This is a genomic window from Nonomuraea sp. NPDC049480, assembly GCF_044465905.1.
GTDB lineage: Bacteria > Actinomycetota > Actinomycetes > Streptosporangiales > Streptosporangiaceae > Nonomuraea.
In genome coordinates this window covers 55291-111030 of record NZ_JBITMD010000024.1, presented here as the reverse complement: position 1 = coordinate 111030, position 55740 = coordinate 55291, and the positions used below count along the sequence as shown (strand labels likewise).

At 70.4% G+C, this 55740-nt stretch carries 54 protein-coding genes and 1 tRNA gene (2 of these 55 cut by a window edge); 37 read left to right on the top strand and 18 right to left on the bottom strand.

The features are described from left to right. Positions 1-16: the 3' portion of an aldo/keto reductase gene (locus ACIBX3_RS46155; protein WP_397127021.1), read on the top strand. The gene continues 959 nt to the left of window position 1, outside the view; the window shows 16 of its 975 coding nt (coding positions 960-975); its start codon lies off the left edge, out of view; it ends in the stop codon at positions 14-16. Between the two features lie 60 nt (positions 17-76). Here ACIBX3_RS46155 and ACIBX3_RS46150 read toward each other — a convergent pair whose 3' ends face one another. Then, positions 77-997 carry an anti-sigma factor RsbA family regulatory protein gene (locus tag ACIBX3_RS46150; protein WP_397127020.1) on the bottom strand — a complete coding sequence of 307 codons (921 nt, stop codon included), beginning with the start codon at positions 995-997 and terminating at the stop codon, positions 77-79. Between the two features lie 181 nt (positions 998-1178). On the opposite strand from ACIBX3_RS46150, the gene ACIBX3_RS46145 reads away from it, so the two are divergent. From ACIBX3_RS46145 to ACIBX3_RS46135, 3 genes are all read left to right on the top strand, one after another. Next, entirely contained in the window at positions 1179-1730 is a 552-nt protein-coding gene (locus tag ACIBX3_RS46145; protein ID WP_397127019.1) for a DUF1707 domain-containing protein, read from the top strand. 294 nt (positions 1731-2024) lie between these two features. Next, on the top strand, positions 2025-2399 hold the full coding sequence (locus ACIBX3_RS46140; protein ID WP_397127018.1) for a hypothetical protein: 375 nt from the start codon (positions 2025-2027) through the stop codon (positions 2397-2399). A 185-nt stretch (positions 2400-2584) separates the two neighbouring features. Further along, positions 2585-4051 carry a DUF2079 domain-containing protein gene (locus ACIBX3_RS46135; RefSeq protein WP_397127017.1) on the top strand — a complete coding sequence of 489 codons (1467 nt, stop codon included), beginning with the start codon at positions 2585-2587 and terminating at the stop codon, positions 4049-4051. 20 nt (positions 4052-4071) lie between these two features. On the opposite strand, the gene ACIBX3_RS46130 is transcribed toward ACIBX3_RS46135, so the two are convergent. The 3 genes from ACIBX3_RS46130 to ACIBX3_RS46120 are packed head-to-tail and all read right to left on the bottom strand — an operon-like array spanning position 4072 to position 5901. Next, positions 4072-4551, bottom strand: coding sequence for a hypothetical protein (locus tag ACIBX3_RS46130; protein WP_397127016.1), 480 nt, complete (start codon positions 4549-4551; stop codon positions 4072-4074). Continuing rightward, positions 4548-4781 (bottom strand): hypothetical protein, encoded by a 234-nt coding sequence (locus ACIBX3_RS46125; RefSeq protein WP_397127014.1) that lies wholly within the window; start codon positions 4779-4781, stop codon positions 4548-4550. The genes ACIBX3_RS46130 and ACIBX3_RS46125 overlap by 4 nt, the downstream gene beginning before the upstream one ends. A 25-nt stretch (positions 4782-4806) precedes the next feature. After that, positions 4807-5901, bottom strand: a complete 1095-nt coding sequence (locus ACIBX3_RS46120) for a glycosyltransferase family 4 protein (protein ID WP_397127013.1) — start codon at positions 5899-5901, stop codon at positions 4807-4809. Positions 5902-5939: 38 nt separating this feature from the next. On the opposite strand from ACIBX3_RS46120, the gene ACIBX3_RS46115 reads away from it, so the two are divergent. The 3 genes from ACIBX3_RS46115 (at position 5940) to ACIBX3_RS46105 (ending at position 11326) form a co-directional block, all read left to right on the top strand. Next, positions 5940-6758: a PIG-L deacetylase family protein gene (locus ACIBX3_RS46115; RefSeq protein WP_397127012.1), complete on the top strand. Its 819-nt coding sequence runs from the start codon at positions 5940-5942 to the stop codon at positions 6756-6758. Between the two features lie 50 nt (positions 6759-6808). Further along, entirely contained in the window at positions 6809-7870 is a 1062-nt protein-coding gene (locus ACIBX3_RS46110) for a lysylphosphatidylglycerol synthase domain-containing protein (RefSeq protein ID WP_397127011.1), read from the top strand. Positions 7871-7933: 63 nt separating this feature from the next. Continuing rightward, a complete protein-coding gene (locus tag ACIBX3_RS46105) occupies positions 7934-11326 on the top strand; it encodes a BTAD domain-containing putative transcriptional regulator (RefSeq protein ID WP_397127010.1) in 3393 nt (1130 codons plus the stop codon). Here ACIBX3_RS46105 and ACIBX3_RS46100 read toward each other — a convergent pair. After that, on the bottom strand, positions 11295-11849 hold the full coding sequence (locus ACIBX3_RS46100; protein ID WP_397127009.1) for a hypothetical protein: 555 nt from the start codon (positions 11847-11849) through the stop codon (positions 11295-11297). The two genes, ACIBX3_RS46105 and ACIBX3_RS46100, sit on opposite strands and share 32 nt — an antisense overlap. Positions 11850-12010: 161 nt before the next feature. Here ACIBX3_RS46100 and ACIBX3_RS46095 point away from each other — a divergent pair, with 161 nt between their 5' ends. After that, a complete protein-coding gene (locus tag ACIBX3_RS46095) occupies positions 12011-12508 on the top strand; it encodes a DedA family protein (protein WP_397127008.1) in 498 nt (165 codons plus the stop codon). On the opposite strand, the gene ACIBX3_RS46090 is transcribed toward ACIBX3_RS46095, so the two are convergent. Next, the gene (locus ACIBX3_RS46090) at positions 12505-12687 is read right to left on the bottom strand and encodes a YegP family protein (protein WP_397127007.1); all 183 of its coding nucleotides are present in this window, start codon (positions 12685-12687) and stop codon (positions 12505-12507) included. The genes ACIBX3_RS46095 and ACIBX3_RS46090 overlap by 4 nt on opposite strands. 82 nt (positions 12688-12769) lie before the next feature. Here ACIBX3_RS46090 and ACIBX3_RS46085 point away from each other — a divergent pair, with 82 nt between their 5' ends. The 3 genes from ACIBX3_RS46085 to ACIBX3_RS46075 all read left to right on the top strand — a co-directional run bounded on the left by ACIBX3_RS46085 (position 12770) and on the right by ACIBX3_RS46075 (position 15273). Further along, positions 12770-13606: a D-alanyl-D-alanine carboxypeptidase family protein gene (locus tag ACIBX3_RS46085; protein WP_397127006.1), complete on the top strand. Its 837-nt coding sequence runs from the start codon at positions 12770-12772 to the stop codon at positions 13604-13606. 198 nt (positions 13607-13804) lie between these two features. Continuing rightward, positions 13805-14860: a LacI family DNA-binding transcriptional regulator gene (locus ACIBX3_RS46080; RefSeq protein ID WP_397127005.1), complete on the top strand. Its 1056-nt coding sequence runs from the start codon at positions 13805-13807 to the stop codon at positions 14858-14860. Between the two features lie 125 nt (positions 14861-14985). Beyond that, entirely contained in the window at positions 14986-15273 is a 288-nt protein-coding gene (locus tag ACIBX3_RS46075) for a hypothetical protein (protein ID WP_397127004.1), read from the top strand. Between the two features lie 21 nt (positions 15274-15294). Here the strand turns inward: ACIBX3_RS46075 and ACIBX3_RS46070 are convergent, their stop codons facing one another. Beyond that, entirely contained in the window at positions 15295-15549 is a 255-nt protein-coding gene (locus ACIBX3_RS46070; RefSeq protein WP_397127003.1) for a DUF4235 domain-containing protein, read from the bottom strand. Between the two features lie 190 nt (positions 15550-15739). Here ACIBX3_RS46070 and ACIBX3_RS46065 point away from each other — a divergent pair, with 190 nt between their 5' ends. After that, the gene (locus tag ACIBX3_RS46065; protein ID WP_397127002.1) at positions 15740-16036 is read left to right on the top strand and encodes a hypothetical protein; all 297 of its coding nucleotides are present in this window, start codon (positions 15740-15742) and stop codon (positions 16034-16036) included. Between the two features lie 21 nt (positions 16037-16057). Continuing rightward, positions 16058-16261 (top strand): hypothetical protein, encoded by a 204-nt coding sequence (locus tag ACIBX3_RS46060; protein WP_397127001.1) that lies wholly within the window; start codon positions 16058-16060, stop codon positions 16259-16261. A gap of 15 nt (positions 16262-16276) precedes the next feature. On the opposite strand, the gene ACIBX3_RS46055 is transcribed toward ACIBX3_RS46060, so the two are convergent. Both ACIBX3_RS46055 and ACIBX3_RS46050 read right to left on the bottom strand, forming a co-directional pair. Beyond that, positions 16277-17857, bottom strand: coding sequence for a sulfatase (locus tag ACIBX3_RS46055; RefSeq protein ID WP_397127000.1), 1581 nt, complete (start codon positions 17855-17857; stop codon positions 16277-16279). Between the two features lie 104 nt (positions 17858-17961). Further along, positions 17962-18327, bottom strand: coding sequence for a hypothetical protein (locus tag ACIBX3_RS46050; RefSeq protein WP_397126999.1), 366 nt, complete (start codon positions 18325-18327; stop codon positions 17962-17964). Positions 18328-18533: 206 nt separating this feature from the next. Between ACIBX3_RS46050 and ACIBX3_RS46045 the strand changes: the two genes are divergently transcribed. Beyond that, a complete protein-coding gene (locus tag ACIBX3_RS46045; protein WP_397126998.1) occupies positions 18534-19250 on the top strand; it encodes a hypothetical protein in 717 nt (238 codons plus the stop codon). 2 nt (positions 19251-19252) lie between these two features. Then, positions 19253-19630 carry a roadblock/LC7 domain-containing protein gene (locus tag ACIBX3_RS46040; RefSeq protein ID WP_397126997.1) on the top strand — a complete coding sequence of 126 codons (378 nt, stop codon included), beginning with the start codon at positions 19253-19255 and terminating at the stop codon, positions 19628-19630. On the opposite strand, the gene ACIBX3_RS46035 is transcribed toward ACIBX3_RS46040, so the two are convergent. Both ACIBX3_RS46035 and ACIBX3_RS46030 read right to left on the bottom strand, forming a co-directional pair. Then, positions 19623-20447 (bottom strand): TrmH family RNA methyltransferase, encoded by an 825-nt coding sequence (locus ACIBX3_RS46035; protein ID WP_397126996.1) that lies wholly within the window; start codon positions 20445-20447, stop codon positions 19623-19625. The genes ACIBX3_RS46040 and ACIBX3_RS46035 overlap by 8 nt on opposite strands. Beyond that, a complete protein-coding gene (locus tag ACIBX3_RS46030) occupies positions 20440-21210 on the bottom strand; it encodes a DUF4184 family protein (RefSeq protein ID WP_397126995.1) in 771 nt (256 codons plus the stop codon). Before ACIBX3_RS46030 ends, ACIBX3_RS46035 begins: the two co-directional genes overlap by 8 nt. 153 nt (positions 21211-21363) lie before the next feature. On the opposite strand from ACIBX3_RS46030, the gene ACIBX3_RS46025 reads away from it, so the two are divergent. The 11 genes from ACIBX3_RS46025 (at position 21364) to ACIBX3_RS45975 (ending at position 36020) form a co-directional block, all read left to right on the top strand. Further along, the gene (locus ACIBX3_RS46025; protein ID WP_397126994.1) at positions 21364-22002 is read left to right on the top strand and encodes a cation transporter; all 639 of its coding nucleotides are present in this window, start codon (positions 21364-21366) and stop codon (positions 22000-22002) included. A gap of 226 nt (positions 22003-22228) precedes the next feature. Further along, on the top strand, positions 22229-24001 hold the full coding sequence (locus ACIBX3_RS46020) for a substrate-binding domain-containing protein (RefSeq protein ID WP_397126993.1): 1773 nt from the start codon (positions 22229-22231) through the stop codon (positions 23999-24001). A 99-nt stretch (positions 24002-24100) separates the two neighbouring features. Then, positions 24101-25660, top strand: a complete 1560-nt coding sequence (locus tag ACIBX3_RS46015; protein ID WP_397126992.1) for an RNA polymerase sigma factor — start codon at positions 24101-24103, stop codon at positions 25658-25660. Positions 25661-25946: 286 nt separating this feature from the next. Then, the gene (locus tag ACIBX3_RS46010) at positions 25947-26318 is read left to right on the top strand and encodes a hypothetical protein (protein ID WP_397126991.1); all 372 of its coding nucleotides are present in this window, start codon (positions 25947-25949) and stop codon (positions 26316-26318) included. Next, positions 26315-27448, top strand: a complete 1134-nt coding sequence (locus ACIBX3_RS46005; protein WP_397126990.1) for a GNAT family N-acetyltransferase — start codon at positions 26315-26317, stop codon at positions 27446-27448. The genes ACIBX3_RS46010 and ACIBX3_RS46005 overlap by 4 nt, the downstream gene beginning before the upstream one ends. A gap of 140 nt (positions 27449-27588) precedes the next feature. Then, entirely contained in the window at positions 27589-28422 is an 834-nt protein-coding gene (locus ACIBX3_RS46000) for a glycosyltransferase family 2 protein (RefSeq protein WP_397126989.1), read from the top strand. Positions 28423-28434: 12 nt separating this feature from the next. Continuing rightward, entirely contained in the window at positions 28435-29376 is a 942-nt protein-coding gene (locus ACIBX3_RS45995) for a glycosyltransferase family 2 protein (RefSeq protein WP_397126988.1), read from the top strand. Further along, entirely contained in the window at positions 29373-30176 is an 804-nt protein-coding gene (locus ACIBX3_RS45990; protein WP_397126987.1) for a polysaccharide deacetylase family protein, read from the top strand. Before ACIBX3_RS45995 ends, ACIBX3_RS45990 begins: the two co-directional genes overlap by 4 nt. Beyond that, a complete protein-coding gene (locus tag ACIBX3_RS45985; protein WP_397126986.1) occupies positions 30169-31485 on the top strand; it encodes a lipopolysaccharide biosynthesis protein in 1317 nt (438 codons plus the stop codon). Before ACIBX3_RS45990 ends, ACIBX3_RS45985 begins: the two co-directional genes overlap by 8 nt. A 32-nt stretch (positions 31486-31517) precedes the next feature. After that, a complete protein-coding gene (locus tag ACIBX3_RS45980) occupies positions 31518-34772 on the top strand; it encodes a hypothetical protein (RefSeq protein ID WP_397126985.1) in 3255 nt (1084 codons plus the stop codon). Positions 34773-34928: 156 nt separating this feature from the next. Beyond that, positions 34929-36020 (top strand): DUF418 domain-containing protein, encoded by a 1092-nt coding sequence (locus ACIBX3_RS45975; RefSeq protein WP_397126984.1) that lies wholly within the window; start codon positions 34929-34931, stop codon positions 36018-36020. A 19-nt stretch (positions 36021-36039) separates the two neighbouring features. On the opposite strand, the gene ACIBX3_RS45970 is transcribed toward ACIBX3_RS45975, so the two are convergent. From ACIBX3_RS45970 to ACIBX3_RS45960, 3 genes are all read right to left on the bottom strand, one after another. Beyond that, a complete protein-coding gene (locus ACIBX3_RS45970; RefSeq protein WP_397126983.1) occupies positions 36040-37428 on the bottom strand; it encodes a xylan 1,4-beta-xylosidase in 1389 nt (462 codons plus the stop codon). A gap of 95 nt (positions 37429-37523) precedes the next feature. After that, positions 37524-38276, bottom strand: coding sequence for an SDR family oxidoreductase (locus ACIBX3_RS45965; RefSeq protein ID WP_397126982.1), 753 nt, complete (start codon positions 38274-38276; stop codon positions 37524-37526). A 34-nt stretch (positions 38277-38310) separates the two neighbouring features. Continuing rightward, a complete protein-coding gene (locus ACIBX3_RS45960; protein WP_397126981.1) occupies positions 38311-39336 on the bottom strand; it encodes a phosphotransferase family protein in 1026 nt (341 codons plus the stop codon). A 154-nt stretch (positions 39337-39490) separates the two neighbouring features. Between ACIBX3_RS45960 and ACIBX3_RS45955 the strand changes: the two genes are divergently transcribed. Together ACIBX3_RS45955 and ACIBX3_RS45950 are read left to right on the top strand one after the other, a co-directional pair. After that, a complete protein-coding gene (locus tag ACIBX3_RS45955) occupies positions 39491-40573 on the top strand; it encodes a GNAT family N-acetyltransferase (RefSeq protein ID WP_397126980.1) in 1083 nt (360 codons plus the stop codon). Further along, positions 40570-41721, top strand: a complete 1152-nt coding sequence (locus ACIBX3_RS45950) for a DegT/DnrJ/EryC1/StrS family aminotransferase (RefSeq protein WP_397126979.1) — start codon at positions 40570-40572, stop codon at positions 41719-41721. The genes ACIBX3_RS45955 and ACIBX3_RS45950 overlap by 4 nt, the downstream gene beginning before the upstream one ends. Here ACIBX3_RS45950 and ACIBX3_RS45945 read toward each other — a convergent pair. Next, the gene (locus ACIBX3_RS45945) at positions 41672-42391 is read right to left on the bottom strand and encodes a hypothetical protein (protein ID WP_397126978.1); all 720 of its coding nucleotides are present in this window, start codon (positions 42389-42391) and stop codon (positions 41672-41674) included. The genes ACIBX3_RS45950 and ACIBX3_RS45945 overlap by 50 nt on opposite strands. Positions 42392-42435: 44 nt before the next feature. After that, positions 42436-43833 (bottom strand): PLP-dependent aminotransferase family protein, encoded by a 1398-nt coding sequence (locus ACIBX3_RS45940; protein ID WP_397126977.1) that lies wholly within the window; start codon positions 43831-43833, stop codon positions 42436-42438. Positions 43834-43907: 74 nt separating this feature from the next. Between ACIBX3_RS45940 and ACIBX3_RS45935 the strand changes: the two genes are divergently transcribed. The 9 genes from ACIBX3_RS45935 to ACIBX3_RS45895 all read left to right on the top strand — a co-directional run bounded on the left by ACIBX3_RS45935 (position 43908) and on the right by ACIBX3_RS45895 (position 53982). Further along, positions 43908-44546 (top strand): pyridoxamine 5'-phosphate oxidase family protein, encoded by a 639-nt coding sequence (locus tag ACIBX3_RS45935; protein WP_397127107.1) that lies wholly within the window; start codon positions 43908-43910, stop codon positions 44544-44546. An 85-nt stretch (positions 44547-44631) separates the two neighbouring features. Beyond that, entirely contained in the window at positions 44632-46986 is a 2355-nt protein-coding gene (locus ACIBX3_RS45930) for a serine/threonine-protein kinase (RefSeq protein ID WP_397126976.1), read from the top strand. Positions 46987-47097: 111 nt separating this feature from the next. Beyond that, a complete protein-coding gene (locus ACIBX3_RS45925) occupies positions 47098-48708 on the top strand; it encodes a protein kinase (RefSeq protein ID WP_397126975.1) in 1611 nt (536 codons plus the stop codon). 20 nt (positions 48709-48728) lie between these two features. Then, positions 48729-50084, top strand: a complete 1356-nt coding sequence (locus ACIBX3_RS45920) for a hypothetical protein (RefSeq protein ID WP_397126973.1) — start codon at positions 48729-48731, stop codon at positions 50082-50084. 49 nt (positions 50085-50133) lie between these two features. After that, complete coding sequence (locus tag ACIBX3_RS45915) at positions 50134-51228, top strand: DUF2510 domain-containing protein (RefSeq protein ID WP_397126972.1); 1095 nt, start codon at positions 50134-50136, stop codon at positions 51226-51228. A 68-nt stretch (positions 51229-51296) separates the two neighbouring features. Next, positions 51297-51890: an oligoribonuclease gene (gene orn, locus ACIBX3_RS45910; protein ID WP_397126970.1), complete on the top strand. Its 594-nt coding sequence runs from the start codon at positions 51297-51299 to the stop codon at positions 51888-51890. 67 nt (positions 51891-51957) lie between these two features. After that, positions 51958-52033 (top strand) — tRNA-His (locus ACIBX3_RS45905). Between the two features lie 174 nt (positions 52034-52207). Next, on the top strand, positions 52208-52432 hold the full coding sequence (locus tag ACIBX3_RS45900; protein ID WP_080045733.1) for a LuxR C-terminal-related transcriptional regulator: 225 nt from the start codon (positions 52208-52210) through the stop codon (positions 52430-52432). Between the two features lie 329 nt (positions 52433-52761). Next, a complete protein-coding gene (locus ACIBX3_RS45895) occupies positions 52762-53982 on the top strand; it encodes an NAD(P)/FAD-dependent oxidoreductase (RefSeq protein ID WP_397126968.1) in 1221 nt (406 codons plus the stop codon). On the opposite strand, the gene lat is transcribed toward ACIBX3_RS45895, so the two are convergent. Both lat and ACIBX3_RS45885 read right to left on the bottom strand, forming a co-directional pair. Then, positions 53972-55246 (bottom strand): L-lysine 6-transaminase, encoded by a 1275-nt coding sequence (lat, locus tag ACIBX3_RS45890; RefSeq protein ID WP_397126966.1) that lies wholly within the window; start codon positions 55244-55246, stop codon positions 53972-53974. The two genes, ACIBX3_RS45895 and lat, sit on opposite strands and share 11 nt — an antisense overlap. A gap of 98 nt (positions 55247-55344) precedes the next feature. Next, positions 55345-55740, bottom strand: the 3' portion of a protein-coding gene (locus ACIBX3_RS45885; RefSeq protein ID WP_397126965.1) for a hemolysin III family protein. It continues 252 nt past the right edge of the window; 396 of the gene's 648 nt are visible here — the last part of the coding sequence; its start codon lies beyond the right edge, outside the window; the stop codon is at positions 55345-55347.

Sequence of the window (55740 nt, the reverse complement as noted above, 5' to 3'; positions counted from 1 at the left end):
CGAGGTCGGGCGCTAGGCCACACGTGATCGCCCTTCCCGCGCCTCGTGACGTCCCTTGGGGGGCGGGATCGAGGCGCTAGGGCAGGTCGAAGTAGGCGCGGATGGTGGTCGCGCCGGCCCTGGTGTGGACGCGTACGAGATCGCTGAGCAGGTTGACGATGAGCAGGCCGCGCGAGCCCGCGGTGCGCGGATCGACCGGCCTGCGGCCCGCCAGCGGGTCGGTGATGTGGCCTTTGTCGGTGACCTCGCACACCAGCCGGCCGTCCGCCCCCCATACCCGGATCGTGCCCGAGCCGCCGCCGTGGTCGAGGCTGTTGGCGCCGAGCTCGGCCACGGCGAGCCGGATGTCGTCGAGCCGGTCCCCCTCGAAGCCCATCGCGGCGGCCTGCCGCGCGGCCAGGCCGCGGGCCGCCGACAGGTTGGTGCGGTCGAACCGCAGCGAGACGAACTCCCGCGGCTCATCAAGCGACCGGTTGTGCCACTCGACCACCAGGTCGGGCGCGTAGTCGTCGCTGTGCCACTCCCCGGACGCGTCGCGCAGCACGGGGTGGGTGCGCGCGGCCTCGCGGATGATCTCGGGATCCAGGCGCACAGCGTCGTACGGGCACAGGATCGTGACGTGCCGGCCGGCGAACGACAGGTTGATCAGCGCCTCGTGCTGGGCGCAGGCGGGATATTCCGTCAGGGTGCGCCCCGGCCAGATCGGCTCGCCGATGATCCGCACCTGGCGACCGGGGTGGCGGTCGGCGAAGTCCCGCAGCACGGCGGGGATGATCCGCCCCGGGTTGCGCCCGGCCACGCCCATGTCGAGCAGCCGCACATCCCCGGCGTCCGCGCCCAGCTCGGACGCGATCATGGCGAGATTTCCAGCGGGGACCGCGACCGCGACCGGCTCCCCCACGGCCAGTCCCTCACGCACGAATGCCGTGGTCGCAGCCACGTATTCCTGGTCGCTCCGGTAGAAGAGCGCCGGGTGGGAGAATGTTTCGGCCAGCATCGGCTTTCAGGCTACCCAACGATGATGTCTTCATGGCGATCCGTTGGGTACCTACTACGGTGTGAAGAGAGTCCAGGTCATCCGCCGCCCCCGCTACCCACGCCGGCTGCAACCCCTCGATCTGCGCACCCCTTCTGGCCGGCAGCTCCCGTTCTGAGCGTGATGAATCTATGCTCATAACATGTCGGAATTGCAGATGCGGGTCTCCGACGAGGACCGTGAGCGCACGACGCACCGGCTGCAGCACGCGTTCACCGAGGGCCGGCTGACGCAGCTGGAGCTCGAGGACCGGCTCGAGCTGGCCCTGACCGCGAAGACCTACGGCGACCTGCTGGGCCTGATCACCGATCTCCCGGCGGAGCAGGCGGCGGTCGACGACGTGATCGAGCTGGAGTCGAAGAACGGCCACATCAAGCGCTCCGGCGACTGGGCGGTCCCCCGGCTGCTGCGGATCTCGTCCAAGTACGGCAGCGTCGAGCTCGACTTCTCCGAGGCGGTCGTCCCCCATGCGGTCGTGAACGTCGAGCTGGACCTGGCGTACGGCTCCGCCAAGATCATCCTTCCGGACGGCGCGGCGGCGAGCGTGGACGCGTTCCGGAGCGACTACAACCGGCCGAAGACCTCCGTGCCGAGCCGGCCCCAGCCAGGCGCGCTCTACGTGGTGATCAAGGGCCGGTCGAAGTACGGCGGCCTCACCGTGCGCTATCCGCGCACGCGCTGGTTCTCCCACTGATGGGACAGCGGTACGTGGTGCTCGCGTTGCTCTCTGTGTGGCGTCGTCCGGCCGACCTCGGTGACGGCGAGCCTGGCCGGTCGGCGCACGTGGCTGCTCACGGACCTGTTCGCGGGGTTCCTCGCCTACCTGGGGCTCCTGGATCTTCCGCGGCCCGGACCGAAGCAGATCGTGCAGGTCTGTCGCACGGCTTTACGTCGGCTTGATACCGATGGTGTTACTGGGGTGCAAGCGTCGATCAAGTCTGGGCCCATAATGTTCCCTTCGTTCGCTAAACCTACGAAGGGCACGGAAATGACTCCCCCTCGTCGTCGCCTGGCCGTCGCGGCCGCGACGTTCACTCTTGCCGTCTTCACCACCGCCTGTGGTGCCCTGGGGCAGGCCGTTGACTGCAACGCCGCCGCCAATGACGCCGCCAAGATCATGACGGACTGGAGCTCCGACGTCACCAAGAACGCCACGGACGCCAAGGCCATCGGGACGGCCTCGAAGACGGCGGCCGACAAGACCAAGGATCTCGCGGGCAAGTACGACGGCGACCTCGCCGCCGCGCTGAACGAGCTCGCCTCCAGCTTCGAGACCATGGAGAAGGGCGATCTGAACGGCGTCACCGAGTTCACCGGCAAGATGAACAGCTTCCAGAGCAAGATCACCTCAGCCTGCTCCTGATCTGGTGAGAAACCTGCGCAACGCACTGCCGCCGCGCGGCCACGGGGGGCGCGACAGTAAGACGGCGGTCTGAGGAGCAGGTTTCCGGCCGGTCTGGGACGCGCGGTCGCCGCTCCGCCTGTGGGGGGCAGGTCGGCGCGGCGGCCGCGCCACATTGGGGCGGATTCGTTCTAGTCTTGTCGCCCGTGACGGGTGACAAGATCGCGGCGCCGGCGGGGGCGGGTGTCGCCACCGCCTGGTGGAGAATCAACCTCACCGGCCACCGTGTGAGAGTGGGCGCGATCACGCTGCTCGCCGCGGTGGCCTATGCCGTTGTCGGGCTGGTGAAGCTGGCCTCCTTCCGGGCCACCGCGTTCGACCTGGTGATCTTTGACCAGGCGGTGCGCAACTACGCCGCCTTCCGGCCGCCCTACGCCCCGGTGCTCGGCATGTTCCACGGCCGGGGCATGGACTACCTCCAGCTCGCCGACCACTTCTCCCCCATCTACGCGCTGCTGGCCCCGTTCTACTGGATCCACGACGGACCCGAGACGCTGATCGTGGCGCAGGCGGTGCTGTTCGCCGCCGCGATCCCGTTCCTGTGGCGCTTCACCAGGCGCGTGCTGGGCGTCGTGCCGGCGTACCTGGTCTCCGTCGCGTACGCGCTGTCGTGGCCGGTGTCGCAGGCGGTCGCGTTCGACGTGCACGAGGTGATGTTCGTCCCCCTCCTCACCGCGATCATGATCGAGCGCTACCACGCCGGGCGGACGCTGCCGGCGCTCCTCGCGATGGGCGCACTCCTCCTGGTCAAGGAGGACATGGGGCTCATGGTGGCGGGGGTCGGCCTGTGCCTGTTCGTCATGGGCGAGCGGTGGCGGGGCACGCTGTGCGCGATGTTCGGCATCGGGGCCGTGCTGCTCACCCGCGGGCTGGTGACCTGGGTATTCGGCGGCGATGCCAAGGACTTCTGGGCCTACGGGCACCTCGGGCCGGACATTCCCGGCGCACTCCTCGGGATCATGCGTGATCCGCTCGCCGCCCTGCTGCTGCCCTTCAGCGAGGAGGCCAAGGTCGACACGCTGTTCCTGCTGGCGTGGCCGACGCTGATGTTGTGCCTGCTCTCGCCGCTCTCACTGGCGGCGCTGCCGCACGTGCTCGAACGCATGTTGTCCGACCGCGCCCAGTGGTGGCAGTCCGACTTCCAGTACAGCGCGTTCACGGTGGTGATCCTCTTCTGCGCGGGCGTGGACGGGCTGGCCAGGCTGCTGCGGCGGCTGGAGCGCTCGGACGACGCGGCGCTCAAGCTGGCCTGGTCCGCGGCTGCCTGCGCGATCGCGCTCACGCTGGTCCCCAAGTTCGCGTTCGACCAGCTCTACCATCCGGCCTTCTACAAGGAGCCCAAGGCGGCGGCCGCCGCGGAGGCGGTGAGCAAGGTTCCCTCGGGCGTCACCGTCGAGGCCGTCAACTCGCTGGGGCCCGCGCTCACCTCGCGCGCCACCGTCCTGCTGTGGTCGCCCACCTCGCACGGCGCACCGTGGGTGGTGGCGGACACGGCACGCTGGGAGTACCCCTTCGGCGCGTTCGAGGCCCAGGTCGCCAAGGTCAACGAGCTCCAGGCGCAGGGGTACGTGAAGGTCTTCGAGCGCGACGGCTACGTGGTCCTGCGCCGCTGACAGACGCTCGGCGCCCCGGGCTACGACCGGGTGGCCGCATCCGGTGGCTGCGACCCCAGATGGCGGGTGACGGCCGCCTCCCACGAGGCGAGGTAGGCGGGGTATCCGTCCGCGAACTCGCGCAGCGTACGCTCGCCCTCCGGGGAGAGCGCGGTCAGCTCGTAGGTGACCTGCACGGTGCTGCCGCGTTCCCCGTCCCCGCCCACCTCGACGGTGACGGTCCCGGCCCGCGAGCCGGGCGTCACCCGGGCATACGAGACGCGCCGCCCCCGCTCGCGCTCGGCCACCACCCAGATGGTCCGCTCGCCCTGCCCGCCGGTCTGGAACACGGTCTCGAACACGGTGCCCGGCGCGGAGTCGTCCTCGGCGGGCACCGGGAAGTGCGGCCGCCACCCGTCGACCCACCGCTCCTCGCCGCGGGGCGTGAACAACGTGAACGCCTCCTCGGGCGGCAGCGCCACCGACAGCCGCCCGGTGAGCGCGTACTGCGCGCCGCTCATCGCTCCGCCAGCCGGTGCGCGTCGGCGGAGGTCAGCGTCAGCCCGTACACGGCCTTGAGCTGCTCGATCTTGGCCAGGGTCTCGGGCGTGAACGGCGCCTTGCCGTCGAAGGCGTGAAGCGCGATGCCCTCCACCAGGTCACCCAGCGACATGTCGAGGTATTCGGCCAGCCCCTTGAGGACCTTGAGCACGTTCTTCTCGAGCCGCAGCCCCGTCTGCGCACGCTCCACTGTTACCATGGTAACAATGTAACACTCATCGCGAGGCGCGCGCCTGCTCGTAGGCCCGCTGGAAGCCCTCCAGCACCGTCGGCCACGCGCCCGCCGCGGGCGGCGTGGCACGGTTGTGCGCGGCGATGGACGCGCGCAGCCCGGGCTCGGCGCACAGGCGGGCCACCGCGCGGGCCAGGTCGCCGAGCGTCCGGCCGAGCAGTCCCTCGGTGCCGTCCTTGACGAAATCGGCCACCCCGCTCTGCGTCCTGGCCACCACCGGCACACCCGCCGCCCGCGCTTCCAGCGCCGCGATCCCGAACGACTCCCGGGGGGCCGGCGCCACGAAGACGTCGGCCGACTCCAGGACCTTGGCGATCTGCTCCCTGGTGTAGCGGCCCGGCAGCGACACCCAGTCGCCCATGCCGTGCCTGGCCAAGAAACGCTCCATCTGCCCGCGAGCGGGACCGTCACCGACGATCGTGGCCCGCATGGGGATGCGGGCGGGCACGTGGGCGCGGGCTGCCTGGAGGAGCCTCAGCAGGCGTACGGGCTGCTTGCGCGGCGCCAGCCGGCCCACCGCCACGATGTGCACCTCGTCACGCGGGTCCGCGGGCTCCGGCGCGCCCGGGGGCGGCGCCCAGCCGGACAGGTCGAGGCCGTTGGACACCACGCGCACCGGCACGCCCGGTCCGGCCACCCCGCGGATGGGCGCCGCCGCGGCGTTGCTGACCGTGGTCGCCACCAGTCCCCAGCGCTGCCAGCCGTACGCCAGCCGCAGCAGGCGGTAGATCTCCCGCGTGACCGGATCCCACATGCTGTGCACGGTCACCACGCACGGCGCCCCCGCCCGTGCCGCCGCCCGCACGCCCATCCAGGCGAACGGCGAGACCGCCCCCGTGTGGACGTGCACCACGTCGGGGCGCGAGGAGGTGATCCACCGCGTGAGATGCCCCACGCCGAACGGGTGCACCGGCAGGTCGAACGGCATCCTGGCGACGATCCTGCGCACGCCCGGCAGCGGCTCGCCCTTGGTCGCCGTGGCCACCGACACCTCGTGGCCGGCGGCGCGCTGCATGCGCACGAGATCGGCCACCTGGACCTCGATCCCCCCGAGTCGCGGCAGGTAACAGTCACTCACGTGAAAGATCCGCACCCCTCCCAGACTAATCTGGGCGTGTGCCTCCACGTACCGCTGTGTTCTTCCATGCCCACCCTGACGACGAGGCCCTGCTGACGGCGGGCACGATGGCGATGCTCGCGGCCGAGGGGCACCGCGTGGTGCTCGTGCTGGCCACCGCGGGCGAGCGCGGCCTGGCCGAGATCGAGCCGGGCGAGTCGCTCGGCGAGACCAGGATGAAGGAGCTCTACGAGTCGGCCGCGGTGCTGGGCTGCGCCCGCGTCGAGTGCCTCGGCTACGGCGACTCGGGGCTGAGCCCCAAGGGCGGCAGCGCCGAGGAGCGGCCCGACAACGCCTTCATCGACGCCGACACCGAGGAGGCGGCCAAGGCGCTGGCCGCGATCCTGCAGGAGGAGGAGGCCGACCTGCTGGCGATCTACGACCCGGCGGGCGGCTACGGGCATCCCGACCACGTGCAGGTGCACCGGGTGGGCAAGCGGGCCGCGGAGATCGCCGGCACGGAGATCGTCCTGGAGGCGACGGTCAACCGGGATCCCCTCGTCAGGCTGCTGAAGCTGGCGGGCCGGTTCTACACGTTTCCGCCGGAGTTCGACCCGCGGGCGTTCGAGAGTGCGTACTCGTCGGGCGAGACCATCACCCACCGGGTAAATGTCCGGAAATACGCGAAACAGAAGCGGGCGTCCATGGCCGCGCACGTCTCCCAGGCCAGCGGCGGCGACAGCGACCGCACGCTCGCCGTCATGCTGAAGGTCCCCGGCCCGCTCTACCGCTTGGTCTTCGGCACCGAGTGGTACGTCCGCCGCGACCTTCCGCCGGGGACTCGGCTACGTCATCCTTTCGAGCAGTGGCCCAAGTAATACTTCCGGACGAAGTGGCCGCCCGCCGCGAACCGGCAGACTGGACACCGATGAAGAACAAGTGGCTGCAGATCGCCCTTTCCGTGCTGTCGCTCGGGCTGGCCGTGCTGCTCGTGGTCTACCTGCCGCAGATCGTGCGGACCCTCACCGGCAAGCCCGTCTCCTGGAGCGAGATCGGCGCGGTGTTCGGCACGCTCGGCGCGGGCGAGATCGCCCTGATGACCGCGCTGTGGCTGCTGAGCCTGCTGGCCTACACCTTCGTGCTGACCAACTCGCTGCCCGGGCTCAACAACCTGCAGGGCCTGACGCTCAACGCGGCGGGCAGCGCGGTGAGCAACCTGCTGCCGTTCGGCGGGGCGGTGGGGGTGGCGCTGTCGTTCGCGATGACCAGGGGCTGGGGGTTCGGCAACCGGTCGATCGTCGTCATGACGCTGGTCAGCGGCATCTGGAACACCTTGTTCAGGTTCATCCTCCCGGCCATCGGGATCATCGCGCTGCTGATCGCCGGCGAGGCGCCCAACGCGACCGTCGCCAACGCGGGCTGGACGGGCTCGATCTCGATCCTGGTGCTCTGCGCGATCGTGGCGGCCGCGCTCTACTGGGACCGCGCGGCCACCGTGCTCGGCCGGGCCCTCCACGCCATCACCCGGCTGCTGCGCCTGAAGATCCATGCCGCCGAGGCGTTCCACCGGTTGCGCGCCGACACCGCCGAGGTGGTCAAGACCCGGTGGCCGGGCCTGTCGCTCGGCATGGTGTTCTTCCTCGGCTTCCAGTGGTCGATCATGGCCGTCTGCATGCACGCCACCGGCGCCTGGCCCGGCCTGGCCCAGTCGATCGCCGTCTTCGCCCTGTCGCGGGTGCTCACCAGCGTCGTGATCACGCCGAGCGGGGCTGGGATCATGGAGGGCGGGGTGGTGCTCCTGCTGACCTCCGCCTTCGGTGTGGCCGCCGCTCCGGCGACCGCGACCGCACTGCTTTTCGGCTTCTGGACTTACACTATCGAGATCCCGTTCGGTGGCCTGGCATTGGGCGCTTGGGCGCTGCTGCGCAGGCGCAACGGCCGAAACGCCGGCACGGAGTCCCCATCCGCGATCTCGAAGGCCCCCCAGTGACAATCCCAAACCCATCAAAGACCTTGTGCCTGATTCACAGGCCCGCATAGCGTGGCGGCTGACATGGTGGCGTTCCGAGTTCTGGGGCCAGTCGAGGCGTACGAACACGACGACGAGCTCGACCTCGGCGGGTTGCGGCAGCGGGCCGTCCTCGCCCGACTCCTCGTGGCCAGGGGTCAGGTCGTTCCGGTTGACAGCCTTCTTTACGATCTGTGGGCCGACGACGCGGCCAAGGGCGCGCAGTCGGGCCTGCAGGTCTACATCTCGCGCCTGCGCAGGGTGCTCGAGCCGGGCCGCCCGCGCGGCGGCCCCAACCGGCTGCTGGTGACGGTCGCCTCCGGCTACGCGCTGCGGGTGGCCTCCGACCAGGTCGACGCGCTCAGGTTCGAGCAGCTCGTCCGCGCGGCGGGCGAGCACCTGGAGGAGGGCGACCCGCAGTCCGCCCGCGGCCGCCTGGAGAAGGCGCTGGGGTTGTGGCGCGGCACCCCGTACTCCGACTTCGCCGACCAGCAGTGGGCCGAGGCCGAGGTCAACCGGCTGACCGAGCTGCGGCTCGTGGCGCGCGAGCGGCACGCCGACACGGGGCTGCGGCTGGGCCTGCACGCCGAGACCGTGCCCGACCTGGAGGCGCTCACCACCGAGCATCCGCTGCGCGAGGAGGGCTGGCGGCTGCTCGCGCTCGGGCTCTACCGCTGCGGCCGGCAGGGCGACGCGCTGGCCGCGCTGCGCCGGGCGAGGAACATGCTGGCCGACGAGCTCGGCATCGACCCGGGCCCGGCGCTGCGCAAGCTGGAGTCCGACATCCTGGCCCAGTCGCCCGAGCTGGAGTTGGCCGTCCCCGCGCGGCCTCCGAGGCCGGCGCCGATCACCGACACCTGGCCGCCCAGACGGGCCGCGCCGGTCGAGCCGCCGCCGCTGGAGCCGGAGCCGTTCGTCGGCCGTGACGCCGAGCTGGCCAGGCTGACCACTGCGGCCTCGCGTACGGGAAGATTCCAGGTCGCGATCGTGACCGGGGTCGCCGGCGCGGGCAAGACCACGCTGCTGCGCAGGCTGGAGGGCCAGCTGGGCGGCGACGGCTGGATCACCGCCTCCGGCGCCTGCCCCGACTCCAGCGCCACCCCGCCCGGCTGGGCGTGGGTGGAGATCCTGCGCACGCTCATCGGCATGACGGGCGCGGGCGAGTACGCGCAGCTGCTCGCCCCCTTGCTGGACGACGCCGCGCCGGACCCCGACGAGGACGAGGTGTCCGGCGGGTTCCGGCTGCACCGCGCGGTCGGCGGTTACCTGGCCGGGGTGGCGCGGCGGGCGCCGGTGCTGCTGACGCTGGAGGACCTGCACTGGGCCGATGACCAGACGCTCGCCCTGCTGCGCGCGCTGCCGAGCCTGCTGGCGACCAGCCGGGTGCTGCTCGTGGTGACGTGCAGGGAGAGCGAGCTGGACGATCGCCAGTCCGACGTGCTGGCCGCGCTGGCCCGGCTGGGCCCGGTCCGCGTGGGCTTGTCGGGACTCGACCCGAAGGCCGTGGCCGAGCTGGTCAGGGCGACGTGCGTACGCGAGATCGACGAGGACGCGGTCGAGTCGATCGTCGAGCGCACCGGCGGCAACCCGTTCTTCGTCCGCGAGACCGTGCGCCTGCTCGACTCCGAGGGCGCGGCCGACCGGGCCAGCGCCACCGAGGTGCTCTCCCAGGTGCCGTCCGGCGTGCGTGACGTGCTGCGGCGGCGCATCTCGCGGCTGCCCTCGAGCGCGCAGCAGATCCTGCTGCAGGCCGCGGTGATCGGCCGGGACGTCGACCTGGACGTGCTCATCGCGCTGAAGGACAACGACGAGGACGCGGTGATCGAGGCCGTCGAGGCGGCGTTGCTGGCCGGCCTGGTGACCGAGCCGGGACCCGGGCTGCTCAGGTTCGACCACGACCTGGTCCGCGACACGATCTACTCCGACGCCTCCCGGCTGCGCCGCACCAGGCTGCACGCGGAGGTGGCGAAGGTCATCGAGCGGCGTACGCCGTCCGACGTGGCGGCACTGGCGCACCACTACTATCTCGCCGACGCGGCCGAGAAGGCGGTCCACTACGCCGGGCTGGCGGCCGAGCAGGCCGAGCGGCGCTTCGCCCACCGCGAGGCGGCCTCGTTGTGGGAGCAGGCCATCGCGGCGTTCGACCGCTCCCGCAACGAGGAGCAGGGCGAGCAGCCGGAGCGGGCCAAGGAGCGGCTGCGGCTCATGCTGCGCCAGATCAGGGCGCTGGCGTTGTGCGGCGACATGCATGCGGCCCGGCTGCTGCGGCGCCAGGCCATGGACGCCGCGCTGCCGCTGGGAGACCTGGAGATCACCGCGAAGGTGGCGGCCTCGCTGGCCGTGCCGCACAAGGGTATGGCCCGCGACTTCACCCGCACCGCGTGGGAGATCGTGGACGTCACCGAGAAGGCGCTCATGGAGCTGCCCGAGGGCGAGCAGCGGCTGCGGGCCAGCCTGCTGACGACGCTCGCCCTGGAGCTGGAGGGCTCCTCCTCGCCCGAGCGCGGGCGGCAGGCGTCGTTGGAGGCGCTGGAGCTGGCCCGGCAGAGCGGCGACCCGGCGCTGATCGCGGCGGCGCTGAGCGGACGGCTGCGGCAGTCGTACGACATCCCGGCCGTGGACACGCGCGAGAGCATCGGCAGGGAGCTGCTGGAGGTGGCCCAGCGCTCGGGGCAGATGGCCACGCAGGCGCTGGCGCACCTGGTGCTGCTGGAGTGCGCGGCGGCGCGGGGCGAGTTCGCGGCGGCCGACGAGCACGCGGCCGCGGCCGACCAGCTGGCCAAGCAGTACGACCTGTCGGCGCCGGCCGCGGTCGTGGTCTGGTACCGCGGCATGCGGCTCATGATCGCCGGTGACTACACGGGCGCCGAGCGGGCCTACCGGGAGGCGGCCAGGATGACCGCGCGGGTGGGCATGCTGGAGGGCCGCCAGGACCTGCCGCGGATCACGGCGTTCTGCCTCCACCTGGTGGACGGCCGGGCCGCGGAGATGGTCGACCTGCTCGCCGAGGCCCATCACCGCGGCGCCAAGTGGACGCTCGACGCCTACGCGCTGGCGCTGGCCTCTGCCGGGCACGTCAACGACGCCAAGGCGGTGGCCGCCACGCGCCCGCCGGTGCGCCCCGACTTCCTGTACGAGCTGGCCATGACCTGGCGGGCACTGGCCGGGATGTTGCTGGACGACCGGGAGCGGATGGTCGACTGCTACGACAAGCTCAAGCCGTTCTCGGACCGGGTGGCGGGCGCGGGCACCGGCGTGGTGGCGCTGTGGCCGGTGGCGCTGACGCTGGGCGACCTCGCGATCCGCCTGGGGCAGCCCGACGCCGCGCGCGACCACTACAACAAGGCCCTGGAGGTGGCCGAGCGGGTCGGCGTGCCGCGCTGGGTGGAGGCGGCGCAGCGGTCGGTCAGCAGCTCACCTGGAAACGGTCGCTCTTGACGGTCTCGGCGCCCTCGGCGGCCACCTCGACGCGGTACCACCCGGGGTTGCCCGAGATCTGCGGCCGCCACTCGACGGTGCGGGCGGCGCCCGCGAAGCCGTCGTACTCGGTCACGTACGTCCGCCACGCCTTGGCGGCGGGGCTCCAGCGGGCCAGCCGCCAGCGATACTGCACGCCCTGGGCGGAATCGCGGTTGACCACCACGCTGCGGGCGACGTACGACTTGGCACACCCGGCGCCGGTCAGGGCGCTCAGGCTGATCTCGCCGGGCCGGACGGGGATGGCCAGTTCCTCGGTGACGGGCGCCTCCCGGGCCGACAGGGTGACGGCCGTGGCGGCGGGCTCGGTGGCGGCGGGCTCGGTGGCGGCGGGCTCGGTGGCGGCGGGCTCGGTGGCGGAGCTGGCATTACTGTAGGCGGAGAAGCCGACGTACGCGCTGGTGAACGCGAGTGCGGCCACGAAGAGCCTGGCCGCGTTCGCGGTGCCACTCGCCAGGACGGCTGCGGTTTTCGTCGTCGACATCTTCAACACCCCTTTTTGCTCGCCCTTAGAGTGAAGCCGGGTGGTTGAGTGCTGGTTGTGGGCGGGTTGCACCCCTTTGCGGGGAGCTTGCAAGCGGGTGTGGCAATCACTTGCACCTTGAACTAAGGTAAGGCTGACCTAATGATCGGAGGGCGGGCTCGATGATCGACGACCCCACGAGGCCGTTCTGGCTCGGCCTGCCCTACTGGCTGGTGGGCGCGATTCTGATCCTCGCCCTGTTCGGCGCGTTCCAGGTCTACTACTGGGTCGGCCGCAAGCTGGGCGAAAAGCTCTACGAGTCGCGGATCGGCGTCAAAGTGGGCCGCGAGCGGATCGCGAAGATCGAGCGGGTCGTCGAGAAATGGGGCGCGCTGGCCGTCTACGGGTGCTTCTGGGTGCCCATGCTGCGGCACACGCTGCCGTGGGTGGCGGGCGCGCTGCGGGTCTCCTACCCCTGGTACGTGGTGGCGAGCGCGCTGGGCTGCCTCACCTGGGCGCCGCTGTGGTGGTTCGGCCTGTGGAGCTGGCTGCAACTGGCCGTGCGCTCACCCGTCGCGGCGGCGGCCGTCGCCGTGCTGGTCGTCGCGGGCGGCGCCTGGCTCGCGGTGCGACGCCGGAGGCGGCAGCGCGGCGTCGACGAGGAGGCTCTGGTCTCCTAGCCGCTGCGATCCTCGATGGCCGCCTCGGGCGCGTTCCTGCGTACGGTCTCGATGCCGTTCACGCAGGCCATCTTGGTCGGGTAGCCCTCGCCGACCGCCAGCGTCTGCCCGTTGTTCGCCACGAGCGCGAAGCGGAAGCCGCCCTGCCCGTCCTCGCTGATGATGAACCTGCCCGCCATGGCATTCATTTACCCCGGACTGATGCAGCTTTATGACGCTAGTAGGCAAACAAACCCTTGATCTCCTGCCAACATGTTTGGCATGCGTATTGCGGGATTGATCAGCTCTGCCGTACTCGCCGTGGTTGTGGGGGTCTCTACCCCGGCCGCCGCGGCTGACGCGCCCACGGTGAAGGCCGCGTCGGCGTACGTCGTCGACTCGGCGGGAACGATCCACTTCGGCAAGCGGGAGACGCGGCGGGTGCCGGTTGCCAGCCTGGTCAAGGTCATGACGGCGTACGTCGTGCTCCGTGAGGCCCGGCTGAGCGACACGATCACGATCACCGCGACCGACGTCAAATACGCCGCTCGTGGCGGCGCCGCCACGGCGGGGCTCAGGAAGGGCGAGCGCCTCACGGTCAGGGATCTCTTGTACGGCCTCATGTTGCCGTCTGGCGCGGACGCGGCCAACGCCCTGGCCCGCCAGTACGGCCCGGGCAAGACGGCCTTCGTCGCCAAGATGAACCGCACCGCCGCCGCCCTCGGCCTGGCCGGCACCCGCTACACGAACCCGGACGGCATGCCCACGCCGGGCAACGGCGGCTACTCGACGGCCGTGGACCAGGCCAAGCTGGCGCAGCGGGCGCTGGCGAGCAGCACGTTCAGGGCCGTGGTCGGGACCAAGGTCCACCAGGTGGGCAAGACCGCGCTGCACCGGGCGCACACGTGGAAGAACTCGAACAAGTTGCTGTCACAGGCTGAGGGCGTGCTGGGCGTGAAGACCGGCTACACGAACGCGGCCGGGTACTGCCTGCTGTTCGCGGGTGAGCGGGGCGGCAGGCAGGTCGTCGGCGTGCTGCTCAACGACGCGAACGAGCGCCGCTTCTCCACCGCCGAGCAGCTTCTGGACTACGCCGACGAGCAGATCGCGGTCGGCTAGCCGACCGCGATGCGGCCGGCGCCGGCCAGGTGTCCCCGGCCCTGAGCGGCGCAGACGAGCTCGGACGTGCCGACGGGATGGCCGTTCGCAGCATCACGCCGTGCGGCACGCCGGATCGAGGCGATCCGCCGTCCATCTGAGCGAATGCGCCACCCGCATCCTGACCCTGGCCTTGGACGTGCTCGGTACGGTTGGACGATGGCCAGGGTCACACTCCAGACGATCGCCGACCGGCTCGGCGTGTCCCGGGCCACCGTTTCCTACGCCTTCTCCCGCCCCGACCAGCTCAGTGCCGGGCTGCGGCAGCGCATTCTGGAGGTGGCCGACGAGCTCGGCTACGCGGGGCCCAACCCGACGGCCCGCTCGCTGCGGCTGGGCCGCGCCGGGGCGCTCGGGCTGATCTTCAGCGAGACGCTGGCGTACGCGTTCGCCGACCCCTACGCCATCGGGTTCTTCCAGGGCATCGCCACGGCCGCCGAGGACGCGGGGGTGGGGCTGCTCATCCTGCCGCTGCCGCACGGCGACCGGCGCAGCGAGACCGTGAGGGACGCGGTGGTGGACGCGTTCTGCGTGGTGTCGCTGCCCGACGGGCATCCGGCGCTGGCGGAGGTGCTGGCCAGGAAGCTGCCGGTGGTGATCGTGGACGAGCCGTACGTGCCGGGCCATCCGTTCGTCGGGATCGACGAGCCCGCGGCGGGGGCGGCGGCCGCGCGGCACGTGCTGGAGCTCGGGCACCGGCGGATCGGCGTGGCCATGGTGGGGCTGCACGACGACGGCTACACCGGCTGGGCCGACCGGGAGCGGCAGGGGGGCGCGGTGTTCGAGGCCATGCGGCGGCGGCGCGAGGGCTATCAGAGCGGCTGCGAGGAGGCCGGGCTGGACTGGGAGGACGTGCCGTTCTACGAGGTCGCGCGCAACTCGCGGGCGGCCGGGAGGAAGGCGGGCCACGCGCTGCTCGGCCGCGATCCGCGGCCGACGGCGATCCTGGCCAACACCGACGTGCTGGCCCTGGGCGTGCTGGACGCCGCCGCCGACCTGGGGCTGGAGGTGCCGGGCGAGCTGTCGGTGATGGGGTTCTCCGACAGCGCCGCCGAGGAGGCGGGACTGACCACGATCCGGCAGGCCAAGCAGGAGATCGGGGAGACGGCGGGGCGGCTGCTGCTGTCGGGAGGCACGGCCGAGCCGGAGCGGCTGCTGTTCCCCCACGAACTGATCGTCCGTTCCTCCACCGCCCCACCGCCCCCGGCGCGCTAGACCGCCCGCCCTGCCACAGGGCCGGCGGCAGGCCGCGGCGCCGGCGCCAGGCGTTTCCCTCGAAACCGATTCCCCTTCGGTTCCCGTGGATAGGGTGGTGTCCTCCCCTTCCGAAGGAAAGTCTCATGGCGGAATTCATCGAGGTCCGCACGACGATCGAAGGCCACGAGAAAGCAGCCGCTCTGGCGAACGGCATCCTGCGGGCGGGCCTGGCGACCTCCATCGACATCGACATCGACGCGGCGCCCAGCGGCGAGGGCGGCACGTGGCAGCTCACGCTCATCACGACAGAGCGGCAGGCTCCCACCCTGGAGCAGCACATCAGGGACGCCGGCCAGGACGGCCCGATCGTCGCCCAGCCGGTCATCCACGACATCGAGGGCTACCCGGACTGGCTCACCGACCAGCCCTGACCCCGCAGGCGACCCGGCCCGTCAGCCCTTCGCCGCGCTCCGCCGGCGGAAGGTCTGCGCGCCGGCGCGGTGTACGACGGCCTTGACCAGGCCGAAGATCGCCCCCTGCACCGTGGCGGCGACCAGGATCTCGGCCCAGCCGCGCTCCAGATCGTCGGCGTCCGGCGCGTCGTCCTGACCCGAGGCCGCCTTCCACACCCGCTTGAACAGCGCGGCCGCCAACGTGGCGCTGAGCATGCCCATTCCCAGCGATGCGACTTTCTCTACGGAACGCATTTCCTCTCATCTCCTCACGACGGAATCTGCTCGTGCCCCGTGTCACGCTCCTAAACGCCCATGCTTGCCCGGAAAGCGACGCCCCATCCCTGACGCTGGAAATTCCCGGGTACCGGGCAAAAGCTGCACTGAGGCCTTGAAGATCTCGCAGGCAACCGTCACGATCGGGGCGCCTGTGAGGAGGTTGTCCATGCGCGTTGTCATCGCCGGCGCCGGCATCTCCGGGCTCACCACGGCCCTGAGCCTGCACGCCGCCGGAATCACCGATGTGGTCGTCCATGAGGCGGTCGACGAGATCCAGCCGCTGGGCGTGGGCATCAACATCCTGCCGCACGCCGTACGCGAACTCGCGGGCTCGCCCATCGCGGGGCTCGATCACGACGCGGACCTGCTCATCGGGGCCGACGGCATCCGCTCCAGCGTCAGGGCGGCCTTGAGATCGTCGTCTACCCCATCGCGCCGCCGGACCCCGACGGCGACCAGCTGATCAACTGGGCGATCCAGCCCGATGTACCCGACCGGCTCCAACGGCGGCACCCAGGCCGTCGTCGACGCACGCGTCCTGGCCAACGCCCTGGCGACCGGGCGCGGCCTGGAGTATGACGAGACCCTGCGCCGGCCGGTCACCAACGAGATCGTGCCGGCCAACCACAAGGACGGGCCTGAGATCATCCTGAGGAACGCCCGTCCGAGCTGGTCGGTGCAACGGTAGGAGCCCGCTGGAGCCTTAGCGCAGGTGTGAGGCGGCCCAGCAGTCCGCCTTACCGGGCCGGCCGCAGTCCGTCAGGCCATCGAGAACCTTGGCCAGGCCGGCCGTCCTGGGGTTGCCGGGATCATTGGACTCCTGGTGGGGATCGGCGACGGTGTTGTAGTACTCGGGCTTGGGGTCGCCCTTGTACTCGACGTAGAGCTCGCCGGCGGTGCGCACGGCCTCGTAGGTCGGCGGCACGGCGTTACCCCTCCGGCGGGAATCCGCGTCGGGGTCTGACCCCGAGGCGCCGAGGTTCGGCTTCGTGTGCTCGATCAGCGCCACGTCGCGCCAGTCGGGCACCTTGCGGCCCTGGATGAGGGGCAGCAGACTTCTCCCGTCGCGGCTGTCGCGGAGCGCCGGGTCGATCCCGGCCATGTCGAGGAAGGTCGCGAACAGGTCCACGTTCTGGGTGATGGCACCGCTCACGAGATCGCCGGGGTGCCCCGACTCCGGGCGCTTGACCAGCAGCGGCACCCGTACGTCGTGGTCGTAGGCGGTGGACTTGTTGCGCAGAAGGCGATGCTGGCCGAGGTGGAAGCCGTTGTCGCTGGTGAAGACCACGTACGTGTTCCGCCGCTCGCGTTCCGTCAGCGCCGAGAGGACCCGCTCCACCATGTCGTCGATCGACTGCACCATGCGGATCCGGTTGCGGAAGTCCTTCCGCAGTTCCGCGACGAGCTTCGGCTCGATCGGCTCCCGCCGTACCCAGGAGGGCTTGTCGGCGGTGTCCTCGTTGAACGCGGGCAGCCCGGCCACGTCGATGCCGGCGCAGTCGGGGCCGCCGCAGTCCCCATGCGGGAACTCCCCGGCGGGCCACTTGGTCTTCGGCCGGTCACGCCGCGCGGGCGGGAATCGCGGCTCCTTGTCGCCCGGCTTGATGTCGACCCTGGCGTGCGGGGCGAACGGCGAGACCTGGAGGAAGAACGGCTCGCCCGGCGCGTACGCGCGGGAGCGCTTGATGAAGCCGACCGCCCGCTGTGCGAGCTCGTCCACCAGGTAGCTGCCGTCGGAGGCGTCGAGCGGCCGGCCGGCCGGCGTCTGGTCCTTGATGTAGCGGGTGAGCCGGTATCCGTACTCCTTGTAGCCGCTGGCCGCCGCCACGTGCCACTCGTCCCACCCGACCGGCACCTTGTAACCGTTGCCCACCGGGTACTCGTTGATGTACTTGCCCAGGTAGCCCGTGCGGTAGCCGGCCTGGTGCAGCGCGGCGGCGTAGGTCCGGCCCTCGTGCGGCGCGAAGGCCCGGTAGCCGCCTCTGTCGGCGCCCTCGTTGGTGAGCACGCCGGTGTTGTGCGGGAACCGGCCGGTGAACATGGAGGCCCGCGACGGGCAGCAGAGCGAGTCGGACACGTAGTAGCCGGTGAACTCGGTGCCGCCGTCGGCCAGACCTCTGACGGCGTCCATGTACTGGAGCAGTTCGGCCGACATGTCGTCGACCAGGAAAAAGATGATATTGGGCCGCTCGGGCGTGGCATTCGCCGGAGCTTCCATGATCAGGACCAGGACGACGGCCAGCACCGCCGCCCAGGCGCTCCGGATTTTCGAACCCAGGGACATAGCAGCCCTTTGCAACATGAGGGGATTTGGGTGCTATGTACCCTAATGTCCGATACCGCCGACCACAAGAAATTTGTCCCGCCGATCAGCGTCAGGAGTCAGCGTCAGACGGAGATCTCACCCTCGAGGCGCCGGAGATTGTGCCGGGCGAGCGCGAGATTGGCGCGGTCCCGGTCGAGTACGAGGTACATGAAAAGCTGGCTGCTGGACGTCGTGAGCAGCCGGATGAGGTGGTACTGCCTTCCCAGCGTGATCAGGATGTCCTCGATCTGGTCGTTCAGGCCGAGCGAGGCCAGCGTGCGCAGTTTGGACCGCACGACCTCGGTGTTCCCGGCAGAGGCGAGCTCCAGGTCCAGTTCTCGTCCACCGCCGATGGTGCCGAGGGCCATGCCGCTGCCGTAGTCGACGAGGGCCGCTCCCAGCGCACCGTCGATGTTCATTGCTTCTTTAAGGGCAGTTTCTATGTTCATGTACTCTTCCTGCTCTTTTGTGCTTGCCGGGACTTAAAGTACTCTTGTGGCGCCAGATAATGAAGGGCCGGAATGTGCCAACGCAAGACGTCGGAGACTTGAGCCTTGCGGGCTCAGTGTTGCGACACGGCACGCCAGAAAGGCCCTCCGGCCGGCTGCCGGTCGAAGGCAACCCCGGCGGCGTCGTGTATTTCCGGCATGGCCGTGTGATCGCCGCGACCACCCCGGCGTCACCCGGACCTGAATCGCTGCTCCTCCGGTCCGGGCGCATCAGCGAGTCCGACTGGAACGTGGCATTCACCGCCGGCGCCCACACTGGACGGGTCGGCGCCGAGCTCGTCGCGCGTGAGCGCGTCGGCATCGTCGGGCTGGAGGCGGCGTGTGTCCTCGCCACGTTCGACGCCGTCTTCGCGATGGCCCTGTTCGGCGCCGAACCGGGGGTGATGGAGCCGCTGGGCCACGACGACCTCCTGCCGCACCTGCTGGTGCTCCCCGGAATCCCCGTCGAACGCCTGGATCGCGAGACCGCACGCCGCCTGGAGATCGCCTCCGGCTGGAAGAACGCCGGCGTGACCACTCAGTGCAGGCCGCTGGCCGTGCAGCCACCGGAACCCGCCCCGGCGATCCAGGCGGACGCGCTGCGCCACGCCATACTCGTCAAGGCCAACGGTCGCCGCACTCCCCGCGACATCGCCTTCTCTCTCGGCCTGGGTCTCTTCGTCGTCATGCAGGAAATCGCCCACATGGCGCAAGAGGGCCTGCTCTCATCGAGCCCGTCAGCGGCGGAGACCGCATCCGACGACGACCACACCGTGGGCGACGGCTCGCCGCGCCTCCCGCTGCAACCGCGCCGCGCTGTGGCAGCGGACGAGAACGCAGAAGCCCCGGACATCGAGGGCCAGGAAATAGCAAGAAAGTGGTGATCATGGCGCAGAACCCCATCCTCACGGAGCTCCGCTCCCTCCGTGAGCAGGTGACAGGGGTGATGGAGAGCGCTGTCGCCACGGTGGACGGACTACTCGTCGTCGCCGACACGGACGGAGCCCGGCCGGAGGTGCTGTCAGCGCTGTCCGCCGCGACCCTCGGCCTCGGGAAGCGCACCGGCACCGAGGTGGGCATGGGAGAACTGCGCGAGGTGGTGATCCGGTGCCGCGGCGGCTACATCGTCGTGTACGCCGTGGGCCGGATGGGACTGCTCGCCGTGCTGGCCGACGAAGGGCTGGACGTGACGCGGCTGCACGTGGAGTCACGCTCCACGGTCGAGCGGCTGGACCTCCTGCTCACGAAGGGGAGCCTCAACTGAGACGGGAAGCGCCGGCCCGCATCAATCCGTGGCAGGCGATCGCGGCGGCGGCCACCACGTTCAGCGAATCCACCCCCGCGTCCATGGCCGCCGCGCTCATCGGGATGCACACCGCCTGATCGGCCTCCTCCAGCCAGTGCGAGGACAGCCCGTCACCCTCGGCCCCCAGCAACAGCGCCACCCGATCGGCCGGCTCGATCGTGTCCAACGGGGTCGCCGTCTGGTCCGGGGTCAGGGCCAGCGTGCGGAAACCCGCCGCCCGGACCTGCGACAAACCGCCGAACCAGTCATCCATCCGCGCGTACGGGATCGAGAACACCGCGCCCATCGACACCTTCACCGCGCGCCGGTACAGCGGATCGGCGCACCGGGGCGACAGCAGGATGCCGTCCACGCCCAGCGCCGCGGCCGACCTGAAGATCGCGCCCACGTTCGAGTGGTCGACCAGGTCCTCCAGGACCAGCAGGCGTCGCGCCCGGCCCTTGAGCAGGGTCTCCACGGAGGGCAGCGGGAGGCGTTCCATGGAGGCCAGGGCGCCGCGATGGACCTGGAAACCGGCGATGCTCGACATGATCTCGTCGCTGACCACGTAGACGAGGGCGTCGCCGAGGACGTCGGCGAGCGACGGCAGCCAGCGACGCGCCGTCAGGACCGAGCGGATGGGGTAGCCGGCGCCGACGGCGCGCCTGATGACCTTCTCGCCCTCGGCGAGGAAGAGGCCGCGCTCGGCCTCAAGGCTCTTGCGCAGCTCCACGTCCCGCAGACGGGTGTAGTCGGACAGGCGCGGGTCGTCGGCGTCCGTGACGTACTCAAGCACCTTCTGATACTGCCATGCGGCGCCTGACCTGCCAGACCGCCGCATAGCAGGTGAGCACCAGGCACAGGCCGACCACCGTGCCGGCACCGGTCTTGGTGATCACGCTGGGCAGGCCGAAGGCCGGGTCGGGTTCGTCCACCAGCGGCCAGAGGAGGGCGCCGGCCACCACGCCCACGGACGCCGACGCCATGACGGCCCGCCGCACGCGCGGCGCGATCCTCAACCGGTCCGGTACGGCCGCCGGGGCCATCCTGGACAAGCCCCGCCACACCCACCACACCATGACGGCGAGGCCGATCACGGACGAGGTGTACTGCAGGAGGCGGAACAGCGTGATCACGCCGAAGACCGAGACGGACAACCAGGCGCCCCACTCCGCCGGGCCGGTGGAGTGAGTGAAGGAGTCCCACAGGACGTGAGAGGCCGCGCCGATCACCGCGCCCACGGCGATGGGGAGCGGCCGGAGCCGGTCCGGGGTCACGAGCGCGGCGCGCCCGGCCAGCGACGGCGGCAGCAGGGAGATCAGCGGGTCCCTGAAGACGACGTGGAACAGCGGCAGCAGCACCAGCACGGCGGCCAGGTCGATGGTGACGACGCCGAGCCAGGAGTGCCAGTTGGTGTAGTCGGGCAGGAACGGCAGGAAGATCGGCAGATCCGGGACCATCGCCCCCAGCGCCAGCGCCCACGGGTCGGCGAACCTGCGTACGCGCGCCGATGACATCAACGGCACCATCACGGCCATGTGGCTGGGTGTGAACGGCACGATTCCCCTTCCCCCGAACGCCCCCCGGCGATCGACGCTCATTATGCGGCGAATCTTGACCATCCTTTGCCGGGCCCTTCCAAGGCCACCGTGCGTGATGGGTACGTTACCTATCGCTGCCGACGGCCGGACAGCCGGGGAGTTCGGGGGTTCATGGTGCCTGACCAGCGGATTCATGAGCGTCCGGCCGCGTCAGCCGATTGGTTGCGCGCCGCTCGGGCGGCGCGCGCGCTCTCCGTGGCCACGCTCGCCTGGCTGGGTGTGGAAAGCACGCTCGGCCTGGCGGCGGGCCTGTCCGCGCACTCGGTGGCGCTGATCGGGTGGGCGCTGACGGCGTTGGTGGAGGCGGCGGCCAGCCTGATCGTCTTGTGGCGGTTCACCGGGACGCGCACGCTCTCGCCGAGCGCGGAGAGCTCCGCCAGGCGGGCGGTCGCCCTGAGCTTCTGGCTGCTCGCGCCGTACCTGGTCGTGCACGTGGCCTACGACCTGGGCGAGGGGCAGCGGGCGGCGCCGAGCGTGCTGGGCATCGTGGTGACGGCGTTCAGCCTGGTCAGCATGCCTCTGCTGGGGCTGGCCAAGCGGCGGCTCGGCCGGCGGTTGCGGTCTGCGGCCACGTCCGGCGAGGGTGCCCAGAACCTGATCTGCGGGGCGATGGCGGCCGGCGTCCTGGCCGGGCTGTGGCTCAACACACTGGGCTGGTGGTGGGTGGATCCGGCGGTGGCGCTCGTGCTGGCGGCGGTCGCGGTACGGGAGGGGAGGCGGGCCTGGCGCGGACACGCCTGCGCCCACTGATCCTGATCACACGTGCACGATGACGATCATGCGTGCACCCTTGAGCGCGACGCCGCGATCGTCGACAATCCGGTCACAATTGCGGTCAATTTGGGCAACACAGCGTGATCGCTGCACCAAAAGGACGGTTTTGCACCACTCGCCGCACCGAGTATCGTTCCCGGAGTATTGCGGAGTATCTCCCGCTAGGGTCTCCGGAAGGTCTCAACACACCTAAGAGGACATCGTGGGGCGACACCGCACAGACGAGCTCGACGGCGGATACAGAGCCGGCGAACCCCCATCTCGCAGGCGGGCCCGCAGCGGCCGCGGCCGCGTACTCGTGCCGCTGGCCGGCGCCGTCGCGCTGGCGGTGCTCCTCGGTGTGGCCGCGTTCGTCATCTTCAACCGCGACCATGACTGCTCGGGTGGCAAGCTGCCGCTGCGCGTCGTCGCGGCCCCCGACATCCAGCCGGCGCTCAACAAGATCGCCGGCAACTACAACAAGGCCATGCACTCGATCGACACCAAGTGCGTCGAAGTGACGGTGGCCAAGGAGACGGCGGCCAGGACCGCCAACGCGCTGGCCGCGGGCAAGGTAACCGCCGACTTCTGGGTGGCCGACTCGAGCCTGCTCCTGGAGAGCATGCGCAAGACCCCGGCGGGCCAGGCGCTGCCGGAGCCCGACGGCTCGATCGCGGCCTCCCCCGTCGTGCTGGCGGCGGCCAAGTCGGCCGCGGCGAAGCTGTCGGACACGCTCAAGCCGAGCTGGTCCAGCATGATCGCCGCGGCGAACGTGGCGAACGTGGACGGGCCGGGCAAGAAGGTACGCGTGCTCGCCCTCGACCCGCAGAAGAACTCGGCGGGCCTGGCCGCGCTGCTGGCCGCGGCGGGCACGGCGAAGGAGGCCGGCCAGGACAAGGCGCTGGTCGGCGCATTGAAGGAGCTGTCGGGACAGCTCGCGTCCGACTCGACGGCGCTGCTGGCCAGCCTCACGGTGAAGTCCGGCAGCAAGGTCCCGGTGGGTGTCACCTCCGAGCAGGCGATTTACGCGCACAACGCGAAGAAGCCCGAGGCGCCGGTGGTCGCCCTCTATCCCGAGGAGGGCACGCTCAACCTCGACTACCCGGTCACGATCCTCACCAAGGACGCGGCGACGCTGAAGGCCGCGGCGGACTTCAAGCAGGACCTGACCACAGAGTCGGCCATGAAGGTCCTGCGTGACGCGGGCTTCCGCAGCTCCGACGGCAAGGCGGGCGACGCGCTGTCGAAGGAGAAGGGGTTCACGCCGGAGACGCCGCAGGCGCTCCCCCTTCCCGACGGTGCGACCGTGGCGCGCATGGTGCAGACCTGGTCCAGGCTGAACCTCGGCACCCGGCTGCTCACCCTGCTCGACGTCTCCGGGACGATGGCGCTGCCGGTGCCGGGCACGGGCATGACCCGCATGCAGGCCATCAGCAAGATCGCAACGGAGGGTCTCAGCCTGTTCCCCGCCGACTCGGAGCTGGGCGTGTGGACGTTCTCCACGCACTTGGACGGCCGCGGCAAGGACTGGAAGGAGCTCGTCTCGGTCGGCCCGCTCAGCGAGACCATCAACGGCACGCTCCGCAAGGAACTGCTGGTCGGCCAGCTCAGGACCATCCAGGCCAAGGAGACGGGTGACACCGGGCTGAACGACACGCTCAAGGCCGCGTACGCGGAGATGGTCAAGACGTACCAGCAGGACAAGATCAACACGATTCTGATCCTGACGGACGGCGCGGGCAACGACGACCCCGACGGCGGGATCAAGAATCCGGCGATCCTGAAGTTCCTGCAGGAGACCTACAACCCGAAGCGGCCGGTCAGCATCATCCTCATCGCCTTCGGTCCGGACGCGACGCCAGGCAAGCAGCAGATGGACGCGCTCGCCAAGGCCACCGGCGGCGAGGCGTACATCGCCAAGAACATCCTCCAGGTCCGCGACTTCTTCCTGCAGGGCATGGAGCGGCGCCTCTGCTCCCCGAACTGCGACGGCTGACCCATACCCAACGGGCATGGCGGGCGAACCTGCCCGAACCAGGCCGCGTCCTCTCCGCGTGGGGCTTGAGTGCCCGTCCTACCTGCGGGGAGGGAATCCGTGCCTGGATGGCCGACCGTCGATCGCTGCGACGATCATGAGCTGGTCGAGGCTCTGCGGCGTGCGGACGCCGACGCTCCCGCCAAGCTCTACGACTCGTACGCCGAACGCCTGCACGACTATGCCTTCTCCCTGGCCGGGGAGCGGGACCTGGCGGCGGACGCCGTACACGACGCCCTGGTCACCGCGCGGGGGTGCGTGGAGCGCCTGAAGGAGCCGGGCAGGCTGCGGGCGTGGCTGTACGCGCTGACGAGGTTCCAGGCGCGGGCCAGGATGGCGCACCGGAGCGGCACCCCGGCGCAGGGCCTGCCGCTGCCCGACGTGGAGGAGCAGGCGGATCCCGAGCTGGCCGACCTGGTCCACGAGACGCTGGGCGAGCTGGGCGGCACCGAGCGCGCGGTCCTGGAGTTGTCGCTGCGCCACGGCCTGACCCCGTCCGAGGTCGGCGCGGTGCTGGCGCTGACCTCGCGGCAGGCCGCGGCCAGGCTGGCCCGGGCCCGCGACCACCTGGAGATCGCCGCCGCGGCCGTGGTGCTGGCCAGGACCGGCCGGGCGCATTGCCCCGACCTGTCGGCGATGGTGGACTCCTGGGAGGGGCCGCTCACCCCGCTGCTGCGGCGCCGGCTGTCGGGGCACATCGGCGGCTGCGAGGTGTGCACGGAGGGGCGGCACCGGCAGGTCGCGGCGGGGCGGCTGCTGGACATGGTGCCGGTCGCGTTCCCGCCGATCTCCCTGCGCCGCCGGGTGATCGACACGTGCGTCAGCCCGGAACGGGACCAGGCCCGTACCCTGATCATGGATCGCGGTGACAGCTTCGACCGGGCCGGGTTCCCCGTGCCGGCCGAGCGTCACTCGCGCCGGCGCCGGCCGCGCCGCCTGGCGCCGGTGATGCTGGCGGGCGCGTGCGTGCTGGCCGCGACGGGTGCCATGGTCGTGATCAGCGGTGGAGAGGCGTCGAACGACACCGCGCCGCAGTTCGCCCCCACGCCGGCGCTCCCCGCCGAGTCCGGCGCGGAGAGCCCCACGCCTGAGGGCGTGCCGGAGGAGGACGAGCCGCCGTCGCCGACGCCCACGCCGAGCGCCACCGCCTCCTCTCCCAGGTCCACGCCGAGCGGGCGGCCGGCCGCCTCGCGGCCGAGCACCAGGCCCGCGACCGTGCCCACGGCCACGCGCCGCCGGGCCGCGCCGGCCGCCAGGCTCGCCGCCTCGTGCCCGAGCGGGATCGACGGCGCGGCCAAGATCGGGCTGCGCGCCCGCAACGCCTCGGTGTCCTGGGTCGCGACCGCCTCGCAGGGGCTGGACGTGTTCCCGGCCGGCGGGTCGGTCAAGGCCGGCGGGTCGGTGCTGATCTGGGTCACGGTCGTCGACCCGAACAGCGGCGGCAGCGGCCGGGTCTCCTTCACCTCGAACGGCGGAACCGCCACCTGCTCCCTCTCCTGGAACGGCCGGGAGCCCCAGGCGTCCGACCCGCCGACCGACGAGCCGACGCCCACGCCGGAGCCGTCCGAGTCGCCCACCGAGCTGGAGACCTCCTCGGTGGAGAGCGTGAACAGTGAGTAAAGCGCTTACCATGCCCCAGTAGACTCACTTCGAGCCGACAAACGGGGATAAATCGCTCCCCCACTCGAAGATCTCGGGCCAGATAGGGCATTCTGGTGGACTTGGGGACCACGTCGGGGGCCGAGACCGCTTGACCGTGTGTTGAACGTCACATGGGAAATCTCTCCCTGCCGGGTAAACCGGCGCGCGTCACCAAGCGTCGGCATTGACGTGTCCGGGCACGGATTGGTCCCATGAACTGCGATCAGACGTGCTTTAAGCAGTAAGAGCAGGAGAGATACAGGAGATGCTCAAGCAGCACCGCAGAGCCCTCGCCTGGTTGGTGGGGCTCGCCTGCATAGCGGGAGCGGTAGTGGCGCTGTTCGATATCGAGACGCCGCTGCGACCGTTCCTGATCTCTCTGTTCCTTCTGGTGGTTCCAGGTGCCGCAGTGGTGGGATTGTTGCGTGATCGTGATCCTCTTGCCGCACTATCAGTGGGAGCCGCGGCAAGTCTCGTACTGAACGTCCTTCTCGCCGAGGCCATGTTGCTCTTCGGCGCATGGTCGCCCCGGGCAGGCGTGGCGACGGTCGCCGTGCTCGGTGGGTTCATGTACGTGCTCCGCGTGCTGTACCGGGGGAAGAGCATGCAGACCGAACAGGGGGCCAGGGCAAGGTGAACATCCAGGTAGTTCGGCCGGGAGAGCTCGGTGACTCCGAGCGGGCCCGATGGCGTGAGCTGCAGAAGGCCGACCCGAGTCTGGACAACCCGTTCCTGTCGGTCGAGTTCGCCGTGGCAATGGACCGCTTGCGCGACTACGTGAGGGTGGCGGTCATCTCGGACGGAAGCGGCATCGCGGGATTCTTCCCGTACGAGCGGCACAGCTTCGGCATCGGCAAACCGCTCGGCGGCTTCCTCACCACGTGTCACGGCCTGATCTCGGTTCCCGACCTGAAGCTCGACGCGAAGGCTCTGCTGCGGGCCTGCAAGCTCAGCGTGTTCGACTTCGATCACTTAGTGGCCGGACAGCCGACGTTCGCCCCGTACGAAGCGGACGTGCGCCCGGCTCCGGTCATGGACTTCACCTCGGGCTTCGACGCCTGGGTCGAGCAGGTCAAGGCCAACTCGCCGAAGAACCTCAAGACCGTCCGCTACAAGGAGCGCAAGCTCGGCCGCGAGCACGGCGAGCTGCGCTTGGAGTGGGCATCGCCCGATCCCGAGGTGCTGCGCACGCTGCTGGCGTGGAAGTCGGACCAATATCGCCGCACCGGCCGGGTCGACAGGTTCGCCCAGCCGTGGATCGTCGAGCTGACCGACATGATGCATGCCGAAAACTCATCGGACTTCTCAGGCGTCCTCACCATGCTCTATGCCGGTGACGTGCCGGTCGCCGGACATTTCGGCCTCCGTACGGCGACGACGCTTGTAGGGTGGTTCCCCGCCTACGACACCGAGTACGCGCGATATTCGCCCGGCATCGTCCATCATCTCCAGATGGCCGAGGCCGCCGCGAAAGCCGGGCTGCACATGGTGGACATGGGCAAGGGCGGCAAGGAGTACAAGGACTGGCTCAAGAGCGGTGTCCTGTACGTTGCCGAAGGCCGTATCTCGCGACCGTCCGCGACGGCGGCGGTCCACTGGATGGGCCGAACTCCTTTCAACAAGGCCCGAACAATTGTCATGGACCGGCCGTCTCTTTATAAGGCGGCCGACCGTGTCCTCAAGGGCTTCGGTCGGGTGCGCACCTCGATGCAGCAGCAGCAGGAGTCACCCAGCGCAGTAGTCAAGGAACCCACGGGAGCGCGCTGAGCGCTCCCTCAACACCCCGGCACACCCTCACTCCACAGGACCCTTCAATGCACCGTTCACCGGCTTCGCCATTCCCGCAGCACCCGGGGGTGGCTCGGTCCGGCCAGCACGGGAGGGGCCCGGAAGGAATTTCCCTCGCCATGAGTCCCGAGATCACCAAGCACAACGGCAAGGTCCATTCATCACCCCTCCGTTCGATGCCGCCACCCACCAGCTTCACGCCCGTCACCCCGCACCTGGCCATTTCCCCGACGGTGAGCGTGGTCGTGCCGGCGATGAACGAGGCCGAGAACCTCCCCCATGTCTTCGCCACGATCCCCCAGTGGATCGACGAGATCGTGCTCGTCGACGGCAACTCCGTCGACGACACGGTGGCCGTGGCCAAAAGGCTGCGCCCCAACGTCAAAGTGATCACGCAGACCGGCAAGGGCAAAGGCGATGCCCTGGCCGCCGGTTTCGCCGCGTGCACCAGCGACATCATCGTGATGATCGACGCCGACGGCTCGACCGACGGCCGTGAGATCATCAATTTCGTGGGCGCTCTGGTGACGGGCGCCGACTTCGTGAAGGGCTCGCGGTACGCCTCGGGTGGCGGCAGCGACGACCTGACCTTGAACCGGCGGCTGGGCAACAAGGTCCTCACCGGCATCGTCAACGTCATGTACCACACGAAGTACACCGACCTGTGCTACGGCTACAACGCCTTCTGGGCCCGCCACCTGGACGTGCTCAACCTCGACTGCGACGGCTTCGAGGTGGAGACCCTGATGAACGTGCGGGCCGCCAAGGCCGGGTTGAAGGTGCACGAGGTGCCGAGCCACGAGCGCAACCGGATCCACGGCGAGAGCAACCTGCGCGCCGTACGAGACGGCTTGCGCGTGCTCAGGACCATCCTGAAGGAGTGGAAGCGCCAGCCCACTCAACACCAGCCCGAGCCGACAGCCACTCCCGCCGCCGACCGAGGCGTCGCGTAAGAAGGATCGTTTGTGAACACGTCTGTTGTCATCTGCGTCTACACCGAGGACCGGTGGGAGGACATCAGGCAGGCAGTCGAGTCGGTCGAGAATCAGACCCGCCCGGCACACGAGCTGATCCTGGTGGTCGACCACAACCCCGACCTGCATCTCAAGCTCAAGCGCGAGTACCCACAGGCCATCGTGGTGGAGAACACGCACGAGCAGGGGTTGTCCGGCGGCAAGAACACCGGCGTGGCCACGGCCGACGGCGAGATCGTCGCGTTCCTCGACGACGACGCCGTCGCGGATCCGGGGTGGCTGGAAGCTTTGGAGGAGGGCTTCCAGGAAACCGGCGTGGTGGGCGTCGGCGGCCGCACCGACCCCCTGTGGGCGTCGGGGCGGCGGCCTCGGTGGTTCCCGTACGAATTCGACTGGACGGTCGGCTGCACGTACCGCGGCATGCCCGCGGTACGTGCGCCGATCCGCAACGTGATGGGTGGCAACGCGGCGTTCCTGCGCGACGTCGTGTCCGAGGTGGGCGGGTTCCACAGCGGCATCGGGCGCAGCGTGCAGGGGCGCAAGTCGCGCCCGCTGGGGTGTGAGGAGACGGAGTTCTGCATCAGGCTGAGCCAGCGCAAGCCCGGCTCGGTCATGCTGTTCGAGCCGCGCGCGATGATCGGGCACAAGGTGTCCACGCAGCGCGAGCGGTTCGCGTACTTCAGGTCCAGGTGCTACGCGGAAGGGCTGTCGAAGGCCCTGGTGACGCAGGAGGTCGGCACCCAGGACGGCCTGGCCAGCGAGCGGGCGCACGCGCTCAAGACGCTGCCGCTGGGCGCGCTGCGCGGGGTCGGCGACGCCCTGCGCGGCGACCTGGGCGGGCTCGGCAGGGCGGCCGCGATCGTGATCGGGCTGGCCTGGACGACCTGGGGATACGTGGTGGGTTCTGTACGGCTTAAGGTGGCACGATCATGATCCGGGTACCGATCCTGATGTACCACTCCGTCACCGACTCCCCCAACGACGAGACCCGCCCGCACTCGGTGCGGCCCTCGGACCTGGAGGAGCAGCTCGCCTACCTGAAGGAGAGCGGTTTCACCCCGCTCACGCTGGGTGACCTGGTGGCCGCGCTGAACAAGATCGACGGCCGCACGGTGCCGGACAAGCCGATCGTGGTGACCTTCGACGACGGCTACGCCGACTTCCACAGTCAGGCGCTGCCGTTGCTGGAGAAGCATGCCTTCCCGGCCACGGTCTTCCTGACCAGCGGCTGGGTCTCCGACGCGGGTCAGGACGCCGCGGGCCGGCCACTGGACGACATGTTGTCCTGGGGCCAGGCCCGCGAGGCCGCGCAGACCGGCATCGAGATCGGCGGCCACAGCCACAGCCACCCGCAGCTGGACCAACTCCGCACCGAGGACCTGCGGCAGGAGCTGCGCAGGAACAAGGGCCTGCTGGAGGAGAAGATCGGCGCGCCGGTCGCCACCATGGCGTATCCGTACGGCTACTCCAGCGCGCGTGTGCGCCAGGAAGTCCGCAAGGCCGGCTATTTCGCCGCCTGTGCCGTGAACAACACGATCGCCGCGGACCGGCACGACATGCTCGCCATCCCCCGGTTGACGGTCGGCAAGGGCACGACCATCAACATGTTCAAGCGCGCCGTCGAAGGCACCGCCGTACCACTCATCTACCTGCGCGAACGCATCCTCACCAAGGGGTACGCGGTCGTGCGGCGCACGAGGTACGGGCTGCAGCGGGTGCGCCGAAATGTCTAGCGTCTGGCGGAAACTTCTCACCGACCTCCGAAACCCGCTCTTGCGCCAGGGCTACGCCCTCATGGCGAACACCGTCGTCACCGGCGTGCTCGGCATGGGCTACTGGCTGCTGGCCGCCCACTACTACTCGCCCGAGGAGTTCGGCCGCGGGCAGGCGGTGATCACGGCGATGCGGCTGTTCGCGTCGCTGACCGCGCTGGGGTTCGTGGGTGCGCTCGCCCGCTACCTGCCGGTGGCGGGCCGCCGCACACCCGAGCTGATCCTGCGCGGGTACGGCCTGGCCGCCGCCACCGGCGGGGTCGCCGCCGTCGGCTTCCTGCTGACGCTGCCGATGTGGGGGCAGACGTACTCGGTGCTGGCCGGGTTCGGGCCCGGGCTGTTCTTCCTGGCCGCCGTGGTCGTGTGGGCCGTCTTCACGCTGCAGGACGTGGTGCTGACCGGGCTGCGCAGAGCCCCGTTCGTGCCCATGAACAACCTCGTCTTCGGCGTGGTCAAGATGGGGCTGCTGGTCGCGCTGGCGGGCGCGCTGCCCGAGGGCGGCATCTTCGTCTCCTGGGTGATCCCGACCGCGCTGGCGCTGATCCCCGTCAACTGGCTGATCTTCGGCGTGGTCGTGCCGCGGCACGTCAAGCGGGCCGACCCCGTCCAGGACCCTCCTCGGCTGCGCGAGATCGGAAGGTTCCTGGCCGGGGACTTCCCCGGGACCCTGTCGATCCTGGCGATCATTTACCTGGTGCCCGTGGTGATCGCCACGCAGGTGGGCGAGGCCACGTTCGGGCGCTTCTCGATGGCGCACACGCTGGCCAGCATGATCGAGCTGCTGGCCATGAACATGGCCGTGTCCCTGACCGTCGAAGGCTCTTTCGACCCCGCCCAGCTGGCCGAGAACTGCAGGCGGGCGCTGCGGCGCGCCTTCATGATCGTCACTCCGATCATCGCCGTGGCGATCCTCGGCGCGCCGCTGATCCTGACGATCTTCGGGTCGGACTTCGCCTCGGAGGGCACGCTGCTGCTTCGGCTGATGTCGCTGGCCGTGCTGCCGAGGGTGCTGATCGAGGTGTACCTGAGCGCGTTGCGGGCGCAGAGCAAGGCGCGGACGCTGGCGGTCGTCCAGATCGGGCTGGCCGTGCTGGTGCTGGTGTCCACCGTGGTGTTGTTCCCGTTCGCTCACGTGAACGCGGTGGGGTACGGGTTGCTCTTCAGCGAGCTGCTCGTTGCACTTTTGATCTTCGGTAATCTACGTAAAGTTCTCAAACTCGGCCAAACAGCGAAGGCGACTGTCACCCAGGGGTCGTCCGGGGCTTCATGATGGTCAACGTGAGGCAACGGGACGGCGATGGCATGACAACGAGGAGCACCGGCTCCTCGGACGTGCGTGGGGACAAGGAGGAGTCAGACGTGCCCTTCGACCCGGAGGCTACCGGGATCATCCCGAAGCTGACGTTCGACAAGGAGCCCTCCGCCCCGGAGGGGTCCGGGGGCTCGGACTCTTCGGACGATCCGGACGACGCTCCGGCGGACCAGACGCTGACGTTCCGGATTCCCGGTCCTCTCCACATCGGCCGGCCGCCGACCGCGAAGGACTCCGACGCGGGGACGGCCGGGACCGTCTCCATGCCCGTCCAGCGGCCCGAGGGCGACTCGTCGGAGGCCGAAGAGGCCAAGGGGAACAAAGAGGCCGAGCGGGCCGAGAGCGGCTCCAAGGCACCCCAGAAGCCCGGCACGCCCCAGAAGGCCGACACGCCCCAGAAGGCCGACACGCCCCAGAAGGCCGACACGCCCCAGAAGGCCGACACGCCCCAGAAGGCCGACACGCCCGAGAAGGCCGGCACGGCGGACGCTCCGCCGGAGAACGACGCCGCCGCGCCGCCGCAGGCGGACGAGCCGCAGCCGTCGAAGGCAGAGGAGCCGCAGCCGCCGGCGACCCCGGACAGTGCCGCGACCAACCCCGCCTTGCGCCCCCAGCTCTCCAGCGGACCACAGCCCGCCGGCGGGCCACAGCCGGCCAGCGGGCCACAGCCGACCGGCAAGGGCGAGTCCACCGGCGGTGCCAAGCCGTCGTCGGACGAGCCGGAAGCGCCCGGCGGCTCGCAGCCGTCCGGCGCGACGGCGAAGACGGACCAGAAGCAGGAGACGGACCAGAAACAGCCACCGGCCGACGCGGCAGCGACCAACCCCGCGCTGCGCCCCCAACCGCCCAGCGGACCGCAACGTCAGCAGCCCAGCGGGCCGCAGCCGGTGAGCGGCGCCAAGGGCACGGCGGCGGGAGCACCGGCATCCGGCAGGCCGTCCACGGCGGCGCCGGCCCCCAGCGGGCTGGCCGCGCTGGTGCAGCCCGTTGGAGCGCCGTCCAAGGGCGCGGCCGGAGCCGGGACGGCGGTCGGCGCGCCGCAGGGCCTTCCCGAGCAGGCTGTGCCGCAGCAGCAGGCGGCGCCCCAGCCGCGCCCCGCCGCGGGCCGGATCGGCGCGCTGGTCGCCGGCGCCCCCAAGTGGCTGCCCGTCCTGCTGGTCCTCGAGGGCCTGATCATGTACGTCCTCGCCCTCAAGGTCTCCCCTGGCCCGCTGCGCGGCGTGGATGCCAATGACATCGACGGCCTGGGCCTGATCTCGGCGCTCCCGGCCACGGCCTTCATCGCTATCCTGATCATGATCGCGTCGTTCTTCGTCACGGTCGCCCAGAGCACGGACCGCAAGTTCCTGCTCCTGTTCCAGATCGCCGCCATCACGTTCGCCCTGCACGGCGCGGGCGCCCTCGTCGCCGAGGAGCCCCGCTTCCCCACGGCGTACATCCATGCCGGTTTTGTGGAGTTCATCAGCAGAACCGGCGAGACGGCCATCAGCATCGACGCCCGCATGGGGTGGCCGGGCTTCTTCGCGTTGTTCGCGTTCGTGACGAAGGCCGCCGGCATCACCGACCTGACGCCGATCCTCCTGTGGACGCCGCTCCTGTCGAACCTGCTCTATCTCCTCCCCTTCGTGCTGATCCTGCGCCAGGTCGTGGCGACCACGCGGGCGCGGTGGTTCGCGGCGCTGCTGTTCGTGCTGGTGCAGTGGATCGGGCAGGACTACTTCTCGCCGCAGGGCTTCACGTTCGCGCTCTATCTGGCGTTCGTGGCGATCCTGCTGCGCTGGTTCGCCCGGGTGGAGCCGCGGACCAAGCCGATCGCGCCCAAGGGCCTGCGCAGGCTGCTCGGCAGGCTGGACGCGATGACGCCGGGCGAGCTGGCCAACACCGGCACATACCGCGCCGACAAGCTGCTCATGCTCATGATGCTGCTGGCGCTGTTCCTCGCGTCGGTGGCCTCGCACCAGATCACGCCGTTCATGATGCTCGGCGTCCTGACCGCGTTCCTGATCTTCAAGCGGACCACGCTGACGTGGGCGCTGCCGTTCTTCCTCGGACTGATGGTGGCGGCCTGGATCAGCTACATGACGGTCGGGTTCTGGGCGAGCCAGATCGACGCGATCTTCGGCGGCCTGGGCAACATCCTGCAGAACCTGCAGCGCAACACCGGCGACCGGATCGAGGGCGCCGACCCGGCGCACGCGATGGTGCTCCAGGCGCGTCTCGGCATTCTCGTGGTGATCCTCGCCCTGGCCGCCACCGGTCTGTTCAGGCGGCTGCGGCGCGGAGTCTTCGACCGGTCGGCGCTCATTCTGCTGTGCGTGCCGGTGCTGGCGCTGGGACTGCAGAGCTACGGTGGCGAGATCGGGCTGCGGATCTACATGTTCGCGCTGCCCGGCGCGTGCCTGCTGGCCGCGTACGCGTTCTTCCCGAACCTGCCGTCCGACAGCGCGGACGTGCGTGAGGAGACCGTGCCGCTGCGCAAACGGAACGTGCGATTCAACCCGGATCTCACCCGGAAGATCTCGTTGGTGCTGGCCGCCGGCTTCGCGGTGCTGTTCGCGTTCGCGTTCCTGCTGGCCAGGTACGGCAACGAGAAGTTCGAGCGGGTCACCACCGGCGAGGTGGCCGCCATGCACTACGTCTACGACCACGACAAGCCCAGCGCCCAGGTGATCTACCTGGTGTCGAAGGAAGGGCGCGAGGTCACGCCGACCATGCCGTGGGGCGAGCGGGACGTCGAGATCGTCAGCTTCAACCAGCAGGCCCTGGTCTACAAGGATCCGACGCAGATCGCGGCCACGGTCAAGAAGCTGAAGGAGTCGCCGCGGAACTCGTACCTGATGGTGAGCCGCGGCCAGGTGAGCTACCTGCAGCTCAACGAGGGCTTCCCGGCCGACTGGGGCGAGCGGTTCCGCGCGGCGCTGGACGCCTCGCCGGATCTGAAGCGGGTCTACGCGAACAAGGACGCGGCGCTCTACACGTGGAAGAAGTTCGTCCGCGGCACGGAGACCCCCGAACCGCGGCCGTACACGGGACGCGGCGACCCCACCTCACCCTGGACGCCGGTGGGTGTCGGCGCACTGGGTGTGACATGGGTCACGCTCCTCGGATACGAGATCATCCGGCTGAACGGCCCGAACCGGGCGCGGAGGACCCGCAAGCGGCTCCTTTACCTGGCGGTTCCCGCGTTCGTGGTGGCCATTGCGGTCATCATTGAACGGTTCGTTTACATCGCCCAAAATAGCTGAATTCACAGGAAACGCTCAGGATGTACGGAATGATGGTCCTCGATGAGGACACAGTGGACACGTTCCGTAACCCCGGACGCACGACCTCCCGGCGCCGGGGCGCGGATCGCCTCTGTGGATGCCTTGAGAGGCTTCGCACTCCTGGGCATCCTCATCGTGAACATCGCATTCCTGGCCTCCGGCTATCGGATGGCCGGGCTACCGGAGCCCGCGTTCAGCTCGTCGCTGGACTGGGGCGTGCGGTGGGGCGTGACGCTCCTCATGGAGAACAAGTTCTACCTGCTGTTCTCCTTCCTGTTCGGCTACAGCTTCACGCTCCAGCTCGACTCGGCCGTCCGGCAGAGCCGGCCCTTCGTGCCGATGTTCCTACGGCGGCTGGGCGGGCTGTTCCTGCTCGGGCTGGCGCATGCCGTGCTGCTGTTCCCCGGGGACATCCTGACGACCTACGCGGCCGTGGGCATGGCGCTGCTGGTGCTGCGCCGGATCAAGCCGCGCACGGCGGTGCTGCTGGCCGTCGGCCTGACGGCGCTGCTGGCGCTCGGCTTCGTGCTGCTGGCCCTGATGGCGACGTTCGGACTGGACATGTCGGGAAGGGTCGCTGACAGCGCGGCGGAAGCCTCCCGATCGGACGCGGCGCTGGGTGGCGCTTTCTGGCAGATCGTCTCCGAGCACGTGCGCAAGCTCTCCCTGGTCATCGTCATGCGCGTGCTCTTCCAAGGGCCGGCGGTGCTGGCCGCCTGCCTGATCGGCCTGGCCGTCGGCAAGCTGGGCGTCTTCCGCGACCTGTCCGCCCACACCGGGACGTTGCGGAAGCTGCAGTGGATCGGCTTCCCAGTGGGCCTGGCGGGCGCGTTCTTCTACACCCTGTCGGCCTGGAACGACTCCGTGCACAAGTTCTGGGGCGAGGCGGTGGACCTGGTGACGGCCCCGCTGCTGGCGGCGGCGTACGCGGCCACGTTCCTGCGGGTGCTGCCGTACCTGCCGCGCGTCGGCCGGGCTCTCGTGGCGCCCGGCCGGATGGCGCTGTCCAACTACCTGGCGCAGTCACTGATCTGCGCGTTGATCTTCACCGGGTACGGGATGGCGCTCGTGGACCGCGTCAGCCCGCCTGTGGAGGTGCTGATCGCCCTCGGGATCTTCGCCGCCCAGGTGCTCTACAGCCATTGGTGGCTCAAAAGGCACCGGTACGGGCCGGTGGAGTGGCTGCTGCGCTACCTCACGTACTGGCGCAAACCCACCTCCGTCTGAGGGCGTACGCGGCCGGTTCTCAGGCGCCGCCCCGACCGGACCACTTGATCTCGTACGGCTTCAGCGTCACCTGGCGACCGTCGACCGTAGCCGTCACGTCCTCGGCCGCCGTGTTCACCATGACGACCTGACGTTCCTGTCCCAGCACCTTGATCCGCTGGTCCGACGACTGGACATCGGTCAACGGCGTCCCCGAAGGGAACCACTTCGCGAACCCGCTCAGCAGCCCCGCCATCGGCATCTCGCCCCCCGCCTTCGGCGTCCACAGACACCCGGGGCACTCGCCCTCGTCCTTCTTGTGCGGATTCCAGTACAGCGCCGTGGCCACGCCGCTCTTGGCGAACTCCATCAGCACCGTGGCCTGCACAGCCGTCCGCTTCTCCTCCGTCCACTGCGAGTTCTCCGGCTCCACGTACCACTCGGACCACCACACCGGCAGATCCTTGCTCTTCTGCCGCAGCCATGTCGTGACGGCGCTGAACTTCGCCTGGGCCCCGAAATCGTCGGGGACGTTGCCCTTGTCGTTCGTCATCGAGGCCGCGTCGACCACGATGAAGTCGGCGCCCTTCTTGTGGTCGATCCAGTACGTGATCGCGTCCAGCACCCGCTGGTCGACCGTCCCCCACGGGCCGCTCAGCTCGGAGGGGCCGGGGGTGGCGCTGGTCCCCACCGAGATGTAGGGCCCGCCGACCTGGATGTCCTTGTTCACCTTCTTCAAGGCCGTGTAGACCTTGTTGTACAGCTCGGTGTAGCCCTCGGCGTCCCACCGGTTCGTGGTCGGGTCCCAGAAGCCCTTGAACTCGTTCCACACCATGAAGTGCTTGACGGTCGGGTACTGCTTGGCCACCCGCGCGGCCAGCGCGGCGAAGTCGTCGAAGTGCTCCGGCTCGGGCGCGACCGTGTGGTTCTTGCTCCAGTCCGTGCGCCCGGCCTGCCCGCCCTTCATCCAGTCCGGCGCGCAGCACAGCGTGATCACCGGTATCGCCCGCGACGACGACATGAACTTCAGCCGCCGGTCGAGGTCGCGGAAGTTGTACTGGCCCGGGCTCGGCTCCGGGTTGCCGACGCCCCAGCCCATGATGTGCTGGTTCTGCACCAGCGGGACGCGGCCGAGCAGGCCCTTGGCCTCGTCGATGGCCTTCTGGGTCTCGTTGGTCGCGCTGTACTGGGTGTGCGTGACGCCCCAGCGCGGCCAGTCCTTCAATGCCGGCGGCTGCTCGAGCTGGGGTGCGGGCTGGGCCGGCATCGTGGTGGCGACCTCGCTGCCGGTGAACTGGTTGCCGGGTTTGGACCCGTTCGAGGCGTACACCATGATGCCCGCCACCAGCGCGACGGCGAGGACTCCTGCTCCCAGAGCGATCGGCCAGGGTGATCGTCGGCGCGCGTGCCGGCCGTCGGTCGGAATCACTGCAGGCTCCTCACGGGGTCGCGTTGGGCAACAAGGGCAGGGGACATGACACAGCCCTCATTACGGTAACCGTCCCGCTTGAATGCGGCTTGCCGCTAATCTACGCGAGGCGGCCGCTGACCACCGGCGGGACCTGGCACTCCGGCATAGCGGTACGGCACCGGCTGCCGGCCCGGCTGGACGATCAGCAGAGTCCCCGGGGTGTCCGTGTAGAAGGCGGATTCGACGGCGGCGGCCACGTCCTCGGCCGTGAGCAGGGGGAATCCCGCGCTGGCGAACAGCTCCCGCGCCTCGGCCACCAGCGGCGTGTCGGTGAAACCAGGGCAGACGGCGCTGATCCGGATGTTCTGGGCCGCCAAGGGCTCGGCCAGCGCCCTGACCAGGCCGACGACGGCGTGCTTGGTCATGGTGTAGATCGGGTCGCCGGAGTAGCCCACGAGCCCGGCCAGCGACGAGGTGACGACGATGGCGCCGCCGCCGGAGCGCAGCAGCAGCGGCACGGCGGCGCGCACGCCGAAGACCACGCCGTCCACGTTCACGCCCATGACCCTGCGGTAGCGCTCGGCGTCGAAGTCGGCCAGGTCGACCCGGCCGGTGATCCCGGCGTTGAGGTGCACCAGGTCCAGGCGCCCGTAGCGCCGCTCGGCCAGCGCCACCGCCTCGATCGAGGCCTTCTCGGTGCTGACGTCGGCGGCCAGCCAGGCGCCGTCCACCTCCTTGGCGAGCCGCTCGACGCCCTCGGCGTCGAGGTCGACGAGGACGCACCTGACGCCGCCCGCCGACAGGCGCCGCGCCGTGGCGGCGCCGATGCCGCTCGCCGCTCCTGTGATCAGTGCAACTGTGCTCATGGCGCTCGCTCCTTGCGGGTCCTGGTGACGACGTTCAGGGCTGGTCGAGCATGCGGTGGGCGCGGGAGATCAGTGTCGGCACGGCCGAGCCGATGTGGTCGAACCCCTCCCCCACGGTCTTACCCTGCCGGAAGCGCGCGTGAATACCCTCCACGATGACCGCGAGCTTGAAGTTGCCGAAGGCCACATAAAACCCAAGATCCGAAATATCGCGCCCTGACACCTTCGTGTAGTGCCGGGCGAACTCGGCGGCGTTCATGAACCCGGGCGCCACCGTCACGTCCCCCGCCACCGGGATCCCCGCCCGCTCCTCGTCCCCCCGGTCGTGCCAGTACGTCAGCGTCAGCCCCAGGTCGGCCAGCGGATCCCCGAGCGTGGACATCTCCCAGTCCACCACCGCCCTGATGTCCATGTCCCCGAGCCGGATCAGCGTGTTGTCCAGGCGGTAGTCGCCGTGCACCAGCGTGCCGGCGGCCTCGGCGGGCAGCCGCGCCCGCAGCCGGTCCACGAGCCGGTCGTACTCCGGCAGGTCGGCCGTCTTCGACCGCTCCCACTGCTGGCACCAGCGGTCGAGCTGCCTGGCCATGTACCCCTCGGGCCGCCCGAAGTCGCCCAGGCCCACCTCGCGGTAGTCCACGGCGTGGATGGCGGCCAGCACCTCGGCCAGCCGCTCCGACAGCCGCCGCGCCTGCTCCGGCGGCGGGTCGCCGAGTTGCTCCCTGGTCCGCACGGCGGCGCCGTCCACGTACCCCATGAGATAGAACGGCGCCCCGATCACGTCCTCGTCGCCGCAGAAGGCGACCGGCTCGGGCACCGGCACGGGCGTCGGCGCGAGGGCGGAGATGACGCGCCACTCGCGCCGCATGTCGTGCGCGGTGGGCAGCACATGACCGAGAGGAGGGCGGCGCAGCACCAGCCGGCGCTCGCGCGACTCGACCAGATAGGTCAGGTTCGACCTGCCGCCGGAGATCAGGGAGACGGACTGGGGCTCGCCCGCGTCGGGCACGTTCCGGCCCATCCACTCGACCAGGCGGGGCGGGTCAATGCCAGGTACGGTCATGGACCCACATTAGAACGCCACTCGGTGACGAAAGCCACCTGGCAGTTCTGTAACGTTCCGAAGCCACGTCGATGAGTACCGGCGAGATCCTTTACCCTGGGGAAATACACTCTGCGAGCATGTCCGGCAGAGAGCGTGCCGTCAGTAGGAGCCCATGCGCGTAAGCCTTGCCCTCCCCCGTGAGCTGGGACACAACGAAGTGAGTCGATGGCGGGCTCTCCAGGAGTCGAGCGCCGATTTCGACAACCCCTTCCTGTCCCCGGAGTTCACGATCACGGTGGGCGAACTCCGAGATGTCGTCCAAGTCGCCATTCTCTACGACGGGCCCGACATCGTCGGGTTCTTCCCCTTTGAGCGCCATCCGATGGGGATCGGCAAACCGGTCGCGGCGGGTCTGACGGACGCGCAAGGGCTGGTCCACGCCAAGGACCTGGAGATCGACGCGCGCCGGCTGATCAAGGACTGCGGGCTCTCGGTCTTCGAGTTCGACCACCTGGTGTCCGGGCAGCCGCTGCTGAGCGAGCGGCACGAGCGTTACCCGTCGCCGATCATCGACCTGCGCGAAGGCTACGAGCGGTATACCGCGACACTGAAGGAGCAGTCCGGCAAGACGTACAAAACCACTCTGGCCAAGTCACGCAAGCTCCAGCGCGAGGCCGGGACGCTGCGCCACGACTACGCGATCACCGACCTGGGCCCGATGCGCACGCTGCTCGGCTGGAAGACCGACCAATACCGGCGCACGGGACGGACCGACAGGTTCGCACACAAATGGATCGTGGAACTCGTGGAGCGGCTGCTGGCGACCCAGTCGGACAGCTTCGCCGGGGTGCTCGACATGATCTACGTGGACGACGCGCCGGTGGCGGGGCACTTCGGGGTGCGCACGCGCACGACGCTGGCCGGCTGGTTCCCGGCCTACGACACGCAGTACGCCAAATACTCCCCCGGACTCATCCATCACCTGGCGATGGCCGAGCAGGCCGCCGCGGCCGGGATCCAGGTGATCGACATGGGCCGCGGTGACAAAGAGTACAAAGACAAGCTCAAGAACGGCGAGCTCGAGGTGGCCGAGGGCCGGGTGGCCAGGGCCAGCGCGGCGGCGGGCTTCCACTGGATGATGCGGGTGCCGGCGCGCAAGACCCGCGCCACCGTGCTGGCCAGCCCGTTGCTGCTCAAAACCGCCGACAAGGCATTGAAAACCTACGGGCGCCTCCGTACCGTCATACAGCGGTGAAACACATCGAAGAGCGCACGGGCCGTCACTGCCTGCCGCTCCCCTCCAACCGGCTCGGCCTCTACCTGGCACTACGCCACTGGTGCACGCCCGGGCAGCGACTGCTCATGTCGCCCATCTCGGCCGACGAGATCCTCTTCCTCGTGCTCGCGGCGGGCCTGCGCCCGGTGATCGCGCCGCTGTCCCCGCGCGACGGCAACATCGACGTCTCCCGCGTCGATCTCTCGGCGGTGGACGCCGTCCTGACGACCAACCTGTACGGCCTCCCCGACGACGCCCCCGCCCTCGCCGGGAAGATCCTCATCGAGGACGTGGCGCATGCCATGGAGACGAGCGTCGGCGGCCGGCCGGTGGGGACGTTCGGCCAGGCGGCGGTCTTCAGCCTCTCCAAGCACCCGGGCGCGGGATCGGGCGGCGTGCTGGCCGTGGAGCGGGAGTCCGACCTGCGGGCCCTCGAACGCGCCCGCGACGAGCTGCTCGCCAAGGGCTCGTTCAGGGCCGACCTGATCAGCGTGGCCACCTCGATGGCCCGCCAGGCGGCGCTCAAGCTCGATCTCGTACGCCCGGCGCTCGCGCTCATGCGCGCCCTCGGGATGCAGGAGGAGCGCGAGGGCTACCGCATCGCGCTCGACCCCGAGGACCTGAAGGCAGCGCTCAAGGAGATCCCCGAGCTGCCGCCCTTCGACCCCTGGGTACGCGCCGACCTGCATGACTACCGCTCCCGCCGCGGCGGACTGGCCCGCTGGTACCAATCCAGGCGCCTGGCCAAGGTCCCCGCCGAGCGCGGGCGCCGGCTGACGGGCGTCGCGCGGCTGGCCGAGCTTCCCACCGTCGCCCCGGCCGTTCGCGACCACCTGGACCAGCCGCTGTTCCGTGTCCCGCTGCTGGTCCACGACCGGGACGCGGCCATCGCCGCACTGGAGCGGCGCGGGGTGGCGACCGGCTACCTCTACGACCCGCCGTACGACGACTACGCCCCCGCCTTCACCGAGGCGTCCCCGGACCCGGACCCGGCCCGCTGGTGGGCGCGGCACGTGCTCCCGGTCGACCCGGTGTACGCCCACCGCTCGCTCCCGGTCCTGCGCGACCTGGAGCCCCCTACGGAGCGTCCGCACGGGCCAGCCGCAAGAAGGCCTTCAGCCCTGTGACGATCTCCTGATTGTCGCTGAGCCCGTCCACGGTCTCGTCGAAGCGGCGCGTCATGAGCGTCATCCTGCGGTTCAGGTCGTGGTCGGCCAGCCCCAGCTCGTGGCGGGCGCCGGCCAGCTCCGCTGCGACCTCTCTGAGTCGTTCCTGGAGCTGCTGGGTCGTCATGTTCAGCACCTCGACCTGGCTGCGCAGGGCCAGCACGTCCGCGCGCGGGTAGCGGACCTCCTCGCCCAGCGTCCTGACCCGGTCGCGCAGGTGCGAGGTGTACGCTCCGATCGGGCGGAAGCACGTCGCGAGCAGGTAGAACCCGGCGAAGTAGTAGCCGATCTGCGCTCCGGAGAAGTACGTGATCACCGCGATCACCACGGCGGACACCACGTGGCCGGAGATCGCCAGCACCAGCATGCGGCGGGCGATGCCCCTGGCCTCGTCCTCGCGGCGCCGGGCCACCTGGATGCCGGCCTCCCTGGACTCCTGGATCTCGTGCACCACGTGGCGGGCCGCGAAGCACAGGTTCCACGGCACGGTCAGGAGGACGACCAGCCAGAGCAGGCTGATCGCCCCGGCGCCCAGCGAGACGAGCGTGGAGAAGGGCACACCCGCGTAGAGGACGAGCCAGACGGTGATCAGCGTGACGATCAGCGAGACGAGCAGTAGCCACCATTTCATGGGGCCAGCCTGCGCCCCGGACCCGCCCGGACGCGAGAGGTCCGCTACTCAAAGGCAGGCGAGGCCGGGTACTCAGATCTGATCAGATCGGCCAGGATCCGGCAGCCGCGTCTGACGTCGGTCAGTGAGGCGGAGCCGTATCCGATCACCAGGCCGTGCAGCCGCTCGCGGCCGTGGTGGTGGCGGTCGGTGGAGTCGAGCAGGACGCCGCGCTCCCCGGCCCGTTCGACGACGGCGGGCACCACGGCCGCGGGCAGCTCCGCCAGGACGTGCAGCCCGGCCGTGTCGCCGTGCAGCCGGCAGACGGGTCCGAGGAGCTCGACGACGGCGGCGCGGCGGCGGGCGTACTCCAGGCGCATCCTGCGCAGGTGCCGGTCCAGGTCGCCGCGCTCCAGCAGGGTCGCCACGGCCTGCTGCACGGGCCCGCTGGTGCGGTCGGCCACGGCGCGGCGCAGGCGGGCGATCCTGGCGACCAGCTCGGGGTCGCCGACCAGCCAGCCGACGCCGACGTCCGGCGAGAGGCTCTTGGAGAGCGTCCCCAGGAGCACCACCCGCGACGGGTCGAGGCCGTAGAGCGCGGGCAGCGGGCCGACGTCGTAGCGGAACTCGCCGTCGTAGTCGTCCTCGACGATCGTCGCGCCCGTGCTCCTGGCCCAGGTCAGCAGGCGTTCCCTGCGCGGGATGGGCAGCCGCCCGCCCAGGGGGTACTGGTGCGCGGGAGTGGTGTAGAGCACGCGCAGATCGCCGGGCAGCGCGTCCACGATCACGCCGTCCTCATCCACCGGACACGGCACGACCTCGGCGCCCCGGGCCGCGAACACCGTCCGCGCCACGTGGTAGCCCGGGTCCTCCACGCCCGCCCGGGTGCCGGCGCCGAGCAGGGCGAGCGCGCACAGGTCGAGGCCGTTGCCGGTGCCCCGGGTGACCAGGATGTTCTCCGGGCCGACGGCCATGCCCCGGGCGCGGCGGAGGTGGTCGGCGAGCAGCTCCCTCAGCCTCGGCAGGCCGTACGGGTCGGGCGAGGCGCCGGGCGGCAGGTCGGCGGCCTTGCGCCAGGCCCGCTTCCAGGCTGCGTGGTCGTAGTCGCGCACCCAGGGCTCGCCCGGCGTGAGGTCGATCCCGTCGACCGGCGGGGCGGGCGGGGGCGGGGGCGGATATGAGGTCTCGCGGGGCGGCGTGGGCGCCTCCATGTCGGCCACGAACGTCCCGGAGCCGTGCCGCCCGTCCAGCCACCCCTCGGCGTACAGCTGCTGGTACGCCTCCGTGACGACGGTCCTGCTGACATCCAGCTGGGCCGCCAGCGCCCGGGTGGACGGCAGCCGCTCGCCGGGCGCCAGCGTGCCGTCCAGCATGGCGCGGCGCAGCCAGTCGGCGAGCTGGGCGGTGAGCGGCTCGGCCGCCTCCCGCGTCAGGGAAACCGGCAGGTCAACAGAGGTGCGCACGGAAGTGGTCCCTACGAAGGGGTCGATAGTGGCCCTACAGAATAGGTCCACTTCGCGGCTACGGTCGAACCATGCTGCTCTCCGCCACACCCCGCACCACGCTCGGCCGCTCCAAGGAACGCGGCAGCACCGACAGGAACGACCTGTACGAGGTGCTCGACACCGGCCTGATCTGTCACCTGGGCGTCGTCGTGAACGGTCATCCCATGGTGGTCCCCACCGGTTACGGGCGCGTCGGTGACACCCTCTACCTGCACGGCTCCACCGGCGCGAAGTCACTGGGCGCGGCCGGCGGCGGCGAGGTGTGCGTCACGGTCACGCACCTGGACGGCATCGTGCTGGCCCGCTCGGTCTTCCACCACTCGGTCAACTACCGCTCGGCGATCGTCTACGGCCGGGCCAGGCTGGTGACGGACCCCGAGGAGCGGCTGACGGGGCTGCGTGCCCTGACCGAGCGGCTCGCGCCGGGCCAGTGGGACTACGCCAGGCCGCCGTCGCGCAAGGAACTGGCCGCCACGGCCGTGCTGGCGCTGTCGCTGGAGGAGGCGTCGGTCAAGATCCGGCGCGGGGCGCCGGTGGACGAAGAGGAGGACTACGCGCTTCCGGTGTGGGCCGGGGTGCTGCCGCTGGTCACCGCGTGGGGCGAACCCCAGCCAGATCCGTTGCTCCCAGAAGGTATCGATACGCCAGTTCACATCCTCCATCGGGAGTAGTTCCATAAATCAGGTACCACCTGGCAAACCCGACTCCTTGATCGCACGTCTCATCAGGTGGGCCGGCTCCTGATGGGAGAGGCATATGGAGTGGAGCGCTCCGGGGTACACGGAAATCAAACAGCTCGGCGTGGGCGCCAGCGGGCGGGTCGCGCTGGCCGTGCACGACGAGACCGGCGTCCAGGTCGCGATCAAGTACCTTTCCGCGGAGCTGCTCCGCGACCCCGCCGCCGTGGCCAGGTTCCAGGCGGAGGCGCGGCTGCTGACCACGCTGCGCGATCCCCACATCGCCACGATGTGGGAGTACATCCAGGACGCCGGTGGCGCCTGCATCGTGATGGAGCTGGTCAACGGCGTCTCTCTGCGCGCGCTGATGCGCGAGAACGGCACGACCGAGCCTGAGGCCGCGCTGGTCGTGCTCAAGGGCTCGCTGCTGGGCCTGGCCAGGGCGCACGCGGCCGGCCTCGTGCACCGGGACTACAAGCCCGAGAACGTGCTCGTCAGGGACGACGGGGTCAGCAAGCTCGTCGACTTCGGCATCGCCGTGCGGCAGGGCGTGGCAGGGCGGCCGGAGGGCACTCCTCCGTACATGGCGCCCGAGCTGTGGGCGGGGCGGCCGGCCTCACCCGCGACCGACGTGTACGCCGCCACCGCGGTCTTCTTCGAGTGCCTGACCGGGCACCGGCCATACCGCTCGACCGAGCCCAGCGTGCTCGGATACCAGCACGTTCACGCCCCTGTGCCGATCCATGACGCGCCAGAGCCGGTGCGCGGGCTGATCAGCAGGGGGATGGCCAAGGACCCGGCCCAGCGGCCGGAGAGCGCGCGAGCGTTCGTGGCCGAGCTGGAGGCCACGGCCAGGGCGGCGTACGGGGAGGACTGGGAGGAGCGCGGCAAGCGGCGGCTGGCCGCGCTGGTGGCCCTGCTCGCCCTGCTGCTGCCCGCCCCGCCGGACGCCACGCCCGAGGTGTCGACGTCGTTCGCCAGGACGGTCTTCCGCGGGCTGCGCTCGAACGCCACGCGCGTCGCGATGGGCGGCGGGCTGGCCGCGGTGCTGGCCGTGGCGGCGGTGGTCGTGCTGGCCAACAGGGAGCGGCCGCCCGCGGGGCCGATCGGCGCGGCGGCGGCCGTGCCGCCGACACAGATCACTCCGGAGCTCGCCTCCGTCCCGCCGACGACCCCGGAACCGACTCCGGAGTCGACGCCCGAGAGCACCTCCGAGACCGGCCCGGTGAGCACGCCCGAGACCGGCCTGCCCGAGGGGAGCCCCACCGCTTCGCTCGCGGCGCCGCCCACGACCAGCGGCCAGGCCACGACACCCACGACCACCGGCCCCACCGGGACGCCCTCCGCCACGCCCACCGCCACTCCGACGAGGACCAGGACGCGGACTCCCACGCCGACCCCGACCCGAACGCGGACCCCCACCCCCACGCCGACCCCCACCCCCACCCCGACGCCGACCGTGACCACGCCCTCGCCGGCCGCCTCGGTGCTGGGGGTGAGTGTGGGCGATCTCACGGTGAACGAGAACGGGGTCGCCCGCGGCACGATCACCGTGCGCGCCAACGGCACCGCCGCCGTCACCGCCACCGCCACCTGGACGGCCTCCGGCACGGACGGTCGCGCCGACCGCTTCCGCCTGGCCGGCTCGACCACCTACACCCGCACGCTCACCTGGTCGATGGGCGAGCGCCCGTGCGGCAAGACGGTCACGCTGACCGTCGCCACCTCCCCCGCGGCCCCGGGCGGCGCCAGGACGACCTCGGTGTCCGTGCCGCCCTGCCCGACCCGGGTGACCGGCCTGCGCGTCAACCTTGAGGTGCCCCCGGCGCCGGCCCGCGCCGCGCTCGCCCGGATCAGGCTGACGGCGAGCGGCACCGGCGAGATCCCCGTCCAGGCCCAGTTCGCGGTGAACGGCGACCCGGTCGGCACCCGCGCGGCCACCCTGTCCGGCCGGACCTCCTACGCCCGTACGCTCACCCACACCTTCAGGTCCCGCCCCTGCGGCTCGACGCTGTCGGTGAAGGTGACCGCGGGCGGCAGGACGTACACCGGGCGGGCCTCGGTCCCCTGCCCGCCGCAGGTGCGGCGGGTGACGATCCTCCGGGCGAGCGCGAACGACGGGCTCACGGCGACGGTCCAGGTGCGCACGTCGAACACCCAGCCGGTACGGCTCGACGTCACGTTCTCGGCCGGCCGGCTCGGCGACACGAAGTCGGACACGCTCTCCGGCGGGACGTCGTACACCAGGACCTTCACCCTCCCCGTCAAGCGGCTCCCCTGCGGCACGAGGTGGTCCGTGCGGGCCTCAACAGCCCCTGCGGCGGGCAACGGCGCCGACACGGCCACAGGGACGACTCCCGCGTGCCAGTCCGAGGAGGAGCCCCCGAAGTCGCCGGATCCCGAACCCTCCGAGACACCCGGGAAGGTCGACTAACCTCACAATTCAGACTTATTGGTATATCGGTAGTGGAAACGTGATGTCCTCTGGTTAAGCTACGGACCGTCTGATGCGAGTGGGGGCCCAGGCAACTCCAGAGGAGACCGTATGCACGGCGAGGGCCAGTGGGGGGTCCCCGGCTACACCGAGGTCCGCGAGCTCGGCTCGGGAGCCGCCGGTCGTGTCGTGCTGGCCACGCGCGACCACGACGGCGCCGAGGTGGCCATCAAATACCTCAGTGACGAGCTGAGGGCCGACATGGGGTTCGTCGCCCGCTTCCGGCACGAGGCCAGGCTGCTGGCCACGCTGCAGAGCGCGTACCACGCCCGTCTGATCGACTACGTCGAGTCCGGGCGGGGCGCGGCGATCGTCATGGAACTGATCGACGGGGTCTCGCTGCGCGAGGTCCTCAGGTCCGAGGGCCCGACGGGACCGGAGGCCGCGCTGACGGTGCTCAAGGGCTCGCTCCAGGGCCTGGCCTCCGCGCACGCCATCGGCGTCGTCCACCGCGACTTCAAGCCCGAGAACGTCATGGTGCAGGGCGACGGCACCAGCAAGCTCGTGGACTTCGGCATCGCGGTCCAGGCGGGCGAGGACGCCGCCACGGCGGGCACCCCGCCGTACATGGCGCCCGAGCAGTGGGCGGGCACGCCCGCCGGGCCGGCCACCGACGTGTACGCGGCCACCACGGTGTTCTTCGAGTGCCTGACCGGCACCCGCCCCTACCGGGCGGCCAACCTGGCCGCGCTGGCCCGCCAGCACCAGAGCGCTCCCGTCCCGGTGGAGGAGGTGCCGGCGGCGCTGCAGAGCCTGGTGCGGCGCGGCCTGGCCAAGGATCCCGCCGAGCGGCCGCCGTCGGCGGAGGCGTTCCTGATCGAGCTGGAGACCGTCGCGGCCGAGGGGTACGGCCAGGACTGGGAGGAGCGCGGGCGCCGCCGCCTGGCCGCCCTCGCGGGCCTGCTGATCCTGCTCTTCCCGAGCCCACTCGACGACCCCGCGGAGACGGGGACGTCACTCGCCGAGACGCGGTTCGCGGAGCCGGTGAGCGTCCTGCGCAGGCTCCCGACGAAGATCGCCCTCGGCGCGGTCGCCGTCGGCGTGCTGATCGGCGCCGTCGTGATCATCTCCGCCTCGTTCTCCGAGGAGCCCGTGCTCCAGGCCCAAACCACCCAGGCGACACCGACCGCGGAGGCGCCCGTCACGGAGGAGCCCGGCGAGACGGAGGAGCCGGCGGCAACCCCGGAGGCGGCAACCCCCGAGGCGACCACGCCGGAGGCGACACCGACGGCCGCGACCAGCGACGCGCCGCCGACCGTACTGCCGACGAGCGCCAAGCCCACCAAGACCGTCACGCCCAAGCCCACGCCCACCCCGGTCAAGACCCCTCGCAAGACCAGGAAGCCGACCCCCACGGCGACCGAGACGGCCGAACCCGAGCAGAGCGGCAAGATCAGCGTGCCGGACGACACCCGCTCGCCGTCCACCCCCACCCCGACACCGACCTCCGGCTCTCCGACGACCCGTCCGACGGAGGTGCCCACGACGCCCACGAGATCGGATCCGCCGTCGTCTTCGCCGCCGCCGGAGGAGCCCCGGCTCGACGCCGTCGGCGGGGCCCAGGCCGCGCTGCTCGCGTTCGGCCTGATGACGTCCGGCGCGGTTCCGGTCACACTTGCGGTGAGACGCCGTATGGCGGGACGCCATAGAAGGAAGCGCTAGACGCGCCCGGGGGGACGGCGATGGACAACCCTGCGAACGATATCGCCGGATTCCGGCTCACCGAGCACACCTGGATGACCGAGCTGGGCAACTGGATCGACGCGATCTCGCCCGACGGCCGCAGGGCCGGGGCCCTGCTGTTCGATCCGCGGACCATCGGCCTGCCCGGCGTGCGCGAGCGCGTGGTGAACGCGGTCATGACCGATCAGCGGCTCGTCCTGAGCGGGCTGGCCGGGCTGATCCCGGTCGCCGACGTGGTGGCGGCCGGCGACCAGGTGTGGCTGCTCACCGGGCAGGCGGTCAGCCCGACCCTGGCCGACCTGCTGTCCGGCCGGTCCCTCGACCCGTCAGGCGCGGCCTCCGCCCTGGTGGAGACCGCCCAGACCCTGCTCGCGCTGCACGCCGCCGGCGTCACGCACGGCTCCGTGCACCCGGGCACCGTGGTGATCACCGCCGAGGGCGCCGCACTTCTGTCCGAACGCGGCCTGTCCGACGCCATCCGCGGCCTGGTCTCCCCTCCCGACCGGGACACGGCCGGCTGGGCGGCGCTGGCGCGCGGGCTGGCCGCCTCCTTCGGGCAGGATGCCTCGCGGGCCGCCCAGTTGTTCGAACGCGCCGCGGCCACGGCCGGCACGCTGGGCCTGGCCGCCGCGCGGGACACGCTGGTCGCCGAGCAGGCGACGCTGCCCGGCGGCGGGATCGGCCGGGAGGCGCTGGCGCGGGCGGCACGCGGCAGGTCGGCGTTCGCGCAACCGCGGGCCTACGACCAGCCGCCGGTCCCGCCCAAGGACGAGGGCGACATCGTCACGCTGCTGCACGCTCCGGGCCGCTCGGCGGGTCCCGTGCAGTTCGGGCCGGGGGTCGGCACACAGGTGCAGCGGCCGGAGACGACGGCCGAGCGGATCTGGCGGGCGGGGCGGGGCGGGGCGTCCACCGTGCACGGCCCAGGCGGCGGACGGGGCAGGGCGTCGCGGAAGCGGCGGTGGCGGACGATCTTCGCCACGGCGGTCTTCGCCGCGGTCATGGCGGGGGCGATCCTGGCCTGGTTCAAGCTGAGCGGCACGCCCGAGCTGGCGGTCAAGTCGGTCGACGTCGTGGCCCCCAAGAAGACCCAGGGCTGCGACAGCAAGGTCCTGATCACCGGCACGGTCGTCACCAACGGGGCGCCCGGCGAGATCACCTTCGAATGGCGCAAGAACATCGACAAGGAGATCGTCAAGGGAACGCTCCGTACGACCGCCGACAAGACGTCCTACGCGCTGCCGCTGAGATGGTCGCTGCAGGGGAAGAGCAACGTGAAGGCCACCGCCACGCTGCGGATCCTGACGCCGGGGCCGGTGCGCACGGACAAGGCCAGCTTCACGTACAAGTGCTGATGCCCGCCGAGCAATGCATATCAAAGCGGTTCTTACTAATCTGGCGGCTATGACCACGCAGACCCCCGCGGGCTGGTATCCGGATCCGTACGGCGAGCCTTTGCTCCGCTGGTGGGACGGCAACCAGTGGACCGACGCCACCCACGCGCAGGAGCAGGGGCCGTCGCAGCCCCAGCAGCAGCCCGCCTCCGGGCCGCAGCCCCAGCAGCAGCCCGCCTCCGGGCCGCAGCCGCAGCAACAGTCGCGGCCTGACTGGTCGGTGACGCCGGCGAACCCCACGCTCCAGTACGGCCGGCCCACCTACGGTCAGTCGGCCTACGGCCAGCCCACGCCTCCCACCCAGCAGTGGGGTGGTCCCCAGCAGGCGGGCCCCGGCTACGGGCCGCCGCCCAAGCAGGGCAATCCGCTGCCGTGGGTGTTCGGCGGGCTGGCGGCGCTGCTGGTGGTCGCGCTGATCGTGGTGGCCGGGATCTTCTTCGTCAACAGGAGCAGTGAAGTCGCGCTTCCGCGGCCGACGGAGACGTCGGAGTCCCAGGAGCCGCCCACCAACGAGCCTCCCTCCAGCCAGCCGCCCAGCCAGGGCTCCGGCCAGTTGCCCCAGCCGGCCGGCGGCCGTATCACCGACCCGCAGGCCGGGATCTCCTACTCGGTGCCCGATGACTGGACGGTCCCCCCGGCCATCAACCCGCCGAGCCCGCCGCCGACCCTGCAGCTGTGGACGGGCGGCGTGCAGGCCGTCTCGCAGGCGAACGTCATCGATGGCGACGACTGGATCGGCAACGTCTTCAGCGGGGTGCTCAACGAGCTCTATCCCTATTCCGGCGCCGCCTCGGGCATGAGCGAGACGGCCAAGGCCGTGTTCATGGACTTCACCACGAGGTACTACGCGCTGCCGCACGAGAGCAAGATCGTCGCCGAGAAGGCCATGAAGATCGGCGATCGGGACGCGTGGGTGTTGCAGTTCGAGCTCGACTTCACCAAGGTGTCGGAGGAGAAGAACTACAAGTGGAAGAAGGAGAACGGCGCGATCGTGCTCATGGATCGCGGCTCCGGTGAGCGTCCGGCCATCCTCTACACCTCCGTGCCCGACAATCTGGGCACCGACGTGGTCGCAACGGTTCTCGGCTCGCTGAAGCCCGCGTGACCAGTGGCACTAGGCTGGTGGGGTAACAAGCGGGCGGATTGCTCCGAGCCGCTGGGCGAGGAGATCGAATGAGTGACTTGCTGGTCTGGATCGACTGCGAGATGACCGGACTCGACCTCGGGCGTGACGCGCTGGTGGAGGTGGCGTGCGTCATCACCGACAGCGAGCTCAATCAGGTGGACAAGGGCGTCGACGTGGTCATCAAGCCGCCGCCCGAGTCGCTTGAGCAGATGTCGCAGGTGGTGCGCGAGATGCACACCGCCTCCGGGCTGCTGCCCGAGCTGGCGAGCGGGGTGACGTTGTCGGAGGCGGAGTCGCTCGTGCTCGACTACATCCGCCGCCACGTGCCCGAGGCGAAGAAGGCGCCGCTGTGCGGCAACTCGATCGGGACCGACCGCACGTTCATCGCGAGGGACATGCCCGGGGTGGACGGCTACCTGCACTACCGGATGATCGACGTGTCGTCGATCAAGGAGCTGGTCCGGCGGTGGTACCCACGGGTCTATTTCGCGGCGCCCGAGAAGCAGGGCGGGCACCGGGCTCTGGCCGACATCACCGAGAGCATCAGGGAGCTGCGCTACTACCGCGCGGCGATCTTCGTGGAGCAGCCGGGGCCCGACTCGGCGACCGCGAGATCCCTGGCGGAGCGTGTCAGCGGATAAGGAGTGGCGTAAAGACTCCCGAATCCCGCTACACTTTTCCTGTGCCGTCACGCAGTGGGCGGCCATGGTGGGTGTAGCTCAGTTGGTAGAGCGCCAGGTTGTGGTCCTGGATGTCGAGGGTTCAAGTCCCTTCACTCACCCCAACGCGGCAGCGGCCGGTCCTTCTGGACCGGCCGTTGTCGTTTCTCCCGACAGGTTCTCCCGACAACTGCCCCCAAAACACGACATTGCGAGTTATGCTCGCTGTCTAATACCGCTAACGCCGTAAGCACGGGGGCCCTCGGCGATCTGATCGTCTTCGCGCCCCCGGAGGCCGGATGAGAGTCGACGACGCAGCGTTCGACAGCGTGTTCACGTCCTTGAGCAAGCGCGAGGCCGAGGTCATGGACCTCATCGCCACGGGCCAGTCCAACGGCCAGATCGCGCAACGCCTGTTCCTCAGCGAGAAGACCGTCAAGAACCACGTCAACCGCATCTACGCCAAGCTCGGCGTGGACTCGCGCGTCACCGCCATCGGGCTCTGGCGGTCCCGCCGGCAGTAGCCGGGGCACAAGAGACACCGGTCCAGCCCGGCGGCACCGCCACTCGCCGGGCCGCGCCTGCGGGTCTCCAGCCGCATCCGCCCAAGGTGGCGGTCGTCTCGGCAGTCGCCCGGGGACGGCCCATGGCGGGCACTCGGGCTCTACCTGTTCGACGGCATGCCTGCGGACGGCTCCGTCCGCCCTTCCGCAGGTCCAGCATGCGTCGCGCCGTTCGGCGATACGGCGAACGAACGGGACGCGCGGATTCGAGCGCTTCCCGGCACGGCGTTTAGGGGACACGCATGGAGTCAGAGGAGTCGTTGGCCGTATCGAGGGGGAAGGAGCCATTCATGGTGCGCAGAACGCGGGTCGTGGTCGTGGGTGCGGGGTTCGCGGGGCTGGCCGCCACGCGGGTGCTGGCCAAGAGCGGGGCGCTGGTGACAATCGTCGACCGGAACCCGTACTCCACCTTCCAGCCCCTCCTCTACCAGGTGGCCACGGCCGGGATGGGCACGGCCGACGTGTCGTACCCCACCCGCACCTACGCCGCCAGGTGGCCGAACGTGCGGGCGCGCCGGGCCGCGCTGAGCAAGGTGGTGCCGGAGGAGCGGCGGGTGGAGTTCGACGACGGCAGCGGGCTGGACTACGACTACCTGGTGCTGGCCACGGGCGTCACGACGAACTGGCTGAACGTGCCGGGCGCGCGGGAGAACGCGTTGCCGATCTACTCGCTCGGCGACGCGGCCGTCCTGCGCCGGCGGCTCCAGCAGTGCCTGGAGGACACGGCGACGGGCCGGCGTGAGAGCACCCACGTCGTGGTCGTAGGCGCGGGTGCGACCGGCGTCGAGGTGGCGGGCACGCTGGCCGAGTTGCGACGGCGGACGCTGCCGCTGACTCATCCGGAGATACGTCCGGACCAGACGAGCGTGTCGCTGGTCGAGCGGTTCGACTTCGTGCTGGCGCCGTACAAGCCGCGACTGCGGGACGCGGCGGCGGACGCGCTGCGCAGGCGAGGCGTACGGCTGCGCCTGGGCTCCACGGTGGCGTCCGTGGAGCCGGACGCGGTGGTGCTGGAGGACGGGTCGCGGCTGCCGAGCGACGTGACCGTGTGGGCGCTCGGCGTCACCGCGCCGGATCAGGTGGCCGACTGGGGGCTGCCGCAGGGCAAAGGCGGCCGGATCACGGTCACGGAGGCGCTGAGCGTGCCGGACCATCCGGAGATCTTCGTGGCCGGCGACCTGGCCGGGCCGCCCAAGCCGCTGCCGCAGCTCGCCCAGCCGGCGATCCAGATGGGCGAGCACGTGGGCAGGCAGATCCTGGCGGCGGCCCAGGAGCGGCCGGTGCGGGCGTTCCGGTACCACGAACCGGGGATCATGGCGACCGTGGGCAAGGCCGAGGCGGTGTTGCAGTTCCCCAACGGGATGACCATGCACGGGCTGCCCGCGTGGCTGGTGTGGATCTTCATTCACGTGTCGTATCTGCTGGGCGGGCGCAACCGGTTGAGCGTGCTGCTCAACTTCTTCTGGCGCTACTTCGGGCCGCGCCGCTCCGCCACCAGCGTCACGCAGTGAGGGCAGCCGCCAGGGCGGACAGGCCGTGGTCGAGGTCGGGCTCCGGGATGTTGAGCGCGGGGCGCAGGCGTACCGAGCGCGGGCCGCAGGGCAGGACGAGCACGCCGTGCTCCTCCCTGAGCCTGGTCACCAGGGCGTCGCGGGCGGCCTGGTCGGGCAGGTCGAACGCGCACATCAGGCCGCGACCGCGGACGCCGGACACTGTCTCCGGCCGCTCGGCCTCGACCTTGGTGAGGCGTTCGAGCAGCACGTTGCCGAGCGTGGCGGCGCGCTGGATGAGGCCGTCGCGTTCGATGATCTCCAGGATGCCCCGGCTGCGGACCATGTCCACCAGACCACCGCCCCACGTCGAGTTGATCCGGCCGCTCAGCTGGAACACGTTGTCGGGCACCTGGTCGACCCTGCGGCCCGCCATGATCCCGCCGACCTGCACCTTCTTGGCGAACGCCACGACGTCCGGCGCCAGCCCCAGCTGCTGGTACGCCCACGGCGTCCCGGTCGTGCCGCCGCCGGTCTGAACCTCGTCGAGGATGAACAGGGCGTCGTACTCGTGGCACATGTGCTGCATGGCCTGCAGGAACTCCGGCCGCATGTGGTTGTCACCGCCCTCGCCCTGGATGGGCTCGGCGATGAAGCAGGCGATGTCGTGCGGATGACGCTCGAACGCCTCCCGCGCCTGCGCCAGCGCGTGCTCCTCGGCCGCCTCGACGTCGCCCAGGTGGATGGCCGGCACGTCGATGCGCGGCCAGTCGAACGTGGGGAAGCGGTCGGTCTTGCCGGGCTCGGTGTTGGTCAGGCTCATGGTGTAACCGCTGCGGCCGTGGAAGGCCCTGGTCAGGTGCAGCACCTTTGTGCCCAGGTCGCGGGGGCGCCCCGCGGCCTCGTTGCGGCGGCTCTTCCAGTCGAAGGCGGTCTTGAGCGCGTTCTCGACGGCCAGGGCGCCGCCCTCGACGAAGAACAGGTGCGGCAGTTCGGGGTCGCCCAGCACGCGGGCGAAGGCGTCGACGAAGTCGGCCAGGTGCTCGGTGTACATGTCGGGGTTGGCCGGTTTGTTGCGCGCGACCTGGCCGAGCAACTGGACGAAGTCGGGGTCGAAGGGCGGGTTCACGCCGAGTGGCGCGGAGGCGAAGAACGTGTAGAAGTCCAGATAGCGGCGGCCGTTGCGGGCGTCGACGAGCCAAGAGCCGCGGCTGAGCTCGAGGTCGAGCACGAGACGGTAGCCGTCGACGAGCAGGTGGCGGGCAAGGCGGGTGTGTACGTCCATGTCGCCTCCACTGTGGGCAGATGGGTCGCACGTTCCTCCGGAGGAACGCCGATACCTACGTAAAATTTACGGTACATCTACCCACATAGTGAAGTTCTTCATGCTTGGGAGTAGACCACGATCGACACCGCGATGTACTGGACCAGGTACGCGGCGATGGTGAACGCGTGGAACACCTCGTGGAAGCCGAACCAGCGGGGCGAGGGGTCGGGGCGGCGCAGCCCGTACACGATGGCTCCGGCCGAGTAGAACACGCCGCCGACGGCCACCAGCACGACGGCGGCCACGCCCGCGCCCTCAAGCAGCTGCGGCATGACGAAGATCGCCGTCCAGCCGAGCGCCAGGTAGAGGACGGTGTAGAGCCAGCGCGGGGCGTTCATCCAGAACATGCGGAACAGCACTCCCGCCAGCGCCCCGCCCCAGATGACGGTCAGCACCGCCACCCGGGCGACCCCGTCCAGGGCCAGCAGGGCGAACGGCGTGTACGTGCCGGC

What these genes read in the sequence shown, in the direction of transcription:
- ACIBX3_RS46150 (WP_397127020.1), bottom strand. Translation starts at nt 997, where the DNA reads ATGCTGGCCGAAACATTCTCCCACCCGGCGCTCTTCTACCGGAGCGAC.
- ACIBX3_RS46145 (WP_397127019.1), top strand. Translation starts at nt 1,179, where the DNA reads ATGTCGGAATTGCAGATGCGGGTCTCCGACGAGGACCGTGAGCGCACG.
- ACIBX3_RS46140 (WP_397127018.1), top strand. Translation starts at nt 2,025, where the DNA reads ATGACTCCCCCTCGTCGTCGCCTGGCCGTCGCGGCCGCGACGTTCACT.
- ACIBX3_RS46130 (WP_397127016.1), bottom strand. Translation starts at nt 4,551, where the DNA reads ATGAGCGGCGCGCAGTACGCGCTCACCGGGCGGCTGTCGGTGGCGCTG.
- ACIBX3_RS46110 (WP_397127011.1), top strand. Translation starts at nt 6,809, where the DNA reads ATGAAGAACAAGTGGCTGCAGATCGCCCTTTCCGTGCTGTCGCTCGGG.
- ACIBX3_RS46105 (WP_397127010.1), top strand. Translation starts at nt 7,934, where the DNA reads ATGGTGGCGTTCCGAGTTCTGGGGCCAGTCGAGGCGTACGAACACGAC.
- ACIBX3_RS46100 (WP_397127009.1), bottom strand. Translation starts at nt 11,849, where the DNA reads ATGTCGACGACGAAAACCGCAGCCGTCCTGGCGAGTGGCACCGCGAAC.
- ACIBX3_RS46095 (WP_397127008.1), top strand. Translation starts at nt 12,011, where the DNA reads ATGATCGACGACCCCACGAGGCCGTTCTGGCTCGGCCTGCCCTACTGG.
- ACIBX3_RS46090 (WP_397127007.1), bottom strand. Translation starts at nt 12,687, where the DNA reads ATGGCGGGCAGGTTCATCATCAGCGAGGACGGGCAGGGCGGCTTCCGC.
- ACIBX3_RS46085 (WP_397127006.1), top strand. Translation starts at nt 12,770, where the DNA reads ATGCGTATTGCGGGATTGATCAGCTCTGCCGTACTCGCCGTGGTTGTG.
- ACIBX3_RS46080 (WP_397127005.1), top strand. Translation starts at nt 13,805, where the DNA reads ATGGCCAGGGTCACACTCCAGACGATCGCCGACCGGCTCGGCGTGTCC.
- ACIBX3_RS46075 (WP_397127004.1), top strand. Translation starts at nt 14,986, where the DNA reads ATGGCGGAATTCATCGAGGTCCGCACGACGATCGAAGGCCACGAGAAA.
- ACIBX3_RS46070 (WP_397127003.1), bottom strand. Translation starts at nt 15,549, where the DNA reads ATGCGTTCCGTAGAGAAAGTCGCATCGCTGGGAATGGGCATGCTCAGC.
- ACIBX3_RS46065 (WP_397127002.1), top strand. Translation starts at nt 15,740, where the DNA reads ATGCGCGTTGTCATCGCCGGCGCCGGCATCTCCGGGCTCACCACGGCC.
- ACIBX3_RS46060 (WP_397127001.1), top strand. Translation starts at nt 16,058, where the DNA reads ATGTACCCGACCGGCTCCAACGGCGGCACCCAGGCCGTCGTCGACGCA.
- ACIBX3_RS46055 (WP_397127000.1), bottom strand. Translation starts at nt 17,857, where the DNA reads ATGTCCCTGGGTTCGAAAATCCGGAGCGCCTGGGCGGCGGTGCTGGCC.
- ACIBX3_RS46050 (WP_397126999.1), bottom strand. Translation starts at nt 18,327, where the DNA reads ATGAACATAGAAACTGCCCTTAAAGAAGCAATGAACATCGACGGTGCG.
- ACIBX3_RS46040 (WP_397126997.1), top strand. Translation starts at nt 19,253, where the DNA reads ATGGCGCAGAACCCCATCCTCACGGAGCTCCGCTCCCTCCGTGAGCAG.
- ACIBX3_RS46025 (WP_397126994.1), top strand. Translation starts at nt 21,364, where the DNA reads ATGGTGCCTGACCAGCGGATTCATGAGCGTCCGGCCGCGTCAGCCGAT.
- ACIBX3_RS46010 (WP_397126991.1), top strand. Translation starts at nt 25,947, where the DNA reads ATGCTCAAGCAGCACCGCAGAGCCCTCGCCTGGTTGGTGGGGCTCGCC.
- ACIBX3_RS46000 (WP_397126989.1), top strand. Translation starts at nt 27,589, where the DNA reads ATGAGTCCCGAGATCACCAAGCACAACGGCAAGGTCCATTCATCACCC.
- ACIBX3_RS45990 (WP_397126987.1), top strand. Translation starts at nt 29,373, where the DNA reads ATGATCCGGGTACCGATCCTGATGTACCACTCCGTCACCGACTCCCCC.
- ACIBX3_RS45985 (WP_397126986.1), top strand. Translation starts at nt 30,169, where the DNA reads ATGTCTAGCGTCTGGCGGAAACTTCTCACCGACCTCCGAAACCCGCTC.
- ACIBX3_RS45980 (WP_397126985.1), top strand. Translation starts at nt 31,518, where the DNA reads ATGACAACGAGGAGCACCGGCTCCTCGGACGTGCGTGGGGACAAGGAG.
- ACIBX3_RS45965 (WP_397126982.1), bottom strand. Translation starts at nt 38,276, where the DNA reads ATGAGCACAGTTGCACTGATCACAGGAGCGGCGAGCGGCATCGGCGCC.
- ACIBX3_RS45960 (WP_397126981.1), bottom strand. Translation starts at nt 39,336, where the DNA reads ATGACCGTACCTGGCATTGACCCGCCCCGCCTGGTCGAGTGGATGGGC.
- ACIBX3_RS45955 (WP_397126980.1), top strand. Translation starts at nt 39,491, where the DNA reads ATGCGCGTAAGCCTTGCCCTCCCCCGTGAGCTGGGACACAACGAAGTG.
- ACIBX3_RS45945 (WP_397126978.1), bottom strand. Translation starts at nt 42,391, where the DNA reads ATGAAATGGTGGCTACTGCTCGTCTCGCTGATCGTCACGCTGATCACC.
- ACIBX3_RS45930 (WP_397126976.1), top strand. Translation starts at nt 44,632, where the DNA reads ATGGAGTGGAGCGCTCCGGGGTACACGGAAATCAAACAGCTCGGCGTG.
- ACIBX3_RS45925 (WP_397126975.1), top strand. Translation starts at nt 47,098, where the DNA reads ATGCACGGCGAGGGCCAGTGGGGGGTCCCCGGCTACACCGAGGTCCGC.
- ACIBX3_RS45920 (WP_397126973.1), top strand. Translation starts at nt 48,729, where the DNA reads ATGGACAACCCTGCGAACGATATCGCCGGATTCCGGCTCACCGAGCAC.
- ACIBX3_RS45915 (WP_397126972.1), top strand. Translation starts at nt 50,134, where the DNA reads ATGACCACGCAGACCCCCGCGGGCTGGTATCCGGATCCGTACGGCGAG.
- orn (WP_397126970.1), top strand. Translation starts at nt 51,297, where the DNA reads ATGAGTGACTTGCTGGTCTGGATCGACTGCGAGATGACCGGACTCGAC.
- ACIBX3_RS45900 (WP_080045733.1), top strand. Translation starts at nt 52,208, where the DNA reads ATGAGAGTCGACGACGCAGCGTTCGACAGCGTGTTCACGTCCTTGAGC.
- ACIBX3_RS45895 (WP_397126968.1), top strand. Translation starts at nt 52,762, where the DNA reads ATGGTGCGCAGAACGCGGGTCGTGGTCGTGGGTGCGGGGTTCGCGGGG.
- lat (WP_397126966.1), bottom strand. Translation starts at nt 55,246, where the DNA reads ATGGACGTACACACCCGCCTTGCCCGCCACCTGCTCGTCGACGGCTAC.